The following is a 57,671-nucleotide window of genomic DNA, read 5'->3' on the forward strand; positions in this document are numbered from 1 at the left end:
GTTAAGCCAGTTTTTAGCCAACTGTCCCCAGGTAATACGACCACTGGCTTTAGCAACAACAATCAGTACGGTTGAGGTGAAGAGGTCTGCACCGCAGATAACACAAAGAATCAACCCCAGGGAAAAGCAGATACCACCTATTAATTTTGCCATGCCGAAGGGCATAGTACCGGTACCGGTAGTGGCGGTGATATAGAAAACAAAGGCAATTGAAATGAATACACCGGCAGTAATTGCCAGATAGAACGTCTTAAGCGGATGTTTCGTTGCTTTATAGACGCCTGCTTCTTCGGCAACTTTGGCCATTGCGGCAGGAAGTAAAAGATCAAAAGGGTTGTCAGCTTTCACACTAACTCTCTCTTTATTAAGTCGGCGACGAGATACTAACAAAGCATTATAGATGAGAATTTGATATAGATCATATCTCGCCTGGCTTATAGGCCCGCAAGACGCATGGTTTTTATGCGGTTACGGAGTAACTTGTTGATTATCCAAATAAAAATAAATTTTAAAAATTATAAAGTGAGTTGAATTTTTTCTTTCAGCCTCCTGTTGGATGGTTAATTAATATGGAGTAATTGAGATAAAAAGCCACATTAATAAGCTAATTTTTTTAATATCAACTACTAATATTTAACCTTGCTTTTACATTTATTTTTTGATTTGACCAAAATAAAAAACAGGGCGCTTAAAGCGCCCCGTAATATAGCCCAGACAATACATTTAGCCTACTTAACGCAGGCTGTTTGGCACTATTTTGACCAGTGCGCTGCTTTCGCGCGCTGCAGTTTTTCATAGGCTTTCAGCAGAGACTGATGCGCCGGGAACGCGTGCAGATCGCTGTCTACTGGCTGAAGACCATAAAATGCGGCTTCACCACTCAATGCCGCACTTGCCGCTTCAACCGCATCGGCGCCGTACATGCGGACAAACGCGTTCAGATATTGCAGCGGCTGACGCTCCTCTTCCTGCGACAATAGCAGCAGCGTTTGCAGGCAACGGTAGTAGTTTGCACGTTCAGCGCTAAACACGGAGGCGTTGAATTCCATCGTCCATTCTGTCCATACCAGCGCTTGCTCCAGGTCACCACCGGCCAGCGCCAGCATCACTTTAAGCTCGCCAATGCGCAGGGTGTACCAACCGTTATCCGCACCGGTCGCCAGACCAAGCAGTTCGCGTACGCGGGTGAAGTCGTCAAAACCTTCTTCATCCAGTTGCTCGAGCAGATTGAGATAGTCTTCTTTATCCCACTCACTGCCAGGCAGAGAGAGGATTGTTTCGCGCAGATGGGCACCCATTGCGTTGTTGGCTAACCACAGATCTTCAGCCGGATAGATGTCAGACATGCCCGGAACGATAATGCGGCAGGCATATACCCCCAGATGTTCGTAGTCGGCGATATACACTTCTTTATCTTCTTGCTTGAAGATGGCCATCAGGGTGGCGAACTCTTCTTCCGTAGTGCCGGAGAAATTCCAGTCAACGAACGGATAATCAGCATCCTGCTTGAACAGATCCCAGGAGATCAGACCGCTGGAATCAATGAAGTGGGTTTCAAGGTTAGTGTGTTCAGCCACTTCTTCATCGTCGAAGGTCGGCGGGGTGAAGACATCAAGATCTTTCAGACCACGACCCTGCAGCAGTTCGGTAACGGTACGCTCCAGCGCAACGCCGAAATCCGGGTGCGCGCCGAAGGACGCAAAGCAGGTACCGTTGGCCGGGTTGAACAGGACAACGCAAATCACCGGGTACTTGCCGCCCAGCGAGCCATCGTAGGCGAAAATCGGGAAACCTTCCGCTTCCAGTTTGGCGATAGACTCCACTACCGCCGGGTAGCGCGCCATCACCTCGGCCGGGATTTCCGGCAGACTAATGCTTTCCGCGATAATGCGGTTCTTCACATAACGTTCAAAGACTTCAGACAGGCCCTGAACGCGCGCTTCATTAGGCGTGTTACCCGCAGACATGCCGTTAGAAACGTACAGGTTGCCGATAATATTCATCGGAATATAGACGGTCTGGTTATCAGATTGACGGGTAAACGGCAGGCCGCAGACGCCACGATCTTCATTACCGGATTGCAGATCGATAAGCATGCTTCCGGTCAATTCGTTCTCTGGATCGTAAAACGCGCGCAGACGCGCATCCAGCAGACCTTCCGGCACGTCGTCGTCTTCCGTCAGCGGGAACCATTTTTCGTTCGGATAATGCACGAACGGGCCGTTGGCGATGGTTTCGCCCAGCCAGAAATCCGCAAAGAAGTAGTTCGTAGACAGACGCTCAAAATATTCACCCAGCGCGGAGGCCAGCGCCGCTTTTTTCGTCGCGCCTTTACCATTGGTAAAGCATAGCGCGCATTCTTTGTCGCGAATATGCACAGACCAAACGTTAGGCACAGGGTTCAACCATGAGGCTTCTTCAATCTGAAAACCAAGGTCGAGTAATTTTTGCTGGAAGCGAGCGATGGAGTCTTCCAGAGCGGCATCTTTGCCGGGAATAAATGTTTGCGTCATGAAAATCACTTTTGTCGTACGGAAAGCGCGCAATGATACGGGTTTTCAATGAACGGCGCTATCGCCGCCGGAGCCCAGGCGTAAATAAAACTATTGGCTATGCTTTCACACAGTCAACAATGTTAAGAGCACAAAATGAAAGCATTCGATTTACAGCGTATGGCACTGGATAAGGTGCCAATGGAGTTTCTTGGTGAGGTTGCGCTGCGCAGTCTCTATACCTTTATATTGGTTTTTCTGTTTTTAAAGCTTACAGGGCGGCGTGGCGTACGGCAGATGTCGCTTTTTGAAGTGCTGATTATTCTTACGCTGGGCTCTGCGGCGGGCGATGTTGCGTTTTATGACGATGTGCCGATGATTCCGGTGCTGGTGGTTTTTATTACCCTGGCGCTGCTTTATCGTATTGTCATGTGGCTGATGTCACACAGCGAAAAGCTGGAAGATCTACTGGAAGGCAAGCCAGTGGTCATCATTGAAGACGGTGAATTATCATGGTCAAAGCTTAATCGCGCCAATATGACGGAATTCGAATTCTTTATGGAGCTGCGTTTGAACGGCGTAGAGCAACTGGGGCAGGTGAAACTCGCTATTCTGGAGACGAATGGGCAGATCAGCGTTTACTTCTTTGCCGATGAAGACGTAAAACCGGGACTCAGTATCCTGCCTAAACATTGTACACAGCGATTTAAGGTGGTGCCTGAAACAGGCGACTATGCATGTGTACGGTGTAGTGAAGTGGTGCAAATGAGCGCGGGGGATCATCAATTATGTCCGCGCTGCGCAAATCCAGAATGGTCGAAGGCCAGTCGGGCAAAACGGGTCACCTGACAGCGAAAATATCGGTTTTTGTCCGTCAATCCGATAGATTCTGTTGTGTGATCGATGACTCATTTTTACCCCAGCCAGTTTTACCCATTGCGGCGCGTGTCACTGAATGATAAAACCGATATCCACAGGAATAACTTATACCCAATGTCTGTCGCAGGATTATCGTCAATGACAGGATGTTGATTGGATAACAACACAACGTGGTGAGGGGAAATGGCTCAGGTCTTCAATTTTAGTTCAGGTCCGGCAATGCTACCGGCGGAAGTACTTAAACTGGCTCAACAGGATCTTCGCGACTGGAACGGTCTTGGCACGTCGGTAATGGAAATTAGCCACCGGGGTAAAGAGTTTATCCAGGTTGCAGAGGAAGCAGAGCAGGATTTTCGCGATCTTCTCAGCATCCCCTCCAACTATAAAGTGTTGTTCTGTCATGGCGGTGGCCGTGGACAATTCGCCGGTATCCCGTTAAATATTCTCGGTGATAAAACAACGGCGGATTACGTCGATGCCGGTTACTGGGCCGCCAGTGCAATTAAAGAAGCGAAAAAGTACTGCACGCCAAACGTTATCGATGCCAAAGTCACCGTTGACGGTCTGCGCGCTGTTAAGCCAATGAGCGAATGGCAGCTTTCTGACAACGCTGCCTACCTGCACTATTGCCCGAATGAAACCATCGATGGCATTGCGATTGATGAGACGCCGAACTTTGCCAGCAATGTGGTGGTTACGGCGGATCTCTCTTCTACCATCCTCTCCGCGCCGCTTGATGTTAGCCGCTATGGCGTAATCTATGCCGGGGCGCAGAAAAACATTGGTCCTGCGGGACTGACGATTGTCATTGTACGCGAAGATCTGCTGGGTAAAGCGCATGTTTCATGCCCGTCAATCCTTGACTATACCGTGCTAAATGACAACGACTCCATGTTCAACACGCCGCCAACCTTTGCCTGGTATCTGTCTGGTCTGGTCTTTAAGTGGCTGAAAGAGCAGGGCGGTGTTAGTGCGATGGATAAAATTAACCAGCAAAAAGCAGAGCTGTTGTATGGCGTGATCGACAACAGCGACTTCTATCGTAACGATGTCGCGAAGTCGAACCGTTCACGTATGAACGTCCCGTTCCAACTGGCTGACAGCGCCCTGGATAAACTCTTCCTGGAGGAGTCTTTCGCTGCGGGGCTGCATGCACTGAAAGGCCATCGTGTGGTCGGCGGTATGCGTGCGTCTATCTATAATGCGATGCCGCTTGAAGGCGTAAAAGCACTGACCGATTTCATGGTCGATTTCGAACGCCGCCGCGGTTAATCTGCTGTACTTTTCATCCCCACAGCCCGCCTGTGGGGTTTTTATATCTGTTTTGAGAGTTGAGTTTCATGGAATCCCTGACGTTACAACCCATTGCGCGGGTGGATGGCACCATCAATCTGCCTGGATCCAAAAGTGTATCTAACCGCGCTTTGCTGCTGGCCGCATTAGCAAATGGCACCACTGTTCTGACCAACCTGCTGGACAGCGACGATGTCCGTCATATGCTCAATGCATTGAATGCGTTAGGGATTAGCTATACCCTTTCCGCCGATCGCACTCGCTGCGAGATTATCGGCAACGGTGGCGCATTACATGCCGAAGGGGCAGTGGAACTGTTTCTTGGCAATGCCGGAACCGCTATGCGTCCACTGGCCGCGGCGCTGTGTCTGGGCAGTAATGACATCGTGTTGACGGGCGAACCGCGCATGAAGGAGCGTCCGATTGGCCATCTGGTTGATGCGTTGCGCCAGGGGGGGGCCGGCATTGAGTACCTGGAGCAGGAAAACTATCCTCCGCTTCGTCTGCGCGGTGGTTTTAGCGGCGGTCAGGTTGAGGTGGACGGCAGCGTATCCAGCCAGTTCCTCACTGCGTTACTGATGACTGCACCGCTGGCGCCGCAGGATACAACGATCGCCATTAAAGGCGAGCTGGTATCCAAACCTTATATTGATATCACCCTGAATCTGATGAAGACGTTTGGTGTTGAAATTGAGAATCAGAACTACCAGCGCTTTGTTGTGCAGGGGCAGCAGCAGTATCAGTCACCGGGTGCCTATCTGGTTGAGGGCGATGCTTCTTCTGCTTCATACTTCCTCGCGGCAGGCGCCATTAAAGGTGGTACAGTAAAAGTCACTGGCATTGGCCGCAACAGTATGCAGGGCGATATTCGCTTCGCTGATGTACTGGAAAAAATGGGCGCGACCATTACCTGGGGCGATGACTTTATTGCCTGTACTCACGGTGAACTGAACGCTGTGGATATGGATATGAACCATATTCCCGACGCGGCGATGACTATTGCCACGACCGCGCTGTTTGCTAAAGGCACCACAACCCTACGCAACATCTACAACTGGCGCGTCAAAGAGACCGACCGTCTGTTTGCAATGGCGACGGAATTACGCAAAGTGGGCGCGGAAGTTGAAGAGGGGCATGACTTCATCCGCATCACACCACCAGCGACGCTGAAGTTTGCGGATATCGCAACCTATAACGATCACCGTATGGCGATGTGTTTCTCGCTGGTGGCGCTGTCTGATACCCCTGTGACCATTCTTGACCCCAAATGTACCGCCAAAACTTTCCCGGATTATTTCGAACAGTTGGCGCGTATTAGCACGCCGGCCTGATTCTCTCGGAACGTCGGTCCTTCCGGACTGGCGTTCCGGGGTCCGTAACCGCACTGTTTTTATGCTTTCAACTAATGCTAATTTGTTGATGATTTAACTTATTTATTTGTTTTTGTTATATATATCAACGGAAGATTAGCATGAAGCATAAATCACTCTTTTTGGCGTTAGCGGTTTCCGCCACATTGCTGACTGGTTGTAAAAATGGCGTGAATGGCGATCTTGTTGCCAGTTCCGGTATGGCTGCTTATAAAGCAGCGACACTTTCTGATGCTGATGTCAAAGCCCTCTCTAACAGTTCATGTAAGCAGATGGATAGCGAAAATCAGCTGGCGGGCGCGAAAAGTAAGTACACTAAGCGCCTGAATAAAATTGCGAAAGCGTTGGGTAATAACATTGATGGAACGCCGGTCAACTATAAAGTTTATATGACCAGTGATATCAATGCCTGGGCAATGGCGAATGGATGCGTACGTGTTTATTCGGGCTTGATGGACCTGATGACCGACAATGAAATAGAAGGTGTGCTGGGTCATGAACTGGGCCATGTTTCTTTAGGACACTCACGTAAAGCAATGCAGACCGCGTATGCCACTCTGGCTGCGCGTGATGCTATTTCTGCGACCAGCGGCGTCGCTTCTCAGCTTTCCCAGTCTCAGTTGGGCGATTTAGCTGAAGGCGTGATTAATTCAGCGTTCTCCCGTAGTCAGGAATCAGATGCGGATGACTTTTCCTATGACTTGCTGACAAAACGCGGTATTGACCGTCAGGGCTTAGTGACTGCGTTTGATAAGTTTGCCACTATGGACGCAGGCCATGCAAAATCGCTGATGGATTCTCACCCAGCATCTGACGAACGCGCTCAGCATATACGTGAACGTATCGCAGCAGATAAAAAGTAAAACAGTGTCATCTTCCGGGCTGGTTTCTCATCAGCCCGCTATAATTGCGCAATTCTTCTTCATATCGTTACAGACTAATCGGGTTTTTACACTCTGTGTTAACGATTATTTGCGTTGGCGCGTATAATGCGCGGCGTTCACGTTAACGTATGCCCGTTTAAGGAGAAAAAGATGACGGCAATTGCCCCGGTTATTACCATTGATGGCCCAAGCGGTGCAGGTAAAGGCACCTTGTGCAAGGCAATGGCGGAAGCATTGCAGTGGCATCTGTTAGATTCAGGCGCGATCTATCGCGTACTGGCGCTCGCAGCGTTACATCATCATGTCGATGTTACCTCTGAAGATGCTCTGGTACCGCTTGCCTCACACCTGGATGTGCGTTTTATCTCAACGGACGGCAACCTGGAAGTCATTCTGGAAGGTGAAGATGTTAGTGGCGAAATCCGCACTCAGGAAGTGGCGAATGCCGCATCCCAGGTGGCTGCTTTTCCCCGCGTGCGCGAAGCGCTTTTACGTCGTCAACGCGCATTTCGCGAAGCGCCTGGCCTGATTGCCGACGGACGCGATATGGGGACCGTCGTGTTCCCGGATGCGCCGGTGAAAATTTTTCTGGACGCCTCCTCGCACGAACGTGCGCATAGACGTATGCTACAGTTGCAGGAGAAGGGCTTTAGTGTTAACTTTGAACGCCTTTTGGCCGAGATCGAAGAACGCGATTACCGCGATCGTAATCGTGCTGTAGCGCCGCTGATTCCTGCTGCTGATGCTTTAGTTTTGGATTCAACCCGATTAAGCATTGAGCAAGTGATTGAAAAAGCGTTACAATATGCGCGCCAAAAACTGGCACTCGCTTAAGTGCGACCGAATTTGCAGTACCCCCGTTGCAACGGACTGACAGCGGGTATGTTAAACAACCCCATCCGGCATGGAGCCAGGTGGACGTTAAATATGAAACCTGAAGATTAAACATGACTGAATCTTTTGCTCAACTGTTTGAAGAATCCTTAAAAGAAATCGAAACCCGTCCGGGTTCCATCGTTCGTGGTGTTGTTGTTGCTATCGACAAAGACGTAGTACTGGTTGACGCTGGTCTGAAATCTGAGTCCGCCATTCCGGCAGAGCAGTTCAAAAACGCCCAGGGCGAACTGGAAATCCAGGTTGGTGACGAAGTTGACGTTGCTCTGGATGCAGTAGAAGACGGCTTCGGTGAAACCCTGCTGTCCCGTGAGAAAGCTAAACGTCACGAAGCTTGGATCACGCTGGAAAAAGCTTACGAAGAAGCTGCAACCGTTACTGGTGTTATCAATGGCAAAGTCAAGGGTGGCTTCACTGTTGAGCTGAATGGTATTCGCGCGTTCCTGCCGGGTTCCCTGGTAGACGTTCGTCCGGTCCGCGACACGCTGCACCTGGAAGGCAAAGAGCTTGAGTTCAAAGTCATCAAGCTGGATCAGAAGCGTAACAACGTTGTTGTTTCCCGTCGTGCCGTTATCGAATCCGAAAACAGCGCAGAACGCGATCAGCTGCTGGAAAACCTGCAGGAAGGCATGGAAGTTAAAGGTATCGTTAAGAACCTCACTGACTACGGTGCATTCGTTGATCTGGGTGGCGTTGACGGCCTGCTGCACATCACCGACATGGCATGGAAACGCGTTAAGCATCCGAGCGAAATCGTAAACGTTGGCGACGAAATCACTGTTAAAGTGCTGAAGTTCGACCGCGAGCGTACTCGTGTATCTCTGGGCCTGAAACAGCTGGGCGAAGATCCATGGGTAGCTATCGCTAAGCGTTATCCGGAAGGTACCAAACTGACTGGTCGCGTGACCAACCTGACCGACTACGGCTGCTTCGTTGAAATCGAAGAAGGCGTTGAAGGCCTGGTTCACGTTTCCGAAATGGATTGGACCAACAAAAACATCCACCCGTCCAAAGTTGTTAACGTTGGCGATGTAGTGGAAGTTATGGTTCTGGATATCGACGAAGAACGTCGTCGTATCTCCCTGGGTCTGAAGCAGTGCAAAAACAACCCATGGCAGCAGTTCGCGGAAACCCACAACAAGGGCGACCGTGTTGAAGGTAAAATCAAGTCTATCACTGACTTCGGTATCTTCATCGGCCTGGACGGCGGCATCGACGGCCTGGTTCACCTGTCTGACATCTCCTGGAACGTTGCAGGCGAAGAAGCAGTACGTGAATACAAAAAAGGCGACGAAATCGCAGCAGTTGTTCTGCAGGTTGACGCAGAGCGTGAGCGTATCTCTCTGGGCGTTAAACAGCTCGCAGAAGATCCGTTCAACAACTGGGTTGCACTGAACAAGAAAGGCGCAATCGTAAACGGTAAAGTCACTGCAGTTGACGCTAAAGGCGCAACCGTAGAACTGGCTGACGGCGTTGAAGGTTACCTGCGCGCTTCTGAAGCTTCCCGTGACCGCGTTGAAGATGCAACTCTGGTTCTGAGCGTAGGCGACGACGTTGAAGCTAAATTCACCGGCGTTGATCGTAAGAACCGTGCAATCAGCCTGTCTGTTCGTGCTAAAGACGAAGCTGATGAGAAAGATGCAATCGCAACTGTTAACAAACAGGAAGATGCAAACTTCTCTAACAACGCAATGGCTGAAGCTTTCAAAGCAGCTAAAGGCGAGTAATATCGAGTTCTCTAAATCCTTTGTGCCGTTAACAGCACAAAGGGTGACGAGTAGCTTGACAGATTACAGGATTCGTCCTGTAATCAATGACAAAGGGCGGCTACGGCCGCCCTTAATCAATGCAGCAGCTAATTATGCCTTTAAGGAACCGGAGGAATCATGACCAAGTCAGAATTGATTGAAAGACTTGCAACCCAGCAACCTCATATTCCCGCGAAAGCGGTTGAAGATGCAGTAAAAGAGATGCTGGAACATATGGCCTCGACTCTTGCGCAGGGCGAGCGTATTGAAATCCGCGGTTTCGGCAGCTTCTCTTTGCATTACCGCGCACCTCGCACCGGACGTAATCCGAAGACCGGCGATAAAGTGGATCTGGAAGGGAAATACGTTCCGCACTTTAAACCAGGTAAAGAACTGCGCGATCGCGCCAATATTTACGGTTAAGTTTTTAGCTAGACTTAACGCCGAGAAAAGCACCTGTATGGGTGCTTTTTTCATTTCTGCAGGTTCATACTGGAATCCTCATCCCAGTTAATTCGCACGTTACATCCGCTGCTGAATATCAGCGGAACGCGTGCCGTATAACAGTAAATTGTCGCCAGACAACCGTTGAGTATTACTGCACACTTCCCGCAACAGGGAGGTATTGATGAAAATAACAACGGTGAGTACGTGTGCATTGTGCGGCATTCTCCCTCTGATGCTATTACCCGCGCTGCCTGAAATGCTGAGCATCGGCGTTGTATTTTGTCTGGCATGTCTGCTCTGTCTTTTTCCCCACAAACATATGCGTCTCGCCGGATTAACCCTGCTGTTTTTTCTTTGGGGAATAATGGCGGCGAAAGATGCGCTTTGGGCGGGTAATACGCTTCCTGCTAAAAACCAGCAGGCAATCGTGCGCATAACCGGAACCGACAATATGACCACGCACTATGGTCAGATCACGCACCTGCAGGGGCGGCGAATCTTTCCAGCGCAAGGAATTGTTCTGTATGGGCAGTACCTGCCCGGCGACGTTTGCGCGGGCCAGACATGGGCGATGACGCTGAAAGTTCGCGCTGTACACGGCCAATTGAACGAGGGGGGATTTGACAGTCAACGTTATGCGTTAGCACAGCATCAGCCGCTGACGGGACGGTTCTTGCAGGCTTCGGTCATCGCGCCACAATGTAGCTTACGTTCGAAGTATCTCTCTTCGTTGAAAATCCAGCTCGCCAACTATCCCTGGCAGCAGGTCATACTGGGGCTGGGAATGGGGGAGCGCCTGTCCGTGTCACAAGAGGTAAAAGCCATTATGCGTGATACCGGCACGGCGCATTTGATGGCTATCTCCGGGCTGCATATTGCGTTTGCCGCACTTCTGGCGGGAGGACTGATTCGCGGTGGACAATTTTTTATGCCAACCAAATGGATTTGCTGGCAGGTTCCGTTGGTTGGCGGGATTATCTGTGCGACATTCTATGCCTGGTTAACGGGGCTTCAGCCTCCTGCATTGCGCACGATTGTCGCGCTGATGGTCTGGGGGGCGCTGAAGCTAAGCGGCAGGCAGTGGAGCGGATGGTCGGTCTGGGTCTGTTGTCTCGCAGCCATCGTGGTGGCGGATCCTCTCGCTATTCTGTCACAGAGTCTGTGGTTATCTGCTTTTGCCGTCGCGGCGCTGATATTCTGGTATCAGTGGGTACCTTTACCTGCCTGGTCTCTTTCTCGCATTGGACGCATACTGCTGGCCCTCGCGCATCTGCAACTGGGGATCACGATTCTGCTTCTGCCTGTGCAAATTTCGATGTTTCACGGCATCAGCCTGACTTCATTGGTGGCTAATTTATTTGCCGTACCGCTGGTCACGTTTGTTTCCGTACCGCTGATATTAGCCGGCATGCTGGTGCATTTAACCAGTCTGGGAGGGCTGGAATCGGGACTGTGGTATTTAGCCGATCGCTCTCTGGCGCTGTTATTTTGGGGACTTAATGCTCTGCCTCAAGGCTGGATCAATATAGATGCTCGCTGGCAATGGCTTGCATTGGCACCTGGGCTGATGCTCATCGCATGGCGACTGAATGCCTGGCGTACTCTACCGATGCTTTGTTTCACAGTGCTATTTTTGCTGAGTGAACCGCTCTGGCGCGCGCCACGCACGGATGCATGGCAAGTGCATATGCTGGACGTCGGGCAGGGACTGGCGATGGTGATCGCCCGCAATGGGAAAGCAATTCTATATGATACGGGGCTGGCATGGCCTGAGGGAGATAGCGCGCAGCAATTGATCATTCCCTGGTTACGCTGGCACAACCTCAAGCCAGAAGGGATAATTTTAAGTCACGAGCATATGGATCATCGGGGAGGGTTGCGCTCGCTGCAACAAGCATGGCCATTCTTATGGATAAGAAGCCCACTAGGCTGGAAAGGTCATCTCCCGTGTTTTCGCGGGGAACGCTGGCAATGGCAAGGATTAACGTTCAGTGCACACTGGCCCCTGCGCGGAAATAAAGCGCGGGGGAATAACCAATCCTGCGTGGTTAAAGTCGATGACGGATACCAGAGTATTCTTCTGACCGGTGATATTGAGTCTCCCGCTGAACAAAAAATGCTAAGTCACTACTGGTCTCATCTGCAGTCAACTGTCATGCAGGTTCCACACCATGGCAGCAATACTTCGTCATCACTGGCGCTGATTCAGCGTGTTGGCGGACAGGCGGCGTTGGCCTCGGCATCCCGTTACAATGCCTGGCGACTGCCATCCTGGAAGGTGAAGCGGCGCTATCGGCAACAAGATTATCAATGGCTGGACACGCCACATCAGGGGCAGATTACGCTGGATTTTTACCCACAAACCTGGCAAATGCGCAGCATGCGGGATCAGATTTTACCCCGTTGGTATCATCAGTGGTTTGGCGTGTCGGAGGATAACGGGTAGAATATGCGGCTATTCTAACAAATGCTGGTTTTTTGAATGCATAACGATAAAGATCTCTCTACGTGGCAGACGTTTCGCCGACTATGGCCAACCATAGCGCCTTTTAAATCGGGTCTGATCGTGGCGGGTATAGCGTTAGTCCTTAACGCGGCCAGCGATACCTTCATGTTATCGCTCCTCAAGCCATTACTGGATGATGGTTTTGGTAAAACTGACCGCTCGGTGCTGCTGTGGATGCCGCTGGTGGTCATTGGGCTGATGATAGTTCGTGGCTTAACCAGCTATGTCTCCAGCTATTGTATCTCATGGGTGTCGGGCAAAGTGGTTATGACCATGCGCCGTCGCCTGTTTGGTCACATGATGGGCATGCCAGTCTCCTTTTTCGATAAACAGTCTACAGGTACGTTGCTGTCACGTATTACCTATGATTCAGAGCAGGTAGCGTCATCGTCTTCCGGCGCGCTGATCACCGTGGTACGTGAAGGGGCCTCAATTATTGGCCTGTTCATCATGATGTTCTATTACAGCTGGCAGCTGTCATTGATTCTGATAGTACTGGCGCCAATTGTATCAGTGGCGATTCGTGTGGTTTCTAAGCGCTTTCGTAGCATCAGTAAAAACATGCAAAACACCATGGGGCAGGTTACGACCAGTGCGGAGCAGATGCTGAAAGGCCACAAAGAAGTTCTGATTTTTGGTGGGCAGGAAGTCGAAACTAAACGCTTTGATAAAGTCAGCAACAAGATGCGTTTACAGGGTATGAAGATGGTTTCCGCCTCTTCGATCTCCGATCCTATCATCCAGTTGATTGCGTCTCTGGCTCTGGCCTTCGTGTTATATGCAGCCAGTTTCCCAAGCGTCATGGAAAACCTGACGGCAGGGACCATTACCGTTGTCTTCTCGTCAATGATCGCGCTGATGCGTCCGTTGAAATCGCTAACTAACGTCAACGCGCAGTTCCAGCGTGGTATGGCGGCATGCCAGACCTTATTCACGATTCTGGATAGCGAACAGGAGAAAGACGAAGGTAAACGCGTTATCGAACGCGCTACCGGCGATCTGGAATTCCGCAATGTGACCTTTACTTATCCGGGACGTGAAGTCCCTGCGCTGCGTAACATCAACCTGAATATTCCGGCGGGTAAAACCGTCGCTCTGGTTGGTCGTTCGGGTTCAGGTAAATCTACCATCGCCAGTCTGATCACGCGCTTCTACGATATCGATGAAGGGCAGATTCTGATGGACGGACACGATCTGCGCGAATATACCCTGGCATCCCTGCGCGATCAGGTTGCTTTGGTTTCGCAGAATGTGCACCTGTTTAACGATACGGTCGCGAATAACATCGCCTACGCGCGTACCGATTTATACAGCCGTGAGCAGATTGAAAAAGCGGCGCAGATGGCCTATGCCATGGATTTCATCAATAAGATGGATAATGGTCTGGATACGGTGATTGGTGAAAACGGCGTATTGCTTTCCGGCGGACAGCGTCAACGTATCGCTATCGCCCGTGCCTTACTGCGTGACAGTCCGATCCTAATCCTTGATGAAGCTACGTCGGCTCTTGATACTGAATCTGAACGCGCGATTCAGGCTGCACTGGATGAGCTGCAGAAAAACCGTACTTCTCTGGTCATCGCACACCGTCTTTCTACCATTGAACAGGCGGACGAAATCATTGTAGTGGAAGACGGGGTGATTGTTGAGCGCGGAACCCATAACGAGCTGATTGAGCAACGCGGCGTGTATGCGCAATTACACAAAATGCAATTTGGTCAATGATCGCACGTATCTGGTCTGGTGAATCGCCGCTGTGGCGCTTATTACTTCCACTCTCCTGGCTGTATGGTCTGGTGAGTGGGGGGATCCGCTTATGCTACAAACTTGGACTCAAGCGCGCATGGCGTGCGCCGGTACCAGTAGTCGTAGTGGGAAACCTTACCGCAGGCGGGAACGGTAAAACGCCGGTGGTGATTTGGCTGGTTGAACGACTACAGCAACGTGGTATCCGCGTGGGCGTGGTTTCTCGTGGTTATGGTGGAAAAGCCGCGGCTTACCCGCTGTTGCTGACAATAGATACTACGACTGCAGAAGCGGGCGATGAACCAGTGCTCATCTACCAGCGTACAGGCGTGCCTGTAGCGGTCTCTCCGAACAGAGCGGATGCGGTAAAAGCCATTTTGGCGCATCATGATGTGCAGATTATTGTGACGGACGATGGTCTACAGCATTATCGTCTGGCGCGAGATGTTGAAATCGTGGTGATTGACGGCGAACGTCGGTTTGGCAATGGCTGGTGGCTTCCGGCCGGTCCAATGCGGGAACGCGCAGGTCGGCTTAAATCGGTGGATGCGACAATCGTTAACGGTGGCAGTCCGCAGCCGGGGGAGATCCCCATGCGACTTGAACCAGGGCTGGCCGTTAATTTACGCACGGGTGAACGTCGTGATGTGGCAAAGCTAAGCAATATAGTTGCCATGGCGGGTATTGGCCATCCGCCCCGTTTTTTTGCCACGCTTGAAGCGTGCGGAGCCAAACCACAAAAATGTATTGCGCTGGCAGATCATCAATCTCTGACCTACAGTGACGTCAGTGCGTTTTCAGACGCAGGGCAAACGCTGGTGATGACGGAAAAAGATGCGGTTAAATGCCGCGCATTTGCTGATGATAACTGGTGGTATTTACCCGTGGACGCACATTTGTCAGGCGAACGGCCTGATATGTTGCTGGATAGCTTAATCTCGCTGACTCGCTAACGGATTCAAGCTGCGGCAGCGAATCATTTATGAGGTCATAAATGTCGTTGCCGCACCTTTCTCTGACGGATGCTCGCCATCTTCATCTTGCCGCCCAAGGGCTGCTGAAAAAAACACGCCGCCGGGCATCTCCTGCCGATATTCTTGCCACCATTTCGCGCATGTCTTTATTGCAAATCGATACCATTAATATTGTGGCGCGCAGCCCTTACCTGGTGCTGTTCAGTCGTTTAGGTGATTATTCCCCGCAATGGCTGGATGACTCGTTACGGCAGGGTGAACTGATGGAGTACTGGGCGCACGAGGCCTGCTTTATGCCGCGCAGTGACTTTATGCTGATACGCCACCGCATGCTGGCACCGGAGAAAATGGGCTGGAAATATAAAGCGGCGTGGATGACAGAACATGCCCATGAGATTGAGCAATTGCTCCAGCATATCCACCATAACGGGCCGGTACGCTCAGTCGATTTTGAACATCCCCGTAAGGGAGCCAACGGCTGGTGGGAATGGAAGCCGCATAAGCGACACCTTGAAGGACTGTTTACTGCCGGGAAAGTGATGGTGGTGGAGCGGCGTAATTTCCAGCGAGTCTATGATTTAACCCATCGCGTCATGCCGCACTGGGATGATGAACGTGACAGGCTTTCACAAGAGGAAGCCGAAATTATCATGCTGGATAACAGCGCCCGCAGTCTGGGGATTTTTCGCGAGCAGTGGCTGGCAGACTACTACCGCCTGAAGCGCCCGGCGTTGAAAAACTGGTGTGACGTGCGCAAGGAACAGCAACAAATTATTCCTGTCGATGTTGAAGGGCTGGGAACCCTGTGGTTGCATAGCGATCTTCAACCGCAGCTTGAGCAGGCACTGGCGGGGAAATTAACGGCAACGCATAGCACGGTTTTATCACCTTTTGATCCGGTGGTCTGGGATCGCAAACGGGCAGAGCAGCTATTCGATTTTAGCTATCGGCTGGAATGTTATACGCCAGCAGCGAAACGTCAGTACGGTTATTTTGTCCTGCCGTTGCTGCATCGTGGACAGTTAGTGGGGAGGATGGATGCCAAAATGCACCGTAAAACAGGTGTGCTGGAGGTGATTTCTCTATGGTTACAGGATGGGGTCAAACCTGGCGTTACTCTGCAAAAAGGGTTGTTCCAGGCGATTGATGATTTTGCCCGCTGGCAGCAGGCAACGCGCGTGACGCTGGGGCGCTACCCTGAAGGTTTATTTGCTGGCGCACGTCATGGTTGGGAAATAGCCCCAACCCGTTAAGCGATTATGTTAATATTTACGGATTCACAATCCGGTCCATCTGGAGGAACTATGGATCATCGTCTGCTTGAAATCATTGCCTGCCCGGTATGCAATGGCAAACTCTGGTTTAACCAGGAAAAACAGGAACTGATTTGTAAACTGGATAACCTTGCTTTCCCACTGCGTGATGGCATTCCCGTTTTACTGGAAACCGAAGCCCGTGTTCTGACTGCGGATGAGAGTAAATCATGAGTTTTGTGGTCATTATTCCTGCGCGTTATGCGTCCACACGTTTGCCGGGCAAGCCGCTGCTGGATATTAACGGCAAGCCGATGATCGTGCATGTGCTGGAGCGTGCGCGTGAATCTGGCGCTGAACGCATTATCGTTGCCACCGATCATGAAGATGTCGCTCGTGCGGTAGAAGCGGTGGGGGGGGAAGTCTGCATGACCCGTGCCGATCACCAGTCTGGTACCGAGCGTCTGGCGGAAGTCGTCGAAAAATGTGGCTTTAGCGATGATACCGTTATTGTGAACGTTCAGGGTGATGAGCCGATGATCCCAGCGGTCATTATTCGTCAGGTGGCCGAAAATCTGGCGCAACGCCAGGTTGGCATGGCGACCCTTGCGGCTCCCATTCATAGTGCGGAAGAAGCATTTAATCCGAATGCGGTTAAAGTCGTTCTGGACAACGAAGGCTATGCGCTCTATTTTTCACGCGCAACCATCCCCTGGGATCGTGACCGTTTTGCCAAAAGCCTGGAAACGGTAGGCGATACCTTCCTGCGTCATCTGGGGATTTACGGTTATCGCGCAGGTTTTATTCGCCGCTATGTTAACTGGCAGCCCAGCCCGCTTGAGCATATTGAAATGCTGGAGCAACTGCGTGTGCTGTGGTACGGCGAAAAAATTCACGTGGCCGTCGCTAAAGAAGTACCGGGTACTGGCGTAGACACTGCCGAGGATCTTGAGCGCGTTCGCGCCGAAATGCGTTAGTTTTTCTCATGGCACTCCCCCCATAATGCCGCATATTTTTGGGAGGAGTGTCGTATCGTTACGTTTTCCCTGTGCTTTTCTTTTCATCAATTGATCTCATCCGGGTGACATCTGTCTGCGCGACGCTCATTATGAAAGCAGTAGCTTTTATGAGGGCAATCTGAAATGGAACAGTTGCGTGCCGAACTCAGCCATCTGCTGGGTGAAAAACTCAGTCGTATTGAATGCGTGAATGAGAAAGTGGATACCGCTCTGTGGTCACTGTACGACAGTCAGGGTAATCCGATGCCGCTGATGGCGAGAAGTTTCACCACGCCGGGGATGGCGCAGCAGCTGGCATGGAAAACCTCCATGCTGGCGCGCAGTGGCACGGTACGTATGCCGGTCATTTATGGCGTCTTAACGCATGAGGAGCATCCCGGTCCTGATGTGCTCTTGCTTGAGCGTCTACGCGGCGTGCCGGTGGAAGCGCCTGCCCGAACGCCCGAGCGCTGGGAACATTTAAAAGATCAAATCGTAGAAGGTTTGCTGTCATGGCATCGGCAGGATAGCCGCGGCTGCGTGGGAGCGGTGGATAACACGCAAGAGAATATCTGGCCGTCCTGGTATCGCCAGCGTGTCGAGGTATTGTGGAGCACGTTGAATCAGTTCAACAATACTGGGCTGACGATGCAGGACAAGCGGATTCTGTTCCGTACCCGTGAATGTTTACCCGACTTATTTGCCGGATTTAATGATAACTGCGTGCTGATCCACGGCAATTTCAGTTTACGCAGCATGCTCAAAGATGCTCGTAGCGATCAGCTCCTGGCGATGGTGGGGCCGGGCTTGATGTTATGGGCGCCAAGAGAATATGAATTGTTCCGCTTAATGGACAATGCGCTGGCGGAAAGCCTGCTTTGGCAATATCTGCAACGCGCGCCAGTGGCGGAGTCATTCATCTGGCGGCGCTGGTTGTATGTGTTATGGGATGAGGTGGCGCAACTGGTCAATACCGGACGCTTTAATCGTTCCAACTTTGATCTGGCGACAAAATCACTGCTGCCGTGGCTCGCCTGACTATCCGGCCTGGAATTCTGCGCTGAATCTGTAGGCCTGATAAGAGGCAACATTTCTGTCAATGTTCCTTTCCTTTCAGCCACTGCCAGATGCGTCCCAGCGTTTCGTATCCGACACGATCGCTGTGCATTAACCAGACGGGCGAGGGAATTGCCCGCTCCCATGGATTAAGCGGGGAATCAATCGCTAACTGATTGGCAGGTGCTGGCAGCGGGTGTAGCCCGGCCTGCTGGAAGAAAATCATGGCACGCGGTAAGTGCGACGCGGAGGTCACCAGCAGAAACGGCGCGTTGCCGATGGCCTGCTTTACTGCCACTGCTTCTTCTTCAGTATCTTTGGGTTGATCCAGCGTGATGATGTCACCCGGCGGCACCCCCAGCGACTGTGCTACGCGGGCGCCGGCTTCCGCGGTACTAACGTTATTCGTTTTTGCGGCGGCACCGGTAAAGATAAGCTTCGACCCTGGATTCGCGCGCCATAGGCGAATACCTTCATTCAGGCGTGGAAGGCTATTGCTAATCAGGTTTGAACTCGGCGCCCACTGTGGGTTCCAGGTATATCCTCCGCCCAGCACCACAACATATTCTACTTTTTGCGTATCCTGCCAGGTGGGATAGCTGTCCTCAATAGGTTTCAGCAAGCTGTCGGCGACGGGTTGCAAGCTCAGGAGTAATAGCGCCAGCCAACTCAGGCTGATACACACTTTCCCTGTTTTTTGAAAGCGGCTAAACCAGACCAGCGCCAGGCCAATACCCATCATCGTTAGCATCAGCGGAAGCGGCAGCATCATACCGCCAATCACTTTCTTCAGCGTAAAAAGCATCCTTTTTGGTTCCTTTTTTAACCATACAGCAGGGGATCTGCAGGGATATTACACCAGGAAGGTTCATTCTCGGCGTGGGTGTGACAAAATAGCGGTTTTACTTAGTCACCCTAAAGCCAGCATGTGGAGAGCCCGATGCGGGATCGCAATTTTGATGACATTGCAGAGAAGTTTTCCCGTAACATTTACGGCACCACCAAAGGTCAATTAAGACAGGCTATCCTTTGGCAGGATTTGGATCGATTATTAGCGACATTCGGTGAGCAAAAATTGCACATTCTGGATGCCGGCGGTGGTGAAGGGCAAACGGCCATCAAGATGGCGCAACGTGGGCACTTCGTGACATTATGCGATCTGTCAGGCGAAATGATCGCCCGTGCGCAACAGGCGGCAGAGGCAAAAGGTGTGAGCGGAAACATGCATTTTATACAATGCGCCGCTCAGGACGTTACTGCGCATTTGGAAACCCCGGTTGATCTGATATTGTTTCATGCTGTGCTGGAATGGGTGACGGATCCCGTCAGCGTATTACAAACGCTGTGGTCAGTATTGCGTCCCGGCGGCGCGCTGTCGTTAATGTTCTACAATGCTAACGGTCTGTTGATGCATAACATGGTCGCAGGGAACTTTGACTATGTGCAGGTGGGGATGCCGAAACGTAAAAAGCGTACGCTTTCACCGGACTACCCACGCGATCCGGGGCAGGTTTACCAGTGGCTGGAAGAGATCGGTTGGCAGATAACGAGTAAAACAGGCGTCCGTGTGTTTCATGATTATCTGCGGGATAAGCATAAACAGCATGACGACTACGAAATGTTACTAGAGTTAGAAACGCGCTATTGCCGCCAGGAACCGTATATCAGCCTTGGGCGCTATATTCATGTCACCGCGATTAAAAGTCCGGCCCGAGCCGCAGATGCAAGGATAACCTATGAGTGAATTTTCCCAGACAGTCCCCGAACTGGTTGCCTGGGCCAGAAAAAATGACTTCTCCATCTCTCTGCCGGTAGACAGACTTTCGTTCCTGCTGGCGGTCGCCACTCTGAACGGCGAGCGACTTGACGGCGAGATGAGTGAAGGTGAGCTGGTGGATGCGTTCCGCCATGTGAGTGATGCGTTTGAGCAAACCAGCGAAACCATTGGTGTACGCGCGAACAACGCGATCAACGATATGGTGCGTCAACGTCTGCTGAACCGCTTTACCAGCGAGCAGGCGGAAGGCAACGCGATTTATCGTTTGACGCCGCTCGGCATTGGCATCACCGATTATTATATTCGCCAGCGCGAATTCTCTACGCTGCGTCTTTCTATGCAGTTGTCGATTGTGGCCGGTGAATTGAAGCGCGCGGCGGATGCGGCAGCGGAAGGTGGCGATGAGTTTCACTGGCATCGCAATGTATATGCGCCATTGAAATATTCGGTGGCGGAGATTTTTGACAGTATCGATCTCACCCAGCGCATCATGGATGAACAGCAGCAGCAGGTGAAAGACGATATCGCGCAGTTGCTGAACAAAGACTGGCGGGCGGCGATTTCCAGCTGTGAACTGCTGCTTTCTGAAACTTCCGGGACGCTGCGCGAACTGCAGGATACGTTGGAAGCGGCGGGGGATAAGCTACAGGCAAACCTGTTACGCATCCAGGATGCCACGATGACGCATGACGATTTGCATTTTGTCGACAGACTGGTGTTTGACTTACAAAGCAAACTCGACCGCATTATCAGTTGGGGTCAGCAGTCTATTGATTTGTGGATCGGTTACGATCGTCACGTGCATAAGTTTATCCGTACCGCGATTGATATGGATAAAAACCGCGTCTTTGCCCAGCGTTTGCGCCAGTCCGTGCAGACTTATTTTGACGATCCGTGGGCGCTGACTTATGCCAACGCTGACCGTCTGCTGGATATGCGTGATGAAGAGATGGTCCTGTGTGACGAAGAGGTCACCGGTGAACTTCCGACAGATCTGGAATATGAAGAGTTTAACGAGATCCGTGAGCAACTGGCGGCGATCATCGAAGAACAGTTGGCTATCTACAAATCCAGACAAACGCCACTGGATCTCGGTTTGGTAGTGCGCGAGTATCTGGCGCAATATCCACGTGCGCGTCACTTCGACGTCGCGCGTATTGTTATCGATCAGGCGGTACGTCTTGGCGTAGCGCAAGCAGATTTCACCGGACTGCCAGCTAAATGGCAGCCGATTAATGATTACGGAGCCAAGGTACAGGCGCATGTCATTGACAAATATTGAACAAGTGATGCCGGTAAAGCTGGCGCAGGCGCTGGCGAATCCGTTATTTCCGGCGCTGGATAGCGCCTTACGTTCGGGCCGACATATCGGCCTGGATGAACTGGATAATCATGCCTTCCTGATGGATTTTCAGGAGTATTTTGAAGAATTTTACAGCCGCTATAACGTGGAACTGATCCGCGCGCCGGAAGGGTTCTTCTATCTTCGCCCGCGTTCAACGACGCTCATTCCGCGTTCGGTTCTGTCCGAACTGGACATGATGGTGGGTAAAATTCTTTGCTATCTCTATCTCAGCCCGGAACGCCTGGCGAATGAAGGGATTTTTACCCAACAAGAGTTGTACGACGAGCTGTTGACTCTGGCGGACGAAGCGAAACTGCTGAAGCTGGTGAACAATCGTTCAACCGGTTCGGACGTTGACCGTCAGAAGCTACAGGAAAAGGTACGTTCTTCGCTAAACCGTCTGCGTCGCTTAGGCATGGTGTGGTTTCTGGGCCACGACAGCAGCAAATTCCGTATCACGGAATCGGTCTTCCGCTTTGGCGCGGACGTGCGCAGCGGTGACGATCCGCGTGAAGCCCAGCGTCGCTTAATTCGTGATGGCGAAGCGATGCCGGTCGAAAACCGCCTGCAGCTTAACGATGAGCCCGAAGAGAATCAGCCGGACAGTGGAGAAGAAGAATAATGATTGAACGCGGTAAATTTCGCTCACTTACGCTGATTAACTGGAATGGTTTTTTTGCCCGTACGTTCGACCTGGATGAACTGGTTACCACGCTGTCCGGTGGTAACGGTGCGGGTAAATCCACGACCATGGCGGCATTTGTTACGGCGCTCATCCCGGATTTAACCCTGCTGCATTTCCGTAATACCACCGAAGCCGGTGCGACCAGCGGTTCACGTGACAAAGGTCTGCACGGTAAGCTCAAAGCGGGTGTCTGTTACTCAATGCTTGACGTCCTCAACTCCCGCCATCAGCGCGTGGTTGTCGGCGTTCGTCTGCAACAGGTTGCCGGTCGCGATCGTAAAGTGGATATCAAGCCGTTTGCCATTCAGGGGCTACCGATGTCGGTGCAGCCCACTCAGTTGGTTACGGAAACGCTGAATGAACGCCAGGCGCGCGTCCTGTCTCTCCCTGAGCTGAAAGAGAAGCTTGATGAGATGGAAGGCGTGCAGTTTAAGCAGTTCAACTCGATAACGGATTATCACTCGCTGATGTTCGATCTGGGCATCATTGCCCGTCGTCTGCGCTCTGCGTCCGATCGTAGTAAATTCTATCGTCTGATTGAAGCCTCGCTGTATGGCGGTATCTCCAGCGCCATTACTCGCTCACTGCGTGATTACCTGCTGCCAGAAAACGGTGGCGTGCGCAAAGCGTTCCAGGATATGGAAGCCGCGCTGCGTGAAAACCGCATGACGCTGGAAGCGATTCGCGTAACCCAGTCTGACCGCGATCTGTTTAAGCATTTGATCAGCGAAGCGACCAACTACGTGGCAGCAGATTATATGCGCCATGCCAACGAGCGCCGTATTCATCTGGATAAAGCGCTGGAATATCGTCGTGAACTGCATACCTCACGCAAGCAGTTGGCTGCTGAGCAGTATAAACACGTAGATATGGCGCGCGAGCTGGGCGAGCACAACGGTGCGGAAGGCGATCTGGAAGCTGATTACCAGGCCGCAAGCGATCACCTCAATCTGGTGCAAACCGCGCTGCGTCAGCAAGAAAAAATTGAACGCTATGAAGCGGATCTCGAGGAATTACAGATCCGTCTCGAAGAACAAAATGAGGTCGTCGCGGAAGCCGTTGACCGCCAGGATGAAAACGAAGCCCGCGCGGAAGCTGCTGAGCTGGAGGTGGATGAGCTGAAAAGTCAGCTTGCCGATTACCAGCAGGCGCTGGATGCCCAGCAAACGCGAGCTATCCAGTATGCCCAGGCAATTCAGGCGTTAAGCCGGGCCAAAGAGCTGTGTCACTTACCGGATCTGACAGCCGACAGCGCTGCTGAATGGCTGGAAACCTTCCAGGCCAAAGAGCAGGAAGCTACAGAAAAACTGTTGACGCTGGAACAAAAAATGAGCGTGGCGCAAACCGCGCACAGTCAGTTTGAACAGGCTTATCAGCTGGTGGCGGCGATCAACGGCCCACTGGCGCGTGGTGAGGCCTGGAGCGTGGCGCGTGAACTGCTGCGGGAAGGTGTTGAGCAGCGTCACCTGGCAGAACAGGTTCAGCCGTTGCGTATGCGACTCAGCGAGCTGGAACAGCGTCTGCGCGAACAGCAAGACGCCGAACGTCTTCTGGCGGAATTCTGCAAGCGTCAGGGTAAACAGTTCGATATCGATGAGCTGGAAGCGCTGCACCAGGAGCTGGAAGCGCGCATCGCCGCTTTGTCGGACAGCGTATCGTCCGCCAGCGAACAGCGAATGACGCTGCGTCAGGAACAGGAACAGCTGCAGTCGCGTATCCAGCATTTGATGAAACGCGCACCGGTCTGGCTGGCCGCGCAAAATAGCCTGAATCAACTTAGCGAACAGTGCGGCGAAGAGTTTACTTCCAGCCAGGACGTGACCGAATATCTGCAGCAATTGCTGGAGCGCGAGCGTGAAGCCATTGTTGAGCGCGATGAAGTTGGCGCGCGCAAAAACGCGGTTGATGAAGAAATTGAACGTTTAAGTCAGCCGGGCGGGGCGGAAGATCAACGTCTGAACGCGCTGGCGGAACGCTTCGGTGGCGTGCTGCTGTCAGAAATTTATGACGACGTTAGCCTTGAAGATGCGCCGTACTTCTCCGCGCTGTACGGTCCATCGCGCCATGCTATCGTGGTGCCGGATCTGTCGCTGATTACCGAACAACTTGAAGGCCTGACGGATTGTCCGGAAGATCTCTATTTTATCGAAGGGGATCCGCAGTCGTTTGATGACAGTGTTTTCAGCGTTGATGAGCTGGAAAAAGCGGTGGTGGTGAAAACCGCCGAACGTCAGTGGCGTTATTCCCGCTTCCCGACGGTGCCGATTTTTGGTCGTGCGGCGCGCGAAAGCCGTATCGAAACCCTGCATGCCGAGCGTGAAGGGCTGTCTGAACGTTTTGCCACGCTCTCTTTTGACGTCCAGAAAACCCAGCGCCTGCATCAGGCGTTCAGCCGCTTTATCGGCAGCCATTTGTCGGTGGCGTTTGAAGCCGATCCAGAAGCGGAAATTCGTCAGTTGAACAGCCGCCGTGTTGAGCTGGAGCGTGCGCTGACCAATCATGAAAATGATAACCAGCAAAGCCGTATGCAGTTTGAACAGGCGAAAGAGGGGGTTTCTGCGCTGAACCGCCTGCTGCCGCGTTTGAATCTGCTGGCCGATGAAACGCTGGCCGATCGCGTGGACGAAATTCGCGAGCGTCTGGATGAAGCTCAGGAAGCGGCGCGTTTTGTGCAGCAGCACGGTAATCAGTTAGCCAAACTGGAACCGATGGTTTCGGTTCTGCAAAATGACCCTGAGCAGTTTGAACAACTGAAGGAAGATTACGCGTATTCCCAGCAGATGCAGCGTGATGCGCGTCAGCAGGCGTTTGCGCTGACTGAGGTCGTACAACGCCGGGCGCACTTTAGCTATTCCGATTCAGCCGAAATGCTGAGCGGAAACAGCGATCTGAACGAAAAACTGCGCCAGCGTCTGGAACAGGCGGAAGCTGAACGTACCCGCGCTCGTGAAGCGCTGCGCAGCCACGCCGCGCAGTTAAGCCAGTACAACCAGGTCATGGCGTCTCTGAAAAGCTCCTATGACACTAAAAAAGAACTGCTCAACGATTTACAACGTGAACTGCAGGATATCGGCGTTCGTGCTGACAGTGGCGCGGAAGAGCGTGCCCGTATCCGTCGTGATGAACTGCATGCGCAGCTCAGTAACAACCGTGCGCGCCGTAACCAACTGGAAAAAGCGCTGACCTTCTGCGAAGCGGAGATGGATAACCTGACCCGCAAATTGCGCAAACTGGAACGCGATTATTTTGAGATGCGCGAACAGGTGGTCACCGCGAAAGCCGGCTGGTGTGCGGTCATGCGCATGGTGAAAGACAATGGCGTTGAACGCCGTCTGCACCGTCGCGAGCTGGCGTATCTTTCTGGCGATGAACTGCGTTCGATGTCGGATAAGGCGTTGGGCGCGCTGCGTCTGGCGGTGGCGGATAACGAACACCTGCGTGATGTGTTGCGCATGTCTGAAGATCCGAAGCGCCCGGAACGTAAAATTCAGTTCTTTGTCGCGGTTTATCAACATCTGCGTGAACGTATTCGTCAGGATATTATTCGCACCGACGATCCGGTGGAAGCGATTGAACAGATGGAGATCGAACTGAGCCGTCTGACGGAAGAATTAACCTCGCGTGAACAGAAGTTGGCGATCAGCTCCCGCAGCGTGGCGAACATCATTCGTAAGACGATTCAGCGCGAACAAAACCGTATCCGTATGTTGAACCAGGGTCTGCAAAGCGTATCGTTTGGCCAGGTAAATAGCGTTCGTCTGAACGTCAACGTGCGTGAAACCCACGCCACCTTGCTGGACGTACTTTCCGAGCAGCATGAACAGCATCAGGATCTGTTTAACAGCAACCGTCTGACCTTCTCTGAAGCGCTGGCGAAGCTGTATCAGCGTCTGAATCCGCAGATTGATATGGGGCAACGCACGCCGCAAACCATTGGTGAAGAGCTGCTGGACTACCGTAACTATCTGGAAATGGAAGTCGAGGTTAACCGTGGTTCAGACGGCTGGCTGCGTGCTGAATCTGGCGCACTGTCAACCGGTGAGGCGATCGGGACCGGGATGTCGATCCTAGTGATGGTTGTACAAAGCTGGGAAGATGAAGGTCGCAGACTGCGCGGGAAAGATATCTCGCCTTGTCGTCTGCTGTTCCTTGATGAAGCTGCGCGACTTGATGCCCGCTCTATCGCGACCCTGTTTGAACTGTGCGAGCGTTTGCAGATGCAGCTGATTATCGCTGCGCCGGAAAACATCAGCCCGGAGAAAGGCACCACCTACAAACTGGTGCGTAAAGTCTTCCAGAACACCGAGCACGTTCACGTGGTGGGTCTGCGTGGGTTTGCCCCGCAGTTACCTGAGCCACTGCCAGGAACTGAAGACGCTTCCTCGCAGGCAAGCTAAGTAAGAAGGCGGCTAAATAGCCGCCTTCTTCTTTTCTGAAAAGCACATAATGCCTGGTGTAATTTCTTTAGACTTCTTTACATTAGGTTAGGCAAAAACTATTTGATGTTTATATACTAAAGGTAAGCCTAACTCGTGGCAGGCTTGCTCGTCATACTTCAGCGTGTATTGGCGTTTTACAGGTCCGACCCCAGCAAAACATAAGGGGAATGCATACGGCCTGGCTACTCAAAGTATGATAAAGAAAACAGGGGGCAAGGGATGTTGCTTAATAAAATGTGTGGTCGTCGGCTGTCGGCAATCAGTTTGTGCCTGGCCGTAACATTCGCTCCACTGTTCAATGCGCAGGCCGATGAGCCTGAAATGATCCCTGGCGATAGCTCAGCGTCCGTCAGTGAACAGCCAACAGCGTTACCGCAACCGCAGGTTCAATCTTCCGCGACTGCTATCATGGCGGGTATTCAACCGCTGCCGGAGGGCGTGTCTGTCGATAGCGCTCGCGCCAAATTACAATCTCAACTTCCCGCGGGCTTCACGCCGGTTTATATGAGCCAGCTGGAATTGCTGTATGCCGCTCGCGAAATGAAACCGATGTGGGAAAATCGAGATGCGGTAAAAGCGTTTCAGCAACAGTTAGCCGAGGTGGCGATTGCCGGATTTCAGCCGCAATTTACCACCTGGGTCGCATTGCTTACCGACCCGGCGGTAACGGGTCAGGCGCGAGACATCGTGCTTTCTGATGCCCTGATGGGATATCTGCACTTTATCGCAAATATCCCCGTCAAAGGTAATCGCTGGCTCTACAGTAATAAGCCCTATGCGCTGGCAACTCCGCCGATTTCCGTGATCAACCAATGGCAGGTGGCGCTGGATAATGGGCAACTGACGTCGTTTATTACCGGCCTGGCGCCTCAGCATCCGCAGTATGCAGCCATGCATGAATCGTTGTTAAAACTGGTGAGCGATACGCGTCCCTGGCCGCAGTTAACCAGTACCGCGACGCTGCGTCCTGGCGAGTGGAGTAACGATATCCCCGCGTTGCGTGAAATCTTACGCCGCACCGGGATGCTTGAATCAGTCGTCAGTACGGCTGCTAAAGAAGGGCGTAGCGCTTACGGCAGTGAACTGGTTGCGGCGGTGAAGCGTTTCCAGACGTGGCAGGGGTTGGGGGCCGATGGCGCCATTGGACCCGCAACGCGTGACTGGCTGAACGTAACGCCCGCTCAGCGTGCAGGTGTGCTGGCGTTGAATATTCAGCGTTTGCGCCTGCTGCCGAGTGATTTGTCTACCGGTATCATGGTGAATATTCCTGCCTACTCGCTGGTTTATTATCAGAACGGCAATCAGGTGCTAGCCTCACGCGTTATTGTCGGGCGTCCCGATCGCAAAACGCCGATGATGAGCAGTGCGCTGAATAATGTGGTCGTTAACCCACCGTGGAACGTACCGCCGACGCTGGCACGTAAAGATATTCTGCCTAAGGTGTGGAATGACCCGGGATACCTTGAGCGTCACGGCTATACCGTAATGCGCGGCTGGAATAGCAAAGAGACGATAGATCCATGGCAGGTTGACTGGGCGACCATTACCGCATCGAATCTGCCGTTCCGCTTTCAGCAGGCGCCGGGCGCGCGTAACTCGCTCGGCCGTTATAAATTTAATATGCCGAGTTCAGATGCTATTTATCTGCACGATACGCCAAACCACAACCTGTTCCAGAAAGATACGCGGGCGCTTAGCTCAGGCTGCGTGCGTGTGAATAAGGCATCTGAGCTGGCGAATATGCTGCTACAGGATGCGGGCTGGAATGATACGCGCATCTCGGACGCCCTGAAGCAAGGGGATACGCGGTACGTGAATATTCGTCAGAATATTCCGGTCAATCTTTACTACCTGACCGCGTTTGTGGGGGCGGATGGGCGGACGCAGTATCGTACAGATATTTACAATTACGATCTGACAGCGCGATCCAGCGCACAAATTGTGTCAAAAGCCGAACAATTAATCAGATAAATGAAGCAGTTCGAGGAAAATGATTGTCGTAAGTTATGTTGGAAATGGGGCTAAATGGCTGCAAGCCCCGTATTTCCTGGGGTTGGGAGCCTTGACGTGGACTACTTAGCCAGATAAGGTTTCCCGCGTGCGCTAGAGCATACATACGATAACATTGACCTTGTAGACCTTAATACCATGGACAAATTTGACGCTAATCGCCGCAAACTGCTGGCGCTTGGTGGCATTGCCCTCGGCGCTGCCATCCTGCCTACGCCTGCGTTTGCCACACTCTCCACCCCACGTCCGCGTATATTGACTCTGAATAACCTGCATACCGGTGAGTCAATAAAAGCAGAGTTTTTTGATGGCAGGGGCTATATTCAGGACGAATTAGCAAAACTTAACCACTTTTTCCGTGATTTTCGGGCCAATAAAGTGAAATCCATTGACCCGGGATTGTTTGACCAACTCTTCCGTCTGCAGGGTCTGCTGGGCACGCGTAAACCCGTACAGCTGATCTCTGGCTATCGCTCAATCGATACCAATAATGAACTCCGTGCGCGCAGCCGTGGTGTCGCTAAGAAAAGCTACCACACGAAAGGCCAGGCTATGGATTTCCATATTGAAGGCATCGCATTAAGTAATATTCGCAAAGCTGCGTTATCTATGCGCGCAGGTGGTGTAGGATACTACCCCAGCAGTAACTTTGTGCATATTGACACCGGACCTGCACGGCACTGGTGATCCGTAAGCTTAATGAAACAGGAGCTGTATGAACTATCGTATTATTCCGGTCACTGCATTTGCCCAGAACTGCTCGTTAATCTGGTGTGAGCAGACACGTCTGGCCGCGCTGGTCGATCCCGGCGGCGATGCCGAGAAAATCAAACAGGAAGTGGATGCCAGCGGTCTGACGCTTATGCAGATCCTGCTTACCCATGGTCATCTTGACCACGTAGGGGCGGCGGCTGAACTGGCACAGCATTATGGTGTACCGGTTATTGGCCCGGAAAAAGAAGATGAGTTCTGGTTACAGGGGTTGCCTGCTCAGAGCCGGATGTTTGGCCTGGGAGATTGTGAGCCGCTGACGCCCGATCGCTGGTTAAATGAAGGCGATCGGGTAAGCGTGGGTAATGTCACATTACAGGTGCTCCATTGTCCCGGTCACACGCCAGGGCATGTGGTCTTCTTTGATGAGCAGTCAAAGTTACTGATTTCGGGTGACGTGATTTTCAAAGGTGGCGTAGGGCGCAGTGATTTCCCGCGCGGCGATCACAGTCAATTGATCGATTCGATTAAACGTAAACTGTTGCCGCTGGGCGATGACGTGACGTTTATTCCGGGCCACGGTCCACTTTCTACGCTGGGCCACGAACGGTTACATAACCCGTTTCTGCAGGATGAAATGCCTGTCTGGTAAAACCGCAGATAAATAAAAAGGCCGCGATTGCGGCCTTTTTTTGTGCGCTATTGATTACAGTACTGCGACAATCGCTTCGCACAGCGGCGCCATGTTATCTGGCGTCATTCCGGCTACGTTTACACGTCCGGAAGCGACGGCATAGACACCAAACTCTTCACGCAGGCGCAGAACCTGCTCTTTGGTCAGGCCGCTGAATGAGAACATGCCGTTTTGTTTGATGATAAAGCTGAAGTCGCGGCTTGCACCTTTCTCCTGCAGCGTATTCACGAACAGTAAACGCATGCGCTGAATGCGTTGGCGCATATCAGTCAGCTCTTGTTCCCAGATGGCGCGCAGCGCGTCGTTGCTCAGAATCGTAGCGACTACGGATGCGCCGTGTGCAGGCGGGTTGGAATAGTTAGCACGAATGGCTGATTTCATCTGGCTAAACGCGCGGTCAACGGTTTCAGCATCGGCTGCAACCAACGTACAGGCACCTACGCGCTCATTGTACAAACCAAAGTTCTTGGAGTAGGAGCTGGCGACGATCAGCTCTTTGTGCAGTGCCGCGAATGCGCGCAGACCTTCCGCATCTTCTTCCAGACCACGGGCAAAACCCTGGTAGGCGAAGTCAAACAGCGGCAACCAACCTTTATCGACGGAAAGCTGAGCCAGCGTTTGCCACTGCTCCAGCGTAGGATCGATACCGGTTGGGTTATGGCAGCAGCCGTGGAATAACACCACGTCGCCTGCCTGCGCTTCGCTGAGGCTTGTCAGCATCGCATCAAAGTCTAATGAATGGTTTGCCGCATCGTAATAATTATATTCACGAACTTCCAGACCGGCAGAGTTAAAGACGCTCTTATGGTTCGGCCAGCTTGGGTTGCTCACCCAAACGCGTTTAGCCGAGGTGTTTTTTGCCAGGAAATCAGCTGCTACACGCAGTGCGCCAGTGCCGCCTGGGGTCTGTGCCGTACGTGCGCGTTTGTCGTTGATAAGCGAACTCTCTTTGCCAAACAGTAATTCCTGAGTGCAACGACCAAACTCTGGAATACCGTCAATGCCAAGGTAGTTTTTGGTGGTTTCATTTTCCAGTATATATTGCTCGGCTTTTTTAACGCTGGTCAGTACCGGCGTTTTGCCTGTCTCATCTTTATATACACCGATCCCGAGGTTTATTTTTCCTGGGCGGTCATCGGCACGAAACAAATCAGCCAGACCCAAAATGGGGTCGGCAGGAGCGGCGGTAATGTTCTCAAACATGACGAGGTTCCATAGTGATTACAGAAGAGAAGTCCGCTATCAGGTTAACGGTAGATTTACAAAATGCCAACCGTTACTGACGAAAAGCTGAGGTGTTTTTTTAAGACGCAAGAATCCGCTAGCAGAGATAAAAAAACAGGACCGAAGTCCTGTTTTTTAGGCATTTAACAAAGAGGTCTGCTATTAGAACTGGTAAACGATACCCACTGCAACGGTGTCGTCAGAGCCTACGCCCAGTTTGTTGTCAGAATCGATCTGGTTGATGATGTAATCAACATAGGTGGACATGTTTTTGTTGAAGTAGTAAGTCGCACCCACTTCGAAGTAGTTCACCAGATCTACGTCACCGATACCTTCAATGTCCTTACCTTTAGATTTGGTATAGGCGAGGGACGGACGCAGGCCGAAGTCGAACTGATACTGGGCAACCAACAGCACGTCTTCAGTTTTGTTAGCATAACCGTTAGCGATACGGGTTGCGTTGTGGGTTTCGCTGTAGTTCGCCGCCAGGTAGATGTTGTTCGCATCGTACTTAACGCCGGTCGCCCACTGCTCAGCTTTGTCGCCATGACCGCGCAGAGCCGGGTTTTGTTGAGCATCGGTACGGTCAGCCGCACCATAAGCACCTACGATACCGAAGCCGTCGAATTCGTAGCTGATAGAACCGCCAACGCCATCGCCGTTAGAGCGACGAACGTCATCACGCTCGTTTTTGCCCAAGTACTGAACGGCGAAGTTCAGGCCTTCAACCAGACCGAAGAAGTTGGAGTTACGGTAGGTTGCGAGACCGCCGTTACGCTGGGAGAAGAACTGGTCAGAAGCGGCGGTATCACCACCGAATTCTGGCAGCATATCGGTGTAACCCAGTGCATCGTATACGACACCGTAGTTACGACCGTAGTCGAAGGAGCCTGCATCGCCGAATTTCAGACCGGCAAACGCCAGACGAGTTTTGTTACCGTCCTGCGCGTTTGAGCCTTCAGCATTGTTGCCGGCAAAGTTGTATTCCCACTGGCCGTAGCCGGTCAGTTGGTCGTTAATCTGAGTTTCCCCTTTGAAACCAAGACGGGCGTATGTCTGATCGCCGTTAGCAGCGTAGGCATTTTCACCGTTGTGCTTGGAAAAATAGTGCAGACCTACGGCTTTACCGTAGATATCTACTTTGTTGCCATCTTTGTTATAAACTTCTGCAGCGTTAGCTGCCCCGGCTACCAGCAGAGCAGGGATAACCACTGCCAGAATATTGCGCTTCATCATTATTTATTACCCTCATCGGTTTTTATATGACACCTGCCACTGCCGCCAATAAATTCCGTCAATTAAAATTTACGGAACTATTGATGAGAGTTTGGTGTCTTTATGTGTCTGACAGGCATCTTTCCATTCAAACTACCGTTTCGCTACTCTCAAAGTGCTACAAATATAAAGATTTAGTTTCAAAAAGAAAAAATATGTAACAATATGTTATTTTTGTGCAACTTTGTGAACAACTTCAAAGTTCAGATGTCTGCGCGCTAAAAATCGCCGCCGTTATTTCTATTTATATGATTTTCTTATGTTTAATTTTGCTAAGACCGCTTTTTCTCTGCTGTGACTAAAAGGACTGATTTTACCGAAGGCAATTTATGGACATCTGGATTGCTATGTAAAAGGTTAAAAAATGTACTATTTAATCAGAAAATGCTAATCCACAATAAAATTGCTGATTATTTTTTGTGCAAATGTGTTGCGGTGAAATATTACGTAACAGGAAGAGGGGAATCGAAGGGTTGTATTTAACGTGTGATGGGGATCCCTGTTACGTGGAGCGGTTACAAAAAAGGCCAGCAATGAATGCTGGCCTTTGAATTAAAAATTCAGCTTTAGAAGCTGGCGTTACGCGGAGTACGTGGGAACGGAATGACATCACGGACGTTCTGCACGCCAGTAACGTAGGCAATCAGACGCTCGAAGCCTAAGCCGAAGCCGGAATGCGGAACAGTACCGTAGCGGCGCAGGTCGCGATACCACCAGTAATCTTCTTTGTTCAGACCCATCTCCAGCATACGGGCATCCAGCACGTCCAGACGCTCTTCACGCTGAGAACCACCGATGATTTCACCGATTCCCGGGGCCAGTACGTCCATTGCCGCAACGGTTTTACCGTCTTCGTTAAGGCGCATATAAAACGCTTTAATATCTTTCGGATAGTTTTTAACCACGACTGGCGCTTTGAAGTGCTCTTCAGCAAGATAACGTTCGTGCTCGGAAGAGAGATCCACACCCCAGTAAACCGGGTTTTCAAACTGTTTGCCGCATTTTTCGAGAATGCTTACCGCGTCGGTGTAGTCCACCTGCGCGAAGTCGGCGTCAATGAAACGTTCCAGGCGTGAAATCGCATCTTTGTCGACACGTTCAGCGAAGAATTTCATATCATCCGCGCGCTCTGCCAGTACGGCCTTGAAAGCATACTTCAGCATGGCTTCAGCGAGGCCTGCCACGTCGTCCAGGTTGGCGAAAGCCACTTCTGGCTCCAGCATCCAGAACTCCGCCAGGTGACGGCTGGTGTTAGAGTTTTCTGCACGGAACGTCGGGCCAAAGGTATAAATTTTGGACAGGGCGCAGGCGTAGGTTTCGCCGTTCAACTGACCAGAAACGGTCAGGAAGGCTTCTTTACCGAAGAAGTCTTTATCGAAATCAACTTTTCCCTGATCGTTACGCGGCAGGTTTTCCAGATCCAGCGTAGAAACGCGGAACATTTCACCCGCACCTTCCGTATCGGAAGCTGTAATCAGCGGCGTGGATACCCAAAAGAAACCCTGCTCGTGGAAAAAACGATGCAGCGCTTGCGCCAGCGTATGACGTACACGCGCTACCGCACCAATCATGTTGGTACGCGGACGCATATGCGCGACTTCACGCAGATACTCAATGCTGTGACGCTTGGCCGCCATTGGATAAGTGTCAGGATCTTCAACCCAGCCCGCGACTTCAACCTCAGTGGCCTGAATTTCAAAGCTCTGTCCCTGTCCAGGCGACGCAACGACTTTACCCGTTACGATAACTGAACAGCCCGTTGTCAGGCGCAATACGTCCTGATTGTAATTGGGCAGAGAATTATTGATGACGGCCTGTACAGGATCAAAGCAGGAACCGTCATAAACGGCGAGGAAGGAGATGCCAGCTTTTGAATCTCGGCGGGTACGCACCCATCCGCGCACGGTGACTTCGCTGTCAACGGCTACGCGGCCCTGGAGTACGTCGGCTACAGGCACAACGCTCATAATATTCTCTCTGTTAATAGTCGGATATATAAACACATGTCCACCCGTAATGGGGGGGATACCTATGTTACCTGGCATCTGCAATCAGACAAGCAGAATTCGTTGCTGGAGTGAAAGATTTCGGAAATAAACGCGAAAAGGGAGCCGATGTGGCTCCCTGTGAGGATTAACTGGCTTTTTTAATATGCGGCAAATCGAAAGCTTTGCGCAACGCACGAACAAACGCTTTATCGTGGCAGATGGTTTTGCCGGGGCTGTCAGATAACTTCGCCACCGGTTTACCGTTACACTCCACCAGCTTGATAACAATATTGAGCGGCTTAACCTGCGGAATATCACACGTTAGCCGTGTACCAATGCCAAAACTCAACTGTACGCGAGAAGAGAAGTGGCGGTAGAGCTCAATCGCTTTTTTCAGATCGAGGTTATCTGAGAACACCAGCGTTTTGCTCAGCGGATCAATCCCCAGTTTTTCATAATGGGCAATGGCTTTTTCACCCCATTCTACCGGATCGCCTGAGTCGTGACGTAAGCCCTGGTAACGGGTCGCAAACTCGACGCCAAAGTCGCGTAAAAACGCGTCCATGGTGATGCAGTCGGTCAGTGCAATCCCGAGTTGGTCAGGATATTCATTTAACCATGCGGCCAGCGCAACACGCTGGCTGGTGGCAAGCTCTGGGCTGATTTGCTGATGAGCCTGGAACCACTCATGCGCCTGTGTACCCATCGGGGTTAATGACAGACGGCGGGCGAGATCGTAGTTGCTGGTGCCGACAAACCAGGATTCTTGCTGCAAGCGTTTAACAATGGCCTGCTGTACTTCGCGTGAAAAACGACGGCGCGTACCGAAATCCATCAGATGGAAGCGGGACATATCGACATCTTTCGTTAAAGCAGAGAATTCGACTAGTTTGCTTTCCAGCTCATTGAGTGCCTGTGGAACGCCTGATTCGGGCGAACGGTAACGGTGCACCAGTTCGCTGATAACTGCCAGCAGCGGGACTTCCCACATGATCACTTCACGCCATGGACCGGTTAAGCGGATGTTCAGCTTACCGTTATCGTTGGTGACGCAAACTTGTTCCGGCTTATAACGGAAATCGCGTAACCAGGCGAGGTAATCAGCTTTAAAGAAAGGCAGGCCGGAGAGCCACTGGTACTCGTCCTCCTGCAGCCGCAGGTGCTGCATAGCATTCACCTGCTCACGAATAGCATCAGCGTAAATACCGAGCAGGTCATCGCCACGGCAACGAAATTCAGCCGCTACTTGTACATCATAGTAGTGGTGAAAAACGGCTTGCTGCATATGCAACTTATAAGCGTCTGTATCCAGCAGCGAGTGCAGAACAGGAGAAGCGAATTGTGTCATAGGTGCGCAGTAGCATCCTCTCACGGGAGCGTTTAGTACAATAAACAACTAAGAAAACCGCTGGAGTATACCCTGTTTAGCGATTTATTGAACCCCGATCACACCATAAGCTCTCTTTCTGGTCGAGGGCAATTCGTGCCACGTGTTATGAAAATGTAGCAAAAAGGGTGTTTGTGCCTGAAAAGATGAACATTCTGCGTAGCGCGATTTACGCAACAGGAATAGACTGAAGCCGAGACTCTACCAAAGATGCTAAAGGTTTTTTTATGACACAACAGCCACAAGCCAAATACCGTCACGACTATCGTGCGCCGGATTACCAGATTACTGATATTGACTTGACCTTTGACCTGGATGCTGAAAAAACCGTGGTCACCGCAGTGAGCCAGGCTGTCCGTCATGGTGCGTCCGATGCGCCCCTGCGGCTGAATGGCGAAGATCTGACCCTGGTGTCAATCCACGTGAACGACGAACCGTGGACAGCGTATAAAGAAGAAGAGGGCGCTCTGGTTATCAGTCAGCTGCCGGAACGTTTTACGCTGCAGATCGTGAATGAGATTAGTCCGGCGGCCAATACCGCGCTGGAAGGACTGTATAAGTCCGGCGATGCGCTGTGCACCCAGTGTGAAGCGGAAGGGTTCCGCCATATTACCTGGTATCTCGACAGACCCGATGTTCTGGCGCGTTTTACCACCAAAATTATCGCCGATAAAACCCAATATCCGTTCCTGCTCTCTAACGGCAATCGCGTGGCGCAGGGTGAACTGGAAAACGGTCGTCACTGGGTGCAGTGGCAGGATCCGTTCCCGAAACCGTGCTATCTGTTTGCGCTGGTAGCCGGTGATTTCGATGTCCTGCGTGACACCTTTACCACCCGCTCAGGGCGTGAAGTTGCGCTGGAACTGTACGTCGATCGCGGCAATCTGGACCGTGCGCCGTGGGCAATGACCTCGCTGAAAAACTCCATGAAATGGGATGAGGAGCGTTTCGGCCTCGAGTATGACCTCGACATCTATATGATTGTCGCCGTTGATTTCTTCAATATGGGCGCGATGGAGAATAAAGGTCTGAACATCTTTAACTCCAAATATGTGCTGGCCCGCACCGATACGGCCACCGACAAAGACTATCTCGATATTGAACGCGTTATTGGTCACGAATATTTCCACAACTGGACCGGCAACCGTGTGACCTGTCGCGACTGGTTCCAGTTGAGCCTGAAAGAGGGTTTAACCGTGTTCCGCGATCAGGAGTTCAGTTCCGATCTCGGCTCACGCGCGGTAAACCGTATCAGCAATGTACGTACCATGCGCGGCTTGCAGTTTGCCGAAGACGCCAGTCCGATGGCGCACCCTATCCGCCCGGATATGGTCATCGAAATGAACAACTTCTATACCCTGACCGTGTACGAAAAAGGTGCTGAAGTCATTCGTATGATCCACACCCTGCTGGGTGAGGCTAACTTCCAGAAAGGGATGCAGCTGTACTTTGAGCGTCATGACGGCAGCGCTGCTACCTGTGATGATTTTGTGCAGGCGATGGAAGATGCGTCCAACGTCGACCTCTCGCATTTCCGTCGCTGGTACAGTCAGTCCGGTACGCCGATTCTGACCGTGCGTGATGACTACAATCCGTCAACGGAACAATACACGCTGACCATCAGTCAGCGTACGCCAGCCACGCCGGATCAGGCCGAGAAACAACCGCTGCATATTCCTTTCGCCCTCGAGTTGTATGACAACGAAGGGAAAGTGATCCCGCTACAAAAAGGCGGGCATCCGGTGAATGCCGTGCTCAACGTGACCCAGGCAGAACAGACGTTTGTCTTTGATAACGTCTACTTCCAGCCGGTTCCGGCACTGCTGTGCGAATTCTCCGCACCGGTAAAACTGGAATACAAATGGAGCGATCAGCAACTAACCTTCCTGATGCGTCACGCGCGTAACGATTTCTCGCGTTGGGATGCGGCGCAAAGTCTGCTGGCGACCTATATTAAGCTCAACGTTGCCCGTCATCAGCAGGGACAGCCGCTGTCGCTGCCGGTACATGTGGCCGATGCATTCCGCGCGATTCTGTTGGATGAGAAAATCGATCCGGCGCTGGCGGCAGAAATCCTGACGTTACCTTCGGTGAACGAAATTGCCGAACTGTTCGAGATCATTGATCCCGTGGCGATAACGGAGGTTCGCGAAGCATTGACCCGCACTCTGGCGGCTGAACTGGCGGATGAATTCCTCGCCATCTATAACGCTAATCATCTTGACGAGTACCGCGTTGAGCATGCTGATATTGGCAAACGTACGCTGCGCAATGCCTGCCTGCGCTTCCTGGCCTTTGGCGAAACCCATCTGGCTGACACGCTGGTCAGCAAGCAGTACCGTGAAGCGAACAATATGACTGACGCCCTGGCGGCGCTGTCCGCTGCTGTGGCGGCGCAACTGCCATGCCGCGACGCATTGATGCAGGAGTATGACGATAAGTGGCATCATGACGGTCTGGTGATGGATAAATGGTTTATCCTGCAATCCACCAGCCCGGCGAGAAACGTGCTGGAAACGGTACGCGGTCTGCTGAAGCATCGTTCCTTCAGTATGAGTAATCCGAACCGCATCCGTTCGCTGATTGGTGCTTTTGCGGGCAGCAACCCGGCGGCTTTCCATGCGGAAGATGGCAGCGGTTATCAGTTCCTGGTCGACATGCTGACTGAACTGAACAGCCGCAATCCGCAGGTGGCGTCACGTCTGATTGAGCCGTTGATTCGTTTAAAACGTTATGATGCCAAACGTCAGGCGAAGATGCGTGCGGCGCTGGAACAGTTGAAAGGCCTCGAGAATCTCTCCGGCGATCTGTTTGAGAAGATTGACAAAGCGTTAGCCTGAAACGTTGACCTGTAGTTTAGTAGGCCGGATAAGGCGGTAACGCCGCCATCCGGCAAAAGGCCCGGTAAGCGCTACCGGGCCTTGTTTTCTGAGTGTTTATCCATGTCGACGGATCGGTTGTTCCGTCTCGCCGCGTTTCATAACCCGGTTCAACACTTCCGCTTCCAGCTCGGCTAACCGCACCGATCCCAAACGGCGGGGGCGCTGAATATCCACCGTCAGATCCAGCCCGATTTTGCCATCTTCGATCAACAGCACGCGGTCTGCCATCGCGACGGCCTCACTGACATCGTGCGTCACCAGCAGCACCGTAAAGCCGTGATCCTGCCACAGCGAGACGATCAGATCCTGCATCTCAAGACGGGTTAACGCATCCAGCGCGCCGAGCGGTTCATCCAGTAACAACAGACCAGGGCGGTGAATTAATGCCCGCGCCAGGGCCACGCGCTGTTTTTGCCCGCCAGACAGGGCGGCAGGCCACTCCTGTGCCCGGTTTTCCAGGCCAACAGCGGCCAACGCATTACGGGCCGCATCGCGCCATTGACCTTTCAGCCCCAGACCAACGTTATCGATAACCGTTTTCCATGGCAGCAGACGCGCATCCTGAAACATCATGCGTGTATCATCCTGAATCTCTGCCAGTGGGGTGGTTCCGGCAAGTAATGCGCCTGAAGTGGGCGATTCCAGCCCAGCCAGCAGGCGCAGCAAGGTGCTTTTGCCACCGCCGCTGCGGCCCACTACGGCAACAAATTGCCCTGCCGGAATATGCAGATCTAATTGATTCAGCACCGTATTGGCGGCGTATTGTTTGGTCACTGCGCTCAGCAAAAGCGGCGTACCCTGATTCAAGCGAGCGGTATTCATACAGTAGCCTCCTTCACATGGTAAGCCGGGTTCCAGCGCAGCCAGATCCGCTCCAGCAGTTGGGCGCTGACATCGGCAAGTTTGCCGAGCAGGGCATAGAGAATGATGGCCACTACCACCACGTCGGTTTGCAGAAATTCTCGGGCATTCATCGCCAGATAACCAATGCCGGCATTGGCTGAAATAGTCTCCGCAACGATCAGCGTCAGCCACATCAGGCCGAGAGCAAAACGTACGCCAACCATAATCGAGGGCAGGGCACCGGGGAGGATCACATGGATAAACAGTGAAAAGCCGGACAACCCATAGCTGCGCGCCATCTCCACCAGGCCGCGATCGATATTGCGGATCCCGTGCCAGGTGTTGATGTAAATCGGGAACAGAGTGCCCAAGGCGACGAGAAAGATTTTGGCGGATTCATCAATGCCGAACCACAAAATCACCAACGGGATCAGCGCCAGATGGGGGACGTTACGCAGCATCTGTACCGACGTATCCAACAGGCGTTCCCCCCAGCGTGAAAGACCGCTAATGAGTCCCAGCATCAAACCTAACGATCCACCGATCGAGAATCCGATCAGCGCGCGCCAGGAGCTGATCGCCAGATGCTGCCAAAGCTCGCCGCTGGCGGAGAGCGTCCAGAAGGCTTCGACCACGCCCTCCGGGGAGGGCAGGATGCGGGTGGATAGCCAGCCCATTGACGAGGCTATCTGCCAGAGCACCACCAGACCTACCGGCAAAAACCAGGGTGCAAGGCGCAATAACCACCTGTTTTTCGGTGTTGTCATCAGCGTGCTCCTTAGCTTTGCGCGACCTTACGAGGAATAAATTCGTTAGCCACCGCTTCGCCTTGTTGGTGCAGACGCTGTGGCTGTGGAATTTCAGGGATCGATACATCCAGATGCGGGAACAGTAGCTCGCCAACTTTGTACGTCTCTTCCAGATGCGGATACCCCGACAGCACAAAGCTGTCGATACCCAGCGCGGCATACTCGTTGATACGCGCCGCGACGGTAGGACCGTCACCGACCAGCGCGGTCCCGGCGCCGCCACGCACCAGTCCAACGCCAGCCCACAGGTTTGGGCTAATCTCCAGTTTGTCGCGTTTACCGTTATGCAGCGCGGCCATCCGCTGCTGGCCAACCGAATCCGTTCTTGAGAAGGCGGCCTGAGCTTTGGCAATCGTGTCGTCATCAAGATGAGAAATCAGACGTTCCGCTGCCTGCCACGCTTCATCCGTCGTCTCCCGCACGATCACATGCAAACGAATACCAAAGCGGATCTTACGTCCCAGCGCTGTCGCTTTGGCCCGTACTTGCTCAATCTTCTCTTTGACCTGTTCAGGCGGCTCGCCCCAGGTCAGATAGAGATCAACCTGCTCGGCAGCCAGGTCTTGCGCGACATCGGAAGAACCACCGAAATAAAGTGGCGGCCAGGGTTGTTGTACGGGAGGAAAAAACAGCTTCGCGCCGCGGACGTGCATATGTTTGCCGTTGAAATCGACAGTTTCCCCCTGTAACAGCCGACGCCAGATCTGGGTGAATTCAGCAGAAGCTTCATAGCGCTCGGTATGATCAAGAAACACGCCGTCGCCAGCCAGCTCCTGTGGATCGCTACCGGTCACCAGGTTAAACAGCGCCCGGCCGTTAGAGAGTCTGTCGAGCGTTGCTGCCTGGCGCGCGGCAACCGTTGGCGATGTTACGCTTGGACGCAGCGCGACCAAAAACTTGAGCCGCTGGGTAACGGGGATCATCGAGGCGGCTACCAGCCAGGCATCTTCACAGGAGCGACCGGTTGGGATCAACACGCCGGTAAATCCCAGACGATCGGCGGCCTGTGCGATTTGCTGCAGATAGCCGTGATCGACCGGACGCGAGCCTTCTTCCGTTCCCAGATAATGACCGTCGCCGTGGGTAGGTAAAAACCAGAACATGTTCAGACTCATAATTTTGCTCCTGTCTGCTGAGTGGGTTGCCAGATACGCTGGCGAATATCGATTTTTTTCGGCACCAGACGATTGTCATAAAACAGATCGGCGGTTTGTTGTTGCAGGGCGGCAACCGAGGCGCTGACGGGCGAGATGGTCGTTGGCGGCCGGTGATCAAGATAAGACGCAATCACCGGCTCTGGCAGCCCCATGGTTTTGGCCAGCAGGGTAATACTTTGTTGGCGCTGGCTGAGGGTTAACGCATCAGCCTGGCTAAAGGTATCCAGCACGCCAAGAACAAACGCGCCATTTTTCTCGGCATAAGGACGCGCGGCGAGATAAAAGGAGCCGGTCTGTTTGAGATCTGAGCCGTCTTTTAGCACGCGCACATCACCCTGCAGCAACGCGGCGGAATAGTAAGGATCCCAGATAGCCCACGCATCAACGTTACCTTGCTGGAAGGCTGCTCTGGCATCTGCGGGTGTCAGATATGTTGGTTGAATATCGGTAAATTTCAGCCCGGCCTGTTGTAAGGCTCGCAGCAATAAATTGTGGGCGCTGGAACCTTTCTGGAAGGCGACTTTATGCCCTTTGAGCTGCGCCACGCTCTGGATCGGGCTGTTTTTGGGCACCAGAATCACTTCGGCTTTTGGTTTGGGCGGCTCAACGCCAACGTAAACAAGATCGGCTCCAGCGGCCTGGGCGAAAATCGGTGGAATGTCACCGGTACTGCCGAGATCGATACTGCCAATATTGAGTGCTTCCAGCATTTGCGGCCCTGCCGGGAACTCAATCCACGAGATTTTGGTCTGCGGGTAGCGTTTCTCCAGTAGCTGATGGCTTTTAGCCAGCACCATGCTGACGCTCCCTTTCTGGTAGCCTATGCGCAGCGCGTCTGGTGCAGACTCTGCGGCATGGGCGAGCGTTGAAAGTGACAGCAATCCGGTCAACGCCAGCCAAGGCGTGTGACGTTTGAGCAGATTAAGCATGGGCGGCACCTCGCAGAGCATTCAATTGAGGGAGTTGGACGTCGCGACGATGCAACGCTAGCCAGAAGGTGTCGAGCGCATTGTCCAGACGCAGTTGCAGGTTGGGCGTAAACTGCGGTTTATGTTGATAATCAATCACCTGTGAATCATCAGCAAAAACACCGTGCAGGATTTCCTGGGCTTTTAACGCGCTCAGCACCGGCTTAAGTGCGTAATCAACGGCCAGTAAATGCGCAACGGTACCGCCTGTTGCCAGTGGCAAAACCACTTTGCCTTCCAGTGCGCGTTCGGGAAGCAGGTCAAGCAACGTTTTCAACGCACCGGAGTAAGCTGCTTTGTAGACTGGTGTTGCCACAATCAATCCGTCGGCGTCGTGTAGTTGTTCGACAAAGGTTTTCAGCGCCGGGCTGTCGAAGCGCGCATAAATCAGGTCTTCTGGGGCAAAGTTGTGCAGATTCCAGTGACAGACTTCGACATCCTGGCTGTTCAGTTTTTCTCGGGCGTATTCCAGTAACGCGCTGGAGCGAGAGGGGAAGCGTGGGCTTCCCGCCAGAGTAATGACGCGCATAATTTCAATCTCCCCTTATAACCAATTGTTCGCTTTTATTTAACATTGATAACAATTTGTGCAGTCTGGCAGAGAGATTTTGTTTATCGAAATGATTTATACGGCATAGAAAAGTTGAAAAATAAATATACCCGTCATACTTCAAGTTGCATGTGCGTTGGCTTTCCTCGCTCACCCCAGTCACGTACTGGTGTACGCTCCTGGGGATTTACTGCGTCGCCGCCTTCCTGCAACTCGAATTATTTAGGGTGTAAAAAGCAGGGGCGAGGAAAACGATTGCTATTTATTGCCGCAGGTCAATTCCCTTTTTGCTCGTGATCGCACATAATACGCCCCCGGTTTGCACACCGGGAATCCAGGAGAGTTCATGTACTACCCCTTCGTTCGTAAAGCCCTTTTCCAGCTCGATCCTGAGCGCGCTCATGAATTGACATTCCAGCAGTTACGTCGCATTACCGGCACGCCGCTCGAAGCGCTTGTCCGCCAGAAAGTACCCGCAAAACCGGTTACCTGTATGGGGCTGACGTTTAAAAATCCGCTCGGGCTTGCTGCCGGACTGGATAAAGACGGGGAGTGCATTGATGCGCTCGGTGCGATGGGATTCGGTTCAATTGAGATTGGTACCGTGACGCCACGTCCCCAGCCCGGGAACGATAAACCACGTCTGTTCCGTCTGGTGGATGCGGAAGGTTTGATCAACCGCATGGGATTCAATAACCTGGGTGTTGATAACCTGGTAGAGAACGTTAAGAAATCACATTTTGACGGCATTCTCGGCATTAATATTGGTAAGAATAAAGATACTCCGGTAGAAAACGGCAAAGATGACTATCTGATTTGTATGGAAAAAGTCTATGCTTATGCCGGTTATATCGCGATTAATATCTCTTCACCGAATACGCCGGGATTACGCACGCTGCAATACGGTGAAGCGCTGGACGATCTGCTAACGGCAATTAAAAATAAGCAAAACGATCTGCAAGCGATCCACCATAAATATGTTCCGGTGGCCGTAAAGATCGCGCCGGATCTTTCCGTCGAAGAACTGATCCAGGTCGCCGACAGTTTAGTTCGCCATAATATTGATGGCGTAATTGCAACTAACACCACTCTCGATCGTTCTCTCGTACAGGGAATGAAAAATTGCGATCAAATGGGTGGGTTGAGCGGTCGTCCGTTACAATTAAAAAGTACAGAAATTATTCGCCAGTTGTCTCAGGAATTAAATGGTCAGTTGCCGATTATTGGCGTTGGCGGTATCGACTCGGTCATCGCCGCGCGTGAGAAAATAGCCGCTGGCGCTACCCTGGTACAGATTTATTCGGGCTTTATTTTTAAAGGTCCACCATTGATTAAAGAAATCGTCAGCAATATCTGAATGCTACCTTAATCACAATCCAGGGCTTTATTTCTAGCCCTGGTTGTTTTATATTCCTTTACTGTTGCTTATTTAAACATTCTGAGCTTTTATTATTAGGGCAATAAACGAAGCGGCAAAAGGATACTGTCGTAATGGCGATGATTAAGGAAAGGAGAGAAACTGATGCGAATTAAACCCGACGATAACTGGCGCTGGTATTATGATGAAGAGCACGATCGTATGATGCTCGATTTAGCCAATGGTATGTTATTCCGTTCGCGTTTTGCTCGTAAAATGCTCACTCCTGATGCATTTTCTCCTTCCGGATTTTGCGTTGATGACGCCGCGCTTTATTTTTCCTTTGAAGAAAAATGCCGCTACCTGGATTTAGCGAAAGAACAAAAAGCGGAACTGGTGCTCAATGCGCTGGTGGCTATTCGTTATCTTAAGCCGCAGATGCCAAAAAGCTGGCACTTTGTCGCCCACGGCATTAACTGGACGCCAGTGGTAGGGGACGCTGCCTGTGTCGATTTAAGCGATACCGATGAGCAGGTAAACCTGTTAGTGGTTGAACCGGGTGAAAACGCCGCGCTTTGTCTGCTGGCACAACCGGGCGTGGTGATTGCCGGGCGCACCATGCAGCTTGGCGACGCAATTAAAATCATGAATGACAGACTGAAACCGCAGACCATGGTTGACAGTTTCAGCCTTGAGCAGGCGGTTTAACTTTCCAGCCTGATTGCCGTTTTGGGCACACAACTACAGCACAGAATCGTCCCGTCATCTCCCATCGCTGATTTTTTCAGCGGGCTCACTTCGCCTTCTACCAGCCGAATTCGACAGCATCCGCAAATTCCCGCCCGACATGAGTAGGGAACCCGGATACCCTGGTTTTCCAGCTGTTCAAGCAATACCTGCTGATTATTTCCGCGAAAGGTCTGTCCCTGCCACTCGATAAGCACCGTGGCATCGGGTTGTTGTACCGGGGGGGCAGTATCATCAGTTTCTGCCGCGCCATATACTCTGGCCGGACCGGTGGACAGAATTTCAACCTCGTCGCCAACGCGAATCACGCCACTGTTACGCGCAATGAGATTCTGACCAAAATCGACATCGCCGTTATCCGTTGCAGTGCGAAAGCTTTGCAGCGTGGCCAGCGGTTCGCCGGACGGATGCTTCTGACCTTTCTCAGGGCTGACGGTAGTGAAAATGCAGCGGCTACAAGGTTTAGCCACGTCAAAAATAACCTCGCCAATGCGGATCACTTTCCAGGTATCTTCTTCCCAGGCGGCAGCGCCTGAAACCACCAGATTGGGGCGGAACTGTTCCATTTTTACGCTTGCCGGGCAGCGCTGCTGCAAATCGCGCAATGACGCTTCGTTAGTTAAAAGGTAGGGATAACCATCGGCAAAGGATAAAGGAACATCATCGCGGCGCTTCACCCGGCGCGTCAGCTGCGGACCAACCCAGCGAAGCTGTACGTCACGGGAGAAAAAACCGCTAAGCCACTGGTTGATAGCCGCTGGCGCAATACGCGCGGTAAAATGGTTGCCCCACACTTCTGTCGGCGCATCCTGCAGGGCGAAGTCGGCAAATCGCACAAGCGCGCTGCTGCCGTCTGGCGCCGTAAGATGCAATCCATCGTGGAAAGGGGAAGGGGTAAAACGCACCATCTGTGGGAACTGTCGGGCGGTAATGAACGTCCCGTCGGGTTCGGTAATCATAAAAATGCGATCAAAGGCGAGACCACTAACGTCTGCCAGAGCGTGGGTAAGCCCAATACCGCGCATTGATTTAACCGGATGAATAAAAAGTCGGGTTAACGTGACCACTGTACAGCCCCTCGAGCGAAAATAAGCCTTCAACTTTATGACATACCGCCCATATTAGCTATAATGCGCAGCAATTTTCTCGGAGTAAAAGTGACATTATGAATTCTCTGTTTGCCAGTACGGCCCGCGGGCTGGAAGAGCTGTTAAAAACTGAACTGGAAAACCTCGGCGCGCTGGAGTGTCAGGTCGTTCAGGGTGGGGTCCATTTTAAGGGCGACACGCGGCTTGTTTACCAGAGCCTGATGTGGAGCCGCCTGGCCTCGCGCATTATCCTGCCGATGGGAGAGTGCAAGGTCTACAGCGATCTTGATCTGTACCTCGGTGTTCAGGCAATCGACTGGACAGAGATATTTAATCCGGGCGCTACATTTGCGGTGCATTTTAGTGGCCTGAACGAAACTATTCGTAATAGCCAGTACGGGGCGCTGAAGGTGAAGGATGCGATTGTCGACGCCTTTACCCGTAAAAATCTGCCGCGTCCGAATGTGGATCGGGAATCTCCGGATCTGCGCATCAACGTGTGGCTGAATAAAGATACCGCCAGTATTGCGCTCGATCTGAGCGGTGATGGCCTGCATCAGCGTGGGTATCGCGATCGCGCAGGTCAGGCGCCGATTAAAGAAACGCTGGCTGCCGCCATTGTGATGCGTTCAGGCTGGCAACCGGGCACGCCGTTACTCGATCCGATGTGTGGCTCCGGTACGCTGCTGATTGAAGCGGCAATGTGGGCAACCGATCGTGCGCCTGGTCTGCACCGTGGATATTGGGGGTTCAGCGGTTGGGCGCAGCACGATGACGCTGTGTGGCAAGAGGTTAAAGCCGAAGCGCAGGTGCGCGCGCGTAAGGGTCTCGCAGACTACACCTCGCACTTCTATGGATCTGACAGCGATGCTCGCGTAATTGAAAAAGCCCGCAGTAACGCCCGTCGCGCCGGAATTGCTGATCTGATGACGTTTGAAGTCAAAGATGTGGCCAAACTGAGCAACCCGTTACCGAAAGGTCCGTACGGGACGGTTATCAGCAACCCGCCATACGGCGAACGCCTGGATAGCGAACCGGCGCTGATTGCCTTGCACAGCCTGCTGGGGCGCACAATGAAAAACCAGTTTGGCGGCTGGAATCTGTCCCTGTTTAGCGCCTCGCCGGATTTGCTCAGCAGCCTGCAATTACGTGCCGATAAGCAGTTTAAAGCGAAAAATGGTCCGCTGGATTGCGTACAGAAGAACTATCACGTTGCAGAAACTAGCACCGACAGTAAGCCTGCTACGGTCGCCGAAGATTATGCCAACCGCCTGCGTAAGAATATTAAGAAGCTGGAAAAATGGGCGCGTCAGGAAGGCATTGAATGCTACCGCCTGTACGATGCAGACCTGCCGGAATACAACGTAGCAGTGGATCGTTACGGTGACTGGGTCGTGGTGCAGGAATACGCGCCGCCGAAAACGGTCGATGCGCAGAAAGCGCGTCAACGTCTGTTCGACATCATTGCCGCTACGCTCTCGGTACTTGAGATTGCTCCGAATAAACTGGTGCTGAAAACCCGTGAACGTCAAAAAGGTAAGAACCAGTATCAGAAGATGAATGAGAAGGGTGAATTCATTGAGGTAAGCGAGTACAACGCGCGTCTGTGGGTGAACCTGACTGACTATCTTGATACCGGTTTGTTCCTCGATCACCGCATTGCGCGTCGCATGTTGGGTCAGATGAGTAAAGGTAAGGATTTCCTCAATCTGTTCTCCTACACCGGTAGCGCCAGCGTTCATGCCGGACTGGGCGGCGCGCGGAGCACCACGACGGTTGATATGTCGCGTACCTACCTGGAATGGGCTGAACGCAACCTGCGTCTTAACGGCCTGAGCGGTCGCGCTCACCGTTTAATTCAGGCCGATTGTCTCGGCTGGCTGCGCGATGCCAATGAACAGTTCGATCTGATATTCATCGATCCGCCAACGTTCTCTAACTCTAAACGCATGGAAGACTCGTTTGATGTGCAGCGCGATCATCTGGCGCTGATGAAAGATCTAAAACGTCTGTTACGTAAAGACGGGACGATCATGTTCTCCAACAACAAACGTGGATTCCGTATGGATCTCGAGGGGCTGGCTGAACTGGGATTAAAAGCACAAGAAATTACCCAAAAAACGCTTTCCCAGGACTTTGCCCGTAACCGTCAGATCCACAATTGCTGGCTGATTACCGCAGCCTGAAAGGATAAGTAAATGTCATTGATCAGTATGCATGGTGCATGGCTATCGTTCAGCGATGCGCCACTTCTTGATAATGCGGAACTGCATATCGAGGATAACGAACGCGTCTGTCTGGTAGGCCGTAACGGCGCGGGTAAATCGACGCTGATGAAGATCCTGAACCGTGAACAGGGTCTTGACGACGGGCGTATTATTTATGAGCAGGATCTGGTCGTCGCGCGTCTGCAACAGGATCCGCCGCGTAACGTCGAGGGCAGCGTGTATGACTTCGTTGCCGAAGGTATTGAGGAACAGGCTGAATACCTGAAGCGTTACCACGATATTTCGCGCCTGGTAATGACCGATCCGAGCGACAGAAATCTGAATGAGATGGCGCGGGTTCAGGAAATGCTCGATCACCACAATCTGTGGCAGCTCGAAAGTCGCATTAATGAAGTGTTGGCGCAACTGGGGCTGGATCCTAACGCCGCGCTTTCGTCGCTGTCTGGTGGTTGGCTGCGTAAAGCGGCGCTGGGCCGTGCGTTGGTGAGTAATCCGCGCGTACTGCTGCTGGATGAACCGACGAACCACCTGGACATTGAAACAATCGACTGGCTGGAAGGGTTCCTGAAATCCTTCAACGGGACAATTATTTTCATTTCCCACGACCGTTCGTTTATTCGCAATATGGCGACGCGTATTGTCGATCTTGACCGCGGAAAGTTGGTGACCTATCCGGGGAACTACGATCAGTATCTGCTGGAGAAAGAAGAAGCGCTGCGGGTAGAAGAGTTACAAAACGCGGAGTTTGATCGCAAGCTGGCGCAGGAAGAAGTTTGGATCCGCCAGGGTATCAAAGCACGTCGTACCCGTAACGAAGGCCGTGTTCGCGCCCTGAAAGCGATGCGTCGCGAGCGCGGGGAGCGTCGCGAAGTGATGGGCACGGCGAAGATGCAGGTTGAAGAGGCGAGCCGTTCGGGCAAGATTGTCTTCGAAATGGAGAATGTGGATTATCAGGTTGATGGTAAGCAACTGGTAAAAGATTTCTCCGCGCAGGTGCAGCGCAGCGACAAAATTGCGTTAATTGGCCCTAACGGTTGCGGTAAGACGACGCTGCTCAAACTGATGCTAGGCCAACTGCAGGCAGACAGTGGACGCATTCATGTTGGGACCAAGCTGGAAGTGGCTTATTTCGATCAGCACCGTGCTGAACTGGATCCGGATAAAACCGTGATGGACAATCTGGCCGAAGGTAAGCAAGAGGTGATGGTTAACGGTAAACCCCGCCATGTGTTGGGCTACCTGCAGGACTTCCTGTTCCATCCAAAACGGGCGATGACGCCAGTACGCGCGCTCTCCGGCGGAGAACGAAACCGCCTGTTGTTGGCGCGTTTGTTCCTGAAACCCAGTAATCTTTTAATTCTCGATGAACCAACGAACGATCTTGACGTCGAAACGCTGGAACTGCTTGAAGAGCTGATTGACAGCTATCAGGGCACCGTACTGCTGGTGAGCCATGACCGTCAGTTTGTGGATAATACCGTTACGGAATGCTGGATCTTCGAAGGCGGTGGTAAAATTGGTCGTTATGTCGGCGGTTACCATGACGCGCGCAGCCAGCAATCGCAGCATGTGGCGTTTAAACAGCCCGTTGTGAAAAAAACAGAGGAAGCTGTTGCTCCTAAAGCAGAAATTGTCAAACGTGGCACGAGCAAACTAAGCTATAAACTGCAGCGCGAACTGGAGCAGCTCCCCGCATTGCTTGAAGAACTGGAAGCTAAGCTGGAAACATTACAAGCTCAGGTTGCTGACGCCACTTTTTTCAGTCAGCCGCACGAGCAAACGCAACAGGTTTTAGCTAATCTGAACGAAGCGGAACAAGAACTTGAGCAAGCCTTTGAGCGCTGGGAGTATCTTGAATCTTTGAAGAATGGCGCATAATTTAAAGGAGCACATATGTGCGAACATCACCATGCCGCGAAGCATATTTTGTGCTCGCAGTGTGACATGCTGGTGGCGTTACCGCGCCTGGAGCATGGTCAGAAAGCGGCATGTCCACGATGTGGCACTACGTTAACGGTTGAGTGGGACGCGCCAAGGCAGCGTCCTACTGCCTATGTTTTAGCAGCGCTGTTCATGCTGCTTTTATCAAACCTCTTCCCTTTTGTGAATATGAACGTCGCAGGGGTAAGCAGCGAAGTGACGTTGCTGGAAATCCCCAGCGTGCTTTTCTCAGAAGATTACGCCAGCCTCGGCACGTTTTTTTTATTATTTGTCCAGTTGGTTCCCGCGTTTTGTTTACTGACTATTCTGCTGCTGGTGAATCGGGCCGAAATGCCCGGCTGGCTAAAGGCCCGACTGGCGCGCGTCCTGTTTCAGTTGAAAAGCTGGGGGATGGCGGAAATCTTCCTCGCTGGGGTGCTGGTCAGTTTCGTTAAGCTGATGGCGTATGGTGATATCGGCGTGGGCAGCAGTTTCATCCCATGGTGTTTCTTTTGTGTTCTACAACTACGGGCGTTCCAGTGCGTTGACCGCCGTTGGCTGTGGGATGATATTGCGCCAATGCCTGTCATTAAGCAGGAATTAAAGCCAGGCGTGCCCGGTATCCGGCAGGGGCTGCGTTCTTGTTCCTGCTGCACCGCGATTCTTCCCGCTGACGAACGGGTGTGCCCACGCTGCGAGACCAAAGGCTACGTGCGTCGTAAAAACAGTTTGCAATGGACGCTGGCGTTATTGTTCACGTCAATCATGCTTTATCTTCCAGCCAACATCCTGCCGATCATGATCACCGATTTGCTCGGTTCCAGGTTACCGTCAACGATTCTTGAAGGTGTGGTTTTGATCTGGAGCGAAGGCTCTTATCCGGTGGCGGCGGTTATCTTTATCGCCAGTATTATGGTGCCGACGTTGAAAATGATTGCCATTGCCTGGCTATGTTGGGATGCCAAGGGGCACGGCAAACGTGACAGTGAACGTATGCACTTGATTTATGAAGTGGTGGAATTTGTCGGTCGCTGGTCAATGATCGACGTTTTTGTGATTGCGATACTCTCTGCGCTGGTGCGTATGGGGGGGTTAATGAACATTTATCCTGCAATGGGTGCTTTGATGTTTGCTTTAGTCGTCATTATGACAATGTTTTCTGCGATGACATTTGATCCGCGTCTGTCGTGGGACCGTGAACCAGAACCAGATCATGAGGAGTCCTGACAGCATGGAATCTAAAAGTGGGGAAGCCAAAGTGCAGAAGGTGAAAAACTGGTCGCCCGTGTGGATATTCCCAATCGTTACTGCGCTCATTGGCGCGTGGGTCCTGTTTTATCACTACAGCCATCAAGGGCCGGAAGTCACGCTGATTACCACCAATGCCGAAGGGATTGAAGGGGGCAAAACGACGATTAAAAGCCGCAGCGTCGATGTCGGTATCGTCGAGAGCGCCACTCTGACGGATGATTTGACCCATGTGGAGATTAAAGCTCGCCTTAACTCCGGAATGGAAAAGCTGCTGCATAAAGACTCTGTTTTTTGGGTTGTTAAGCCGCAGGTTGGACGTGAAGGTATCAGCGGCCTGGGCACGCTATTGTCCGGGGCATATATTGAACTGCAGCCCGGCAATAAAGGCAGCAAGCTGGAAAATTACCAACTGCTGGATGCGCCTCCGCTGGCACCGCCAGATGCGAAAGGGATCCGCGTGATACTGGACAGTAAAAAAGCCGGGCAGTTAAGCCCGGGCGATCCGGTATTGTTCCGTGGTTATCGCGTGGGTTCGGTTGAGACCAGTACCTTTGATGCGCAAAAACGGACTATCAGCTACCAGCTTTTCATCAATGCGCCTAACGATCGTCTGGTGACCAGCAATGTACGTTTCTGGAAAGACAGCGGGATCGCCGTGGATCTTACCTCTGCAGGTATGCGCGTAGAAATGGGATCGCTCTCCACGCTGTTTGGTGGTGGCGTAAGTTTTGATGTGCCAGAAGGCTTAGAACAAGGTGAACCGGTTGGGCAACAGTCCGCGTTTAATCTTTATGACGATCAAAAAAGTATTCAGGATTCCCTGTATACGGATCATATTGATTACCTGATGTTCTTTAAGGATTCGATTCGTGGTTTGCAGCCAGGCGCACCGCTGGAGTTCCGCGGTATTCGTTTGGGGACGGTAAGCAAAGTACCTTTCTTTTCACCGAATATGCGTCAGGTATTTAACAATGATTATCGTATTCCAGTGCTGGTACGTATCGAACCAGAACGCCTGAAAGCACAGCTGGGCGAGGACACTGATGTTGGCGCTCATCTGGAGCAATTGCTCAAACGTGGATTACGCGCATCGCTGAAAACCGGGAACCTGGTGACCGGCGCGCTGTATGTTGATCTCGACTTCTACCCGAAAGAACCGCCGATTACCGGCGTGCGCGAATTTAATGGTTACCAGATTATCCCGACGGTTAGTGGCGGTTTGGCGCAGATCCAGCAACGTCTGATGGAAGCGCTGGATAAGATTAATAATCTGCCGTTGAACCCGATGATTGAGCAGGCGACCAATACGTTGTCAGAAAGCCAGCGTACGATGAAGCATTTGCAAACTACGCTGGATAACATGAATAAGATCACGTCCAGTCAGTCAATGCAGGATCTTCCGGCAGATATGCAAAATACGTTGCGTGAACTTAATCGTAGCATGCAGGGCTTCCAGCCAGGATCTGCCGCCTACAACAAGATGGTGGCGGATATGCAGCGTCTTGATCAGGTACTGCGCGAACTGCAACCAGTACTGAAAACGTTGAACGATAAGAGCAATGCGCTGGTATTTGAAGCGAAGGACAAAAAAGATCCAGAGCCGAAGAGGGCGAAACAATGAAAAAGTGGCTAGTGGTGATGATGGCGGTCTGGCTGACGTCATGCAGCTCCAGCGGAGAAAATAAAAGCTATTATCAGCTTCCTATCGCGCAAGGTGGCGTCCAGAGCTCCGCCAACCAGGGTAACCGTCTGCTGTGGGTTGAGCAGATTGCGGTGCCGGACTATCTGGCGGGTAATGGGGTGGTTTACCAGACCAGCGATGTGCAATATGTGATAGCGAATAACAATCTCTGGGCCAGCCCATTAGATCAGCAATTGCGCAATACGCTGGTGACGAACCTCAGTATGCAATTACCTGGCTGGGTTGTTGCTTCGCAGCCGCTGGGAAGCACGCAGGATACGTTGAACGTCACTGTAACCGGCTTCCACGGCAGGTACGATGGGAAGGTTATCGTAAGCGGCGAATGGCTACTGAATCACCAGGGACAGTTGATTAAACGCCCATTCCACATCGAAGCTGTGCAGACTAAGGACGGCTACGATGAGATGGTGAAGGTTCTCGCCAACGCCTGGAGCCAGGAAGCGACGGCAATTGCTCAAGAGCTAAAACGCATTCCTTAAGCTTAAATAATTGTAAATTATACCGCCCCTGGTTCGTTGCCCGGGGCGGTTTTTTTTGCGTGAAGATAACTGTTCTGACTGATTATTTTTGTACAAATGATTTTGCGGGTAGCTCACAAATATGACACTGGCGTGAATTTTGCGCATTGACGAGCCTGATGTTTAGGGGTATTCGTTTAGTGTGATTGCACACTTAGTAATCACTGTTTTCTTTTCCACCAGAACTAAAGATGAGGGAAACGAGGCATGAAGAGACAAAAACGAGATCGCCTGGAACGGGCACATCAACGTGGATATCAGGCCGGCATTGCCGGACGCTCAAAAGAAATGTGTCCCTATCAGACGCTGAATCAGAGATCATACTGGCTGGGAGGCTGGCGAGAAGCCATGGGGGATAGGGTTTTAATGGCCTGATTCTGTCTCTTTAGATAAAAGAAACCTCCGCAGAGCGGAGGTTTCGCCTTTTTGCAGACCGGATAAGGCGTTTATGCTGTCATCCGACAACGACGCAATGCCTGATCTCTGCGATTAGAACGCGGAAGTATCCTGGAAGAGGCCTACTTTCAGATCGTTTGCGGTGTAGATCAGACGACCATCAACCAGCACTTCACCATCAGCCAGGCCCATGATCAGGCGACGGTTAACGATGCGTTTGAAGTGAATGCGGTAAGTGACTTTCTTCGCGGTCGGCAGAACCTGACCGGTGAATTTCACTTCGCCTACACCCAGCGCGCGGCCTTTACCTTCGCCGCCCAGCCAGCCGAGATAGAATCCAACTAACTGCCACATGGCATCCAGACCCAGGCAGCCTGGCATTACCGGATCGCCGATGAAGTGGCATCCGAAGAACCACAGGTCCGGGTTGATATCCAGTTCAGCTTCAACATAACCTTTGTCAAAGTTGCCACCGGTTTCGGTCATCTTAATGACACGGTCCATCATCAGCATGCTTGGTGCAGGCAGTTGTGGGCCTTTTGCGCCAAACAGCTCACCGCGACCAGAGGCAAGAAGGTCTTCTTTTGTATAGGATTCGCGTTTATCTACCATGTTCTCTGTAAGCCTTATTTTATTGAAGCACGCAGGATAGCTAACACGTGTACGCTGAACAAGTCCGATCAGTTCGGAATAATCCAGTTCAACCAACGTAGCGGCCATGGAAAACGATGACGGCCTTCCTGCTGCGTTGCTGTCGCAATGCGCTCCTGGATGGTTTGCATCAGCGTTGTCTGGCCTTCGCCATCCCACACCAGATTTAATAACAGCGGCAACGCATCGGTCACGTCGTCCACCGCCCATATAGTGAATTTTTCTTCTTCTATCGCCTGTAGCAGCGCTGGTTGCAGGCTCAGATGCCTGACGTTAGCTGATGGAATGATAACGCCCTGTGTGCCTGTCAGCTCACGCTGCTGACAGATGGCGAAGAAACCTTCAATTTTCTCGTTCAGACCGCCGACAGGTTGCGCCCGACCAAATTGATCGACGGAACCAGTAATGGCGATGCTTTGATTCACAGGGACGTCGGCGAGGGCGCTAATCAATGCACACAATTCCGCCATCGACGCGCTGTCACCGTCTACTTCGCTGTATGATTGCTCAAAGGTCAGCGAGGCTGAGAAAGGAATTTGCTGTTCCAACTGGAGTTCAGACATCAGGAACGCCTGCATAATCATCATGCCTTTGGCATGAATATTTCCTCCCAGCTCGGCTTTGCGCTCAATATCCGTGAATTCGCCATCGCCAATATGCACCACGCAGCTGATGCGTGATGGTTCCCCAAACGCGCGAGGGTGACCCGGAAACTCAATGACCGACAGGGCGTTGATCTGACCAATTCGCTCGCCTTCCGTTTCAATAAGGATTTGCTCTTGCAGGATCTCATCCTGCATACGTTCGGCCAGGAATCCTTCCCGCCATTCGCGCTGCGCCAGCATCAGGCTGAACTGTTCCGCTGTGCAGGTTTCGCTCTCGCATAGCGGGGCCACTTCTTTGAACTGTCGGATGATCCACAAGGGGTTAAGCGTCAACGTATCCTGTTCGCCGGTATAGCGCACCGCTTCGCGGATCAGAACCTGCCAGGCATCAGGCGCGGGGTAGGGCAAATTGTTGCGCGTGGCGGTATGCGTTACCCACTGGCACCACTGTGTCATGGTTTCGGCATCGACTATCTGCAGGTTGTCTTCAAATTCGCTGTAAATGGCCTGCTCAGCCAGTTCTGGCTCCATGTCCTGAAAATCCGCCAGTGATTCGCGTTCACCGACTAAAATCACTTTCAGTTTAAGCGGCATAGGCGGAACGGAAACGGGTAATGGGCGAGACTCATCAAAAGCTATCCAGTCAAAACGCTCGTGGCTGACGATGGCTTTCAGGCGCATCCACAGCAGTGGCTGGGCCAGCAGCGTGCGTAATGAGATAACCAACACCCCGCCATTCGCCTGATGTACCAGACCTGGCTGCAGCGTAATGTCGCCATTGAACTGACGCAGACAGCCAAACAGTTGTTCGGCTTCAACCCAGTCAGCGTTGACCACCTGAGTTAACGTCGCAAAATTGTCTTCTGCTTTTTCTGCTGTACGATACCGGATAGTGTGACCAGAGATATCATAATGACCTCCAGTCAGGCGCCCTGCATCCGTGTGTAGTGTACGTGCGGCTGTCGCAATAAGGTTAAGGTATTCAAGCTCTTCTGGCGCTTTTACCAGCATGAACGAGGACGTCGTCCAGTGCTGCAGAAGCTGCTCTAGCGCGAATTGTAAACGTGGCTGAGTATCACTAAGTAAGGTATCGGTGTCGTCAGTGACGTGCGGCTGTGCAAATACTTCCTGATAACTGTCGGTATCAGGAACCAGATCACGCCATGCAAGTTTCGTAATGGTCAAAGTTGATGTTTTTTAGTCTGTTGTTAAAAACGAGATTATACCGTAACCCTCATCACTACACACCTGGAAAGCACTGCGAAACGGTTGTGATGACGCGCGGCAGTTCACAGGCTGGATATTCTTTTCTTCAGTTGCTCAAAAAGCTGATATTCTGATAAGAGTTACACGGTAACATTGAGATCGCAATGAAATATCAACAACTTGAAAATCTTGAAAGCGGCTGGAAGTGGAAGTATCTGGTGAAGAAGCATCGTGAGGGGGAATTAATAACCCGTTACGTGGAGGCCAGCGCTGCCAAAGAAGCCGTTGATTTATTGCTAACCCTCGAAAATGAACCGGTTCGGGTCAATACCTGGATTGAAGAACACATGAACCCTGCGCTACTCAATCGTATGAAACAGACCATACGGGCGAGGCGCAAGCGGCACTTTAATGCTGAGCATCAGCATACGCGAAAGAAATCTATCGATCTGGAGTTTATGGTTTGGCAACGCTTAGCTGGCCTTGCGCAGCGGCGGGGTAAAACGCTTTCTGAAACCATTGTGCAACTGATTGAAGATGCGGAGCATAAAGAGAAGTACGCGAATAAAATGTCGACCTTAAAACAGGATTTACAGGCACTACTCGGAAAAGAGTAGTGGCAGGGTGGTTTAATGGGTGACGTAGTAGTGTGCTTTGATTAAAACACAGATGAAAAAAAACCCCGCGATGCGGGGTTTTTTTATAAGACGATAACTTA

General features: G+C 52.1%; 47 protein-coding genes (2 of these 47 only partly in view). 31 read left to right on the top strand and 16 right to left on the bottom strand.

Annotation, left to right across the window (positions count from 1 at the left end):
* Both focA and ycaO read right to left on the bottom strand, forming a co-directional pair.
* A protein-coding gene (focA, locus tag FDW96_RS21530; RefSeq protein WP_032939923.1) for a formate transporter FocA crosses the window boundary here: on the bottom strand, positions 1-348 show its 5' portion. Its footprint begins 510 nt before the window's first position; 348 of the gene's 858 nt are visible here — the first part of the coding sequence; its start codon is at positions 346-348; the stop codon falls past the left edge of the window.
* Positions 349-752: 404 nt separating this feature from the next.
* Entirely contained in the window at positions 753-2,513 is a 1,761-nt protein-coding gene (ycaO, locus tag FDW96_RS21535; protein ID WP_137366284.1) for a 30S ribosomal protein S12 methylthiotransferase accessory factor YcaO, read from the bottom strand.
* A 135-nt stretch (positions 2,514-2,648) separates the two neighbouring features.
* Between ycaO and FDW96_RS21540 the strand changes: the two genes are divergently transcribed.
* From FDW96_RS21540 to FDW96_RS21605, 14 genes are all read left to right on the top strand, one after another.
* Positions 2,649-3,341, top strand: coding sequence for a DUF421 domain-containing protein (locus FDW96_RS21540; protein WP_042309456.1), 693 nt, complete (start codon positions 2,649-2,651; stop codon positions 3,339-3,341).
* Between the two features lie 213 nt (positions 3,342-3,554).
* A complete protein-coding gene (gene serC, locus FDW96_RS21545) occupies positions 3,555-4,643 on the top strand; it encodes a 3-phosphoserine/phosphohydroxythreonine transaminase (protein WP_137349300.1) in 1,089 nt (362 codons plus the stop codon).
* A gap of 68 nt (positions 4,644-4,711) precedes the next feature.
* The gene (gene aroA, locus FDW96_RS21550; protein ID WP_137366285.1) at positions 4,712-5,995 is read left to right on the top strand and encodes a 3-phosphoshikimate 1-carboxyvinyltransferase; all 1,284 of its coding nucleotides are present in this window, start codon (positions 4,712-4,714) and stop codon (positions 5,993-5,995) included.
* Positions 5,996-6,135: 140 nt separating this feature from the next.
* Positions 6,136-6,897, top strand: a complete 762-nt coding sequence (locus tag FDW96_RS21555; protein ID WP_137366286.1) for a M48 family metallopeptidase — start codon at positions 6,136-6,138, stop codon at positions 6,895-6,897.
* 171 nt (positions 6,898-7,068) lie between these two features.
* Positions 7,069-7,752 (top strand): (d)CMP kinase, encoded by a 684-nt coding sequence (gene cmk / locus FDW96_RS21560; RefSeq protein ID WP_061381864.1) that lies wholly within the window; start codon positions 7,069-7,071, stop codon positions 7,750-7,752.
* 113 nt (positions 7,753-7,865) lie between these two features.
* Complete coding sequence (gene rpsA, locus FDW96_RS21565) at positions 7,866-9,539, top strand: 30S ribosomal protein S1 (RefSeq protein ID WP_003035776.1); 1,674 nt, start codon at positions 7,866-7,868, stop codon at positions 9,537-9,539.
* A gap of 159 nt (positions 9,540-9,698) precedes the next feature.
* On the top strand, positions 9,699-9,983 hold the full coding sequence (ihfB, locus tag FDW96_RS21570; RefSeq protein ID WP_003035780.1) for an integration host factor subunit beta: 285 nt from the start codon (positions 9,699-9,701) through the stop codon (positions 9,981-9,983).
* Between the two features lie 205 nt (positions 9,984-10,188).
* Positions 10,189-12,453 (top strand): ComEC family protein, encoded by a 2,265-nt coding sequence (locus tag FDW96_RS21575; protein WP_137366287.1) that lies wholly within the window; start codon positions 10,189-10,191, stop codon positions 12,451-12,453.
* Positions 12,454-12,489: 36 nt separating this feature from the next.
* On the top strand, positions 12,490-14,238 hold the full coding sequence (gene msbA / locus FDW96_RS21580) for a lipid A ABC transporter ATP-binding protein/permease MsbA (RefSeq protein WP_042309449.1): 1,749 nt from the start codon (positions 12,490-12,492) through the stop codon (positions 14,236-14,238).
* Positions 14,235-15,212: a tetraacyldisaccharide 4'-kinase gene (gene lpxK / locus FDW96_RS21585; protein ID WP_137359934.1), complete on the top strand. Its 978-nt coding sequence runs from the start codon at positions 14,235-14,237 to the stop codon at positions 15,210-15,212. The genes msbA and lpxK overlap by 4 nt, the downstream gene beginning before the upstream one ends.
* 41 nt (positions 15,213-15,253) lie before the next feature.
* Positions 15,254-16,486, top strand: coding sequence for a winged helix-turn-helix domain-containing protein (locus FDW96_RS21590; protein ID WP_137366288.1), 1,233 nt, complete (start codon positions 15,254-15,256; stop codon positions 16,484-16,486).
* 51 nt (positions 16,487-16,537) lie between these two features.
* On the top strand, positions 16,538-16,720 hold the full coding sequence (gene ycaR, locus FDW96_RS21595) for a protein YcaR (protein ID WP_003035793.1): 183 nt from the start codon (positions 16,538-16,540) through the stop codon (positions 16,718-16,720).
* Complete coding sequence (kdsB, locus tag FDW96_RS21600; RefSeq protein ID WP_042309444.1) at positions 16,717-17,463, top strand: 3-deoxy-manno-octulosonate cytidylyltransferase; 747 nt, start codon at positions 16,717-16,719, stop codon at positions 17,461-17,463. The genes ycaR and kdsB overlap by 4 nt, the downstream gene beginning before the upstream one ends.
* Positions 17,464-17,628: 165 nt before the next feature.
* Positions 17,629-18,522 carry a YcbJ family phosphotransferase gene (locus tag FDW96_RS21605; protein ID WP_038639330.1) on the top strand — a complete coding sequence of 298 codons (894 nt, stop codon included), beginning with the start codon at positions 17,629-17,631 and terminating at the stop codon, positions 18,520-18,522.
* Between the two features lie 58 nt (positions 18,523-18,580).
* Here FDW96_RS21605 and elyC read toward each other — a convergent pair whose 3' ends face one another.
* On the bottom strand, positions 18,581-19,345 hold the full coding sequence (gene elyC, locus FDW96_RS21610; protein WP_061381860.1) for an envelope biogenesis factor ElyC: 765 nt from the start codon (positions 19,343-19,345) through the stop codon (positions 18,581-18,583).
* Between the two features lie 135 nt (positions 19,346-19,480).
* On the opposite strand from elyC, the gene cmoM reads away from it, so the two are divergent.
* From cmoM to FDW96_RS21645, 7 genes are all read left to right on the top strand, one after another.
* A complete protein-coding gene (gene cmoM, locus FDW96_RS21615) occupies positions 19,481-20,284 on the top strand; it encodes a tRNA uridine 5-oxyacetic acid(34) methyltransferase CmoM (protein ID WP_061381859.1) in 804 nt (267 codons plus the stop codon).
* The gene (gene mukF / locus FDW96_RS21620; protein WP_137366289.1) at positions 20,277-21,599 is read left to right on the top strand and encodes a chromosome partition protein MukF; all 1,323 of its coding nucleotides are present in this window, start codon (positions 20,277-20,279) and stop codon (positions 21,597-21,599) included. Before cmoM ends, mukF begins: the two co-directional genes overlap by 8 nt.
* Positions 21,580-22,284, top strand: coding sequence for a chromosome partition protein MukE (gene mukE / locus FDW96_RS21625; protein ID WP_042309434.1), 705 nt, complete (start codon positions 21,580-21,582; stop codon positions 22,282-22,284). The genes mukF and mukE overlap by 20 nt, the downstream gene beginning before the upstream one ends.
* Positions 22,284-26,744 (top strand): chromosome partition protein MukB, encoded by a 4,461-nt coding sequence (gene mukB / locus FDW96_RS21630; RefSeq protein WP_137366290.1) that lies wholly within the window; start codon positions 22,284-22,286, stop codon positions 26,742-26,744. The genes mukE and mukB overlap by 1 nt, the downstream gene beginning before the upstream one ends.
* A 261-nt stretch (positions 26,745-27,005) precedes the next feature.
* Entirely contained in the window at positions 27,006-28,757 is a 1,752-nt protein-coding gene (ldtD, locus tag FDW96_RS21635) for a L,D-transpeptidase (RefSeq protein ID WP_042309431.1), read from the top strand.
* Positions 28,758-28,934: 177 nt separating this feature from the next.
* Entirely contained in the window at positions 28,935-29,483 is a 549-nt protein-coding gene (locus FDW96_RS21640) for a YcbK family protein (RefSeq protein ID WP_003831948.1), read from the top strand.
* Between the two features lie 28 nt (positions 29,484-29,511).
* Positions 29,512-30,159, top strand: coding sequence for an MBL fold metallo-hydrolase (locus FDW96_RS21645; protein WP_061381856.1), 648 nt, complete (start codon positions 29,512-29,514; stop codon positions 30,157-30,159).
* 54 nt (positions 30,160-30,213) lie between these two features.
* Here the strand turns inward: FDW96_RS21645 and aspC are convergent, their stop codons facing one another.
* The 4 genes from aspC to pncB form a co-directional block, all read right to left on the bottom strand.
* The gene (gene aspC, locus FDW96_RS21650; protein WP_061381855.1) at positions 30,214-31,404 is read right to left on the bottom strand and encodes an aspartate transaminase; all 1,191 of its coding nucleotides are present in this window, start codon (positions 31,402-31,404) and stop codon (positions 30,214-30,216) included.
* Positions 31,405-31,587: 183 nt separating this feature from the next.
* Positions 31,588-32,661 carry a porin OmpF gene (gene ompF / locus FDW96_RS21655; protein WP_042309425.1) on the bottom strand — a complete coding sequence of 358 codons (1,074 nt, stop codon included), beginning with the start codon at positions 32,659-32,661 and terminating at the stop codon, positions 31,588-31,590.
* A gap of 605 nt (positions 32,662-33,266) precedes the next feature.
* Positions 33,267-34,667, bottom strand: coding sequence for an asparagine--tRNA ligase (asnS, locus tag FDW96_RS21660; protein WP_038639361.1), 1,401 nt, complete (start codon positions 34,665-34,667; stop codon positions 33,267-33,269).
* A 166-nt stretch (positions 34,668-34,833) separates the two neighbouring features.
* The gene (pncB, locus tag FDW96_RS21665) at positions 34,834-36,036 is read right to left on the bottom strand and encodes a nicotinate phosphoribosyltransferase (protein ID WP_042309421.1); all 1,203 of its coding nucleotides are present in this window, start codon (positions 36,034-36,036) and stop codon (positions 34,834-34,836) included.
* 266 nt (positions 36,037-36,302) lie between these two features.
* Between pncB and pepN the strand changes: the two genes are divergently transcribed.
* Positions 36,303-38,915: an aminopeptidase N gene (pepN, locus tag FDW96_RS21670; protein ID WP_137366291.1), complete on the top strand. Its 2,613-nt coding sequence runs from the start codon at positions 36,303-36,305 to the stop codon at positions 38,913-38,915.
* A gap of 96 nt (positions 38,916-39,011) precedes the next feature.
* Here pepN and ssuB read toward each other — a convergent pair whose 3' ends face one another.
* The 5 genes from ssuB to ssuE are packed head-to-tail and all read right to left on the bottom strand — an operon-like array spanning position 39,012 to position 43,263.
* A complete protein-coding gene (gene ssuB / locus FDW96_RS21675; RefSeq protein WP_042309417.1) occupies positions 39,012-39,779 on the bottom strand; it encodes an aliphatic sulfonates ABC transporter ATP-binding protein in 768 nt (255 codons plus the stop codon).
* Positions 39,776-40,567: an aliphatic sulfonate ABC transporter permease SsuC gene (ssuC, locus tag FDW96_RS21680; protein WP_137366292.1), complete on the bottom strand. Its 792-nt coding sequence runs from the start codon at positions 40,565-40,567 to the stop codon at positions 39,776-39,778. Before ssuC ends, ssuB begins: the two co-directional genes overlap by 4 nt.
* 11 nt (positions 40,568-40,578) lie before the next feature.
* A complete protein-coding gene (gene ssuD / locus FDW96_RS21685) occupies positions 40,579-41,724 on the bottom strand; it encodes an FMNH2-dependent alkanesulfonate monooxygenase (protein WP_137366293.1) in 1,146 nt (381 codons plus the stop codon).
* A complete protein-coding gene (locus FDW96_RS21690) occupies positions 41,721-42,695 on the bottom strand; it encodes a sulfonate ABC transporter substrate-binding protein (RefSeq protein WP_137361083.1) in 975 nt (324 codons plus the stop codon). The genes ssuD and FDW96_RS21690 overlap by 4 nt, the downstream gene beginning before the upstream one ends.
* Positions 42,688-43,263: an NADPH-dependent FMN reductase gene (gene ssuE / locus FDW96_RS21695; protein WP_042309410.1), complete on the bottom strand. Its 576-nt coding sequence runs from the start codon at positions 43,261-43,263 to the stop codon at positions 42,688-42,690. Before ssuE ends, FDW96_RS21690 begins: the two co-directional genes overlap by 8 nt.
* 367 nt (positions 43,264-43,630) lie before the next feature.
* Here ssuE and pyrD point away from each other — a divergent pair, with 367 nt between their 5' ends.
* Together pyrD and zapC are read left to right on the top strand one after the other, a co-directional pair.
* On the top strand, positions 43,631-44,641 hold the full coding sequence (gene pyrD / locus FDW96_RS21700) for a quinone-dependent dihydroorotate dehydrogenase (RefSeq protein WP_061381849.1): 1,011 nt from the start codon (positions 43,631-43,633) through the stop codon (positions 44,639-44,641).
* 165 nt (positions 44,642-44,806) lie between these two features.
* The gene (gene zapC, locus FDW96_RS21705) at positions 44,807-45,349 is read left to right on the top strand and encodes a cell division protein ZapC (RefSeq protein ID WP_042314201.1); all 543 of its coding nucleotides are present in this window, start codon (positions 44,807-44,809) and stop codon (positions 45,347-45,349) included.
* On the opposite strand, the gene FDW96_RS21710 is transcribed toward zapC, so the two are convergent.
* Positions 45,346-46,455 (bottom strand): YcbX family protein, encoded by a 1,110-nt coding sequence (locus FDW96_RS21710; RefSeq protein ID WP_137366294.1) that lies wholly within the window; start codon positions 46,453-46,455, stop codon positions 45,346-45,348. The two genes, zapC and FDW96_RS21710, sit on opposite strands and share 4 nt — an antisense overlap.
* A gap of 98 nt (positions 46,456-46,553) precedes the next feature.
* Between FDW96_RS21710 and rlmKL the strand changes: the two genes are divergently transcribed.
* The 6 genes from rlmKL (at position 46,554) to rmf (ending at position 54,470) form a co-directional block, all read left to right on the top strand.
* Positions 46,554-48,662, top strand: a complete 2,109-nt coding sequence (gene rlmKL / locus FDW96_RS21715; protein ID WP_061381847.1) for a bifunctional 23S rRNA (guanine(2069)-N(7))-methyltransferase RlmK/23S rRNA (guanine(2445)-N(2))-methyltransferase RlmL — start codon at positions 46,554-46,556, stop codon at positions 48,660-48,662.
* A gap of 12 nt (positions 48,663-48,674) precedes the next feature.
* Entirely contained in the window at positions 48,675-50,582 is a 1,908-nt protein-coding gene (locus FDW96_RS21720; protein ID WP_042314196.1) for an ABC transporter ATP-binding protein, read from the top strand.
* A 15-nt stretch (positions 50,583-50,597) separates the two neighbouring features.
* The gene (gene pqiA, locus FDW96_RS21725) at positions 50,598-51,851 is read left to right on the top strand and encodes a membrane integrity-associated transporter subunit PqiA (RefSeq protein ID WP_137366295.1); all 1,254 of its coding nucleotides are present in this window, start codon (positions 50,598-50,600) and stop codon (positions 51,849-51,851) included.
* Positions 51,852-51,855: 4 nt separating this feature from the next.
* Positions 51,856-53,496, top strand: a complete 1,641-nt coding sequence (pqiB, locus tag FDW96_RS21730) for an intermembrane transport protein PqiB (RefSeq protein ID WP_137366296.1) — start codon at positions 51,856-51,858, stop codon at positions 53,494-53,496.
* Positions 53,493-54,056 carry a membrane integrity-associated transporter subunit PqiC gene (pqiC, locus tag FDW96_RS21735; RefSeq protein ID WP_114682366.1) on the top strand — a complete coding sequence of 188 codons (564 nt, stop codon included), beginning with the start codon at positions 53,493-53,495 and terminating at the stop codon, positions 54,054-54,056. The genes pqiB and pqiC overlap by 4 nt, the downstream gene beginning before the upstream one ends.
* Before the next feature lie 246 nt (positions 54,057-54,302).
* Positions 54,303-54,470, top strand: a complete 168-nt coding sequence (gene rmf, locus FDW96_RS21740) for a ribosome modulation factor (RefSeq protein WP_003035871.1) — start codon at positions 54,303-54,305, stop codon at positions 54,468-54,470.
* Between the two features lie 114 nt (positions 54,471-54,584).
* Here the strand turns inward: rmf and fabA are convergent, their stop codons facing one another.
* Together fabA and FDW96_RS21750 are read right to left on the bottom strand one after the other, a co-directional pair.
* On the bottom strand, positions 54,585-55,103 hold the full coding sequence (gene fabA, locus FDW96_RS21745; protein ID WP_003035875.1) for a bifunctional 3-hydroxydecanoyl-ACP dehydratase/trans-2-decenoyl-ACP isomerase: 519 nt from the start codon (positions 55,101-55,103) through the stop codon (positions 54,585-54,587).
* Between the two features lie 68 nt (positions 55,104-55,171).
* Positions 55,172-56,932, bottom strand: a complete 1,761-nt coding sequence (locus FDW96_RS21750; protein WP_137366297.1) for a Lon protease family protein — start codon at positions 56,930-56,932, stop codon at positions 55,172-55,174.
* A gap of 185 nt (positions 56,933-57,117) precedes the next feature.
* Between FDW96_RS21750 and matP the strand changes: the two genes are divergently transcribed.
* Complete coding sequence (gene matP, locus FDW96_RS21755; protein ID WP_042314187.1) at positions 57,118-57,570, top strand: macrodomain Ter protein MatP; 453 nt, start codon at positions 57,118-57,120, stop codon at positions 57,568-57,570.
* A 98-nt stretch (positions 57,571-57,668) separates the two neighbouring features.
* On the opposite strand, the gene ompA is transcribed toward matP, so the two are convergent.
* Positions 57,669-57,671 carry the 3' end of a porin OmpA gene (gene ompA, locus FDW96_RS21760; RefSeq protein ID WP_042314186.1) on the bottom strand. It continues 1,056 nt past the right edge of the window, so the window shows 3 of its 1,059 coding nt (coding positions 1,057-1,059); the start codon falls outside the window, past its right edge; its stop codon occupies positions 57,669-57,671.

Origin of the sequence: Citrobacter sp. TBCS-15 (assembly GCF_005280815.1) — a bacterium.
GTDB classification, from domain to species: domain Bacteria; phylum Pseudomonadota; class Gammaproteobacteria; order Enterobacterales; family Enterobacteriaceae; genus Citrobacter; species Citrobacter werkmanii.

Bases quoted from the DNA above. Each gene is read 5' to 3' on its own strand.
- aspC (WP_061381855.1), bottom strand. From the start codon at position 31,404: ATGTTTGAGAACATTACCGCCGCTCCTGCCGACCCCATTTTGGGTCTG.
- pqiB (WP_137366296.1), top strand. From the start codon at position 51,856: ATGGAATCTAAAAGTGGGGAAGCCAAAGTGCAGAAGGTGAAAAACTGG.
- asnS (WP_038639361.1), bottom strand. From the start codon at position 34,667: ATGAGCGTTGTGCCTGTAGCCGACGTACTCCAGGGCCGCGTAGCCGTT.
- FDW96_RS21555 (WP_137366286.1), top strand. From the start codon at position 6,136: ATGAAGCATAAATCACTCTTTTTGGCGTTAGCGGTTTCCGCCACATTG.
- FDW96_RS21690 (WP_137361083.1), bottom strand. From the start codon at position 42,695: ATGCTTAATCTGCTCAAACGTCACACGCCTTGGCTGGCGTTGACCGGA.
- matP (WP_042314187.1), top strand. From the start codon at position 57,118: ATGAAATATCAACAACTTGAAAATCTTGAAAGCGGCTGGAAGTGGAAG.
- lpxK (WP_137359934.1), top strand. From the start codon at position 14,235: ATGATCGCACGTATCTGGTCTGGTGAATCGCCGCTGTGGCGCTTATTA.
- aroA (WP_137366285.1), top strand. From the start codon at position 4,712: ATGGAATCCCTGACGTTACAACCCATTGCGCGGGTGGATGGCACCATC.
- FDW96_RS21720 (WP_042314196.1), top strand. From the start codon at position 48,675: ATGTCATTGATCAGTATGCATGGTGCATGGCTATCGTTCAGCGATGCG.
- zapC (WP_042314201.1), top strand. From the start codon at position 44,807: ATGCGAATTAAACCCGACGATAACTGGCGCTGGTATTATGATGAAGAG.
- pyrD (WP_061381849.1), top strand. From the start codon at position 43,631: ATGTACTACCCCTTCGTTCGTAAAGCCCTTTTCCAGCTCGATCCTGAG.
- FDW96_RS21575 (WP_137366287.1), top strand. From the start codon at position 10,189: ATGAAAATAACAACGGTGAGTACGTGTGCATTGTGCGGCATTCTCCCT.
- ssuB (WP_042309417.1), bottom strand. From the start codon at position 39,779: ATGAATACCGCTCGCTTGAATCAGGGTACGCCGCTTTTGCTGAGCGCA.
- pqiA (WP_137366295.1), top strand. From the start codon at position 50,598: ATGTGCGAACATCACCATGCCGCGAAGCATATTTTGTGCTCGCAGTGT.
- ycaO (WP_137366284.1), bottom strand. From the start codon at position 2,513: ATGACGCAAACATTTATTCCCGGCAAAGATGCCGCTCTGGAAGACTCC.
- ssuD (WP_137366293.1), bottom strand. From the start codon at position 41,724: ATGAGTCTGAACATGTTCTGGTTTTTACCTACCCACGGCGACGGTCAT.
- cmoM (WP_061381859.1), top strand. From the start codon at position 19,481: ATGCGGGATCGCAATTTTGATGACATTGCAGAGAAGTTTTCCCGTAAC.
- fabA (WP_003035875.1), bottom strand. From the start codon at position 55,103: ATGGTAGATAAACGCGAATCCTATACAAAAGAAGACCTTCTTGCCTCT.
- elyC (WP_061381860.1), bottom strand. From the start codon at position 19,345: ATGCTTTTTACGCTGAAGAAAGTGATTGGCGGTATGATGCTGCCGCTT.
- mukB (WP_137366290.1), top strand. From the start codon at position 22,284: ATGATTGAACGCGGTAAATTTCGCTCACTTACGCTGATTAACTGGAAT.
- cmk (WP_061381864.1), top strand. From the start codon at position 7,069: ATGACGGCAATTGCCCCGGTTATTACCATTGATGGCCCAAGCGGTGCA.
- rmf (WP_003035871.1), top strand. From the start codon at position 54,303: ATGAAGAGACAAAAACGAGATCGCCTGGAACGGGCACATCAACGTGGA.
- ompF (WP_042309425.1), bottom strand. From the start codon at position 32,661: ATGATGAAGCGCAATATTCTGGCAGTGGTTATCCCTGCTCTGCTGGTA.
- pncB (WP_042309421.1), bottom strand. From the start codon at position 36,036: ATGACACAATTCGCTTCTCCTGTTCTGCACTCGCTGCTGGATACAGAC.
- pepN (WP_137366291.1), top strand. From the start codon at position 36,303: ATGACACAACAGCCACAAGCCAAATACCGTCACGACTATCGTGCGCCG.
- rlmKL (WP_061381847.1), top strand. From the start codon at position 46,554: ATGAATTCTCTGTTTGCCAGTACGGCCCGCGGGCTGGAAGAGCTGTTA.
- msbA (WP_042309449.1), top strand. From the start codon at position 12,490: ATGCATAACGATAAAGATCTCTCTACGTGGCAGACGTTTCGCCGACTA.
- FDW96_RS21540 (WP_042309456.1), top strand. From the start codon at position 2,649: ATGAAAGCATTCGATTTACAGCGTATGGCACTGGATAAGGTGCCAATG.
- FDW96_RS21590 (WP_137366288.1), top strand. From the start codon at position 15,254: ATGTCGTTGCCGCACCTTTCTCTGACGGATGCTCGCCATCTTCATCTT.
- ycaR (WP_003035793.1), top strand. From the start codon at position 16,538: ATGGATCATCGTCTGCTTGAAATCATTGCCTGCCCGGTATGCAATGGC.
- serC (WP_137349300.1), top strand. From the start codon at position 3,555: ATGGCTCAGGTCTTCAATTTTAGTTCAGGTCCGGCAATGCTACCGGCG.
- pqiC (WP_114682366.1), top strand. From the start codon at position 53,493: ATGAAAAAGTGGCTAGTGGTGATGATGGCGGTCTGGCTGACGTCATGC.
- ssuC (WP_137366292.1), bottom strand. From the start codon at position 40,567: ATGACAACACCGAAAAACAGGTGGTTATTGCGCCTTGCACCCTGGTTT.
- kdsB (WP_042309444.1), top strand. From the start codon at position 16,717: ATGAGTTTTGTGGTCATTATTCCTGCGCGTTATGCGTCCACACGTTTG.
- rpsA (WP_003035776.1), top strand. From the start codon at position 7,866: ATGACTGAATCTTTTGCTCAACTGTTTGAAGAATCCTTAAAAGAAATC.
- FDW96_RS21605 (WP_038639330.1), top strand. From the start codon at position 17,629: ATGGAACAGTTGCGTGCCGAACTCAGCCATCTGCTGGGTGAAAAACTC.
- FDW96_RS21645 (WP_061381856.1), top strand. From the start codon at position 29,512: ATGAACTATCGTATTATTCCGGTCACTGCATTTGCCCAGAACTGCTCG.
- ldtD (WP_042309431.1), top strand. From the start codon at position 27,006: ATGTTGCTTAATAAAATGTGTGGTCGTCGGCTGTCGGCAATCAGTTTG.
- mukF (WP_137366289.1), top strand. From the start codon at position 20,277: ATGAGTGAATTTTCCCAGACAGTCCCCGAACTGGTTGCCTGGGCCAGA.
- mukE (WP_042309434.1), top strand. From the start codon at position 21,580: ATGTCATTGACAAATATTGAACAAGTGATGCCGGTAAAGCTGGCGCAG.
- ihfB (WP_003035780.1), top strand. From the start codon at position 9,699: ATGACCAAGTCAGAATTGATTGAAAGACTTGCAACCCAGCAACCTCAT.
- FDW96_RS21640 (WP_003831948.1), top strand. From the start codon at position 28,935: ATGGACAAATTTGACGCTAATCGCCGCAAACTGCTGGCGCTTGGTGGC.
- ssuE (WP_042309410.1), bottom strand. From the start codon at position 43,263: ATGCGCGTCATTACTCTGGCGGGAAGCCCACGCTTCCCCTCTCGCTCC.